Source organism: Silvania confinis, assembly GCF_025564085.1.
Lineage (GTDB): Bacteria > Pseudomonadota > Gammaproteobacteria > Enterobacterales > Enterobacteriaceae > Enterobacter > Enterobacter confinis.
On record NZ_JAMGZJ010000078.1, the window covers coordinates 401,705 to 459,375 of the forward strand.

The 57,671-nt window shown below is 54.5% G+C and carries 51 protein-coding genes, 2 tRNA genes and 3 pseudogenes (2 of these 56 running past the window's edge); 33 read left to right on the top strand and 23 right to left on the bottom strand.

Translation table 11 applies throughout. The features are described from left to right. From M8013_RS19620 to rmf, 5 genes are all read left to right on the top strand, one after another. A protein-coding gene (locus tag M8013_RS19620) for an ABC transporter ATP-binding protein (protein ID WP_271269451.1) crosses the window boundary here: on the top strand, positions 1-660 show its 3' end. It extends 1,248 nt beyond the left edge of the window; the window shows 660 of its 1,908 coding nt (coding positions 1,249-1,908); the start codon falls outside the window, past its left edge; it ends in the stop codon at positions 658-660. 18 nt (positions 661-678) lie between these two features. After that, on the top strand, positions 679-1,947 hold the full coding sequence (gene pqiA / locus M8013_RS19625; RefSeq protein WP_271269452.1) for a membrane integrity-associated transporter subunit PqiA: 1,269 nt from the start codon (positions 679-681) through the stop codon (positions 1,945-1,947). Further along, positions 1,937-3,574 (top strand): intermembrane transport protein PqiB, encoded by a 1,638-nt coding sequence (pqiB, locus tag M8013_RS19630; protein WP_271269453.1) that lies wholly within the window; start codon positions 1,937-1,939, stop codon positions 3,572-3,574. The genes pqiA and pqiB overlap by 11 nt, the downstream gene beginning before the upstream one ends. Then, on the top strand, positions 3,574-4,140 hold the full coding sequence (gene pqiC / locus M8013_RS19635; protein WP_271269454.1) for a membrane integrity-associated transporter subunit PqiC: 567 nt from the start codon (positions 3,574-3,576) through the stop codon (positions 4,138-4,140). The genes pqiB and pqiC overlap by 1 nt, the downstream gene beginning before the upstream one ends. Before the next feature lie 255 nt (positions 4,141-4,395). Beyond that, positions 4,396-4,563: a ribosome modulation factor gene (gene rmf / locus M8013_RS19640; protein WP_271269455.1), complete on the top strand. Its 168-nt coding sequence runs from the start codon at positions 4,396-4,398 to the stop codon at positions 4,561-4,563. 73 nt (positions 4,564-4,636) lie between these two features. Here rmf and fabA read toward each other — a convergent pair whose 3' ends face one another. Both fabA and M8013_RS19650 read right to left on the bottom strand, forming a co-directional pair. Continuing rightward, positions 4,637-5,155, bottom strand: a complete 519-nt coding sequence (fabA, locus tag M8013_RS19645) for a 3-hydroxyacyl-[acyl-carrier-protein] dehydratase FabA (protein ID WP_271269456.1) — start codon at positions 5,153-5,155, stop codon at positions 4,637-4,639. A 68-nt stretch (positions 5,156-5,223) separates the two neighbouring features. Beyond that, a complete protein-coding gene (locus M8013_RS19650; RefSeq protein WP_271269457.1) occupies positions 5,224-6,984 on the bottom strand; it encodes a Lon protease family protein in 1,761 nt (586 codons plus the stop codon). A gap of 186 nt (positions 6,985-7,170) precedes the next feature. On the opposite strand from M8013_RS19650, the gene matP reads away from it, so the two are divergent. Continuing rightward, positions 7,171-7,623 carry a macrodomain Ter protein MatP gene (matP, locus tag M8013_RS19655; RefSeq protein ID WP_271269458.1) on the top strand — a complete coding sequence of 151 codons (453 nt, stop codon included), beginning with the start codon at positions 7,171-7,173 and terminating at the stop codon, positions 7,621-7,623. A gap of 66 nt (positions 7,624-7,689) precedes the next feature. Here matP and ompA read toward each other — a convergent pair whose 3' ends face one another. Next, positions 7,690-8,745 carry a porin OmpA gene (gene ompA, locus M8013_RS19660; protein ID WP_271269459.1) on the bottom strand — a complete coding sequence of 352 codons (1,056 nt, stop codon included), beginning with the start codon at positions 8,743-8,745 and terminating at the stop codon, positions 7,690-7,692. A gap of 353 nt (positions 8,746-9,098) precedes the next feature. Beyond that, positions 9,099-9,608 carry an SOS-induced cell division inhibitor SulA gene (sulA, locus tag M8013_RS19665; protein WP_271269460.1) on the bottom strand — a complete coding sequence of 170 codons (510 nt, stop codon included), beginning with the start codon at positions 9,606-9,608 and terminating at the stop codon, positions 9,099-9,101. A gap of 216 nt (positions 9,609-9,824) precedes the next feature. Between sulA and M8013_RS19670 the strand changes: the two genes are divergently transcribed. Next, on the top strand, positions 9,825-10,451 hold the full coding sequence (locus M8013_RS19670; protein WP_271269461.1) for a TfoX/Sxy family DNA transformation protein: 627 nt from the start codon (positions 9,825-9,827) through the stop codon (positions 10,449-10,451). Here M8013_RS19670 and yccS read toward each other — a convergent pair. Beyond that, the gene (yccS, locus tag M8013_RS19675) at positions 10,436-12,571 is read right to left on the bottom strand and encodes a YccS family putative transporter (RefSeq protein WP_271269462.1); all 2,136 of its coding nucleotides are present in this window, start codon (positions 12,569-12,571) and stop codon (positions 10,436-10,438) included. The two genes, M8013_RS19670 and yccS, sit on opposite strands and share 16 nt — an antisense overlap. Before the next feature lie 18 nt (positions 12,572-12,589). Beyond that, the gene (locus M8013_RS19680; RefSeq protein ID WP_271269463.1) at positions 12,590-13,036 is read right to left on the bottom strand and encodes a YccF domain-containing protein; all 447 of its coding nucleotides are present in this window, start codon (positions 13,034-13,036) and stop codon (positions 12,590-12,592) included. 123 nt (positions 13,037-13,159) lie between these two features. Here M8013_RS19680 and helD point away from each other — a divergent pair, with 123 nt between their 5' ends. Next, positions 13,160-15,214 (top strand): DNA helicase IV, encoded by a 2,055-nt coding sequence (gene helD / locus M8013_RS19685; RefSeq protein WP_271269464.1) that lies wholly within the window; start codon positions 13,160-13,162, stop codon positions 15,212-15,214. 59 nt (positions 15,215-15,273) lie between these two features. Here the strand turns inward: helD and mgsA are convergent, their stop codons facing one another. Together mgsA and csgI are read right to left on the bottom strand one after the other, a co-directional pair. Further along, positions 15,274-15,732 (bottom strand): methylglyoxal synthase, encoded by a 459-nt coding sequence (gene mgsA / locus M8013_RS19690; protein WP_271269465.1) that lies wholly within the window; start codon positions 15,730-15,732, stop codon positions 15,274-15,276. A 79-nt stretch (positions 15,733-15,811) separates the two neighbouring features. Then, positions 15,812-16,474: a curli synthesis inhibitor gene (gene csgI, locus M8013_RS19695; protein WP_271269466.1), complete on the bottom strand. Its 663-nt coding sequence runs from the start codon at positions 16,472-16,474 to the stop codon at positions 15,812-15,814. A gap of 171 nt (positions 16,475-16,645) precedes the next feature. On the opposite strand from csgI, the gene M8013_RS19700 reads away from it, so the two are divergent. Further along, the gene (locus M8013_RS19700; RefSeq protein WP_271269467.1) at positions 16,646-17,059 is read left to right on the top strand and encodes a CoA-binding protein; all 414 of its coding nucleotides are present in this window, start codon (positions 16,646-16,648) and stop codon (positions 17,057-17,059) included. Positions 17,060-17,108: 49 nt separating this feature from the next. Here the strand turns inward: M8013_RS19700 and hspQ are convergent, their stop codons facing one another. Both hspQ and rlmI read right to left on the bottom strand, forming a co-directional pair. After that, on the bottom strand, positions 17,109-17,426 hold the full coding sequence (gene hspQ / locus M8013_RS19705; RefSeq protein WP_271269468.1) for a heat shock protein HspQ: 318 nt from the start codon (positions 17,424-17,426) through the stop codon (positions 17,109-17,111). A 60-nt stretch (positions 17,427-17,486) separates the two neighbouring features. Next, positions 17,487-18,677, bottom strand: a complete 1,191-nt coding sequence (gene rlmI, locus M8013_RS19710; protein WP_271269469.1) for a 23S rRNA (cytosine(1962)-C(5))-methyltransferase RlmI — start codon at positions 18,675-18,677, stop codon at positions 17,487-17,489. A gap of 94 nt (positions 18,678-18,771) precedes the next feature. Here rlmI and yccX point away from each other — a divergent pair, with 94 nt between their 5' ends. Then, on the top strand, positions 18,772-19,053 hold the full coding sequence (gene yccX / locus M8013_RS19715) for an acylphosphatase (RefSeq protein WP_271270162.1): 282 nt from the start codon (positions 18,772-18,774) through the stop codon (positions 19,051-19,053). On the opposite strand, the gene tusE is transcribed toward yccX, so the two are convergent. Both tusE and yccA read right to left on the bottom strand, forming a co-directional pair. Then, on the bottom strand, positions 19,050-19,379 hold the full coding sequence (gene tusE / locus M8013_RS19720; protein WP_271269470.1) for a sulfurtransferase TusE: 330 nt from the start codon (positions 19,377-19,379) through the stop codon (positions 19,050-19,052). The two genes, yccX and tusE, sit on opposite strands and share 4 nt — an antisense overlap. Positions 19,380-19,465: 86 nt before the next feature. Beyond that, positions 19,466-20,125, bottom strand: coding sequence for an FtsH protease modulator YccA (gene yccA, locus M8013_RS19725; protein ID WP_271269471.1), 660 nt, complete (start codon positions 20,123-20,125; stop codon positions 19,466-19,468). Between the two features lie 268 nt (positions 20,126-20,393). Here yccA and M8013_RS19730 point away from each other — a divergent pair, with 268 nt between their 5' ends. Then, positions 20,394-22,022, top strand: a complete 1,629-nt coding sequence (locus M8013_RS19730) for an ABC transporter substrate-binding protein (protein ID WP_271269472.1) — start codon at positions 20,394-20,396, stop codon at positions 22,020-22,022. Positions 22,023-22,165: 143 nt separating this feature from the next. Further along, positions 22,166-22,253 (top strand) — tRNA-Ser (locus M8013_RS19735). 141 nt (positions 22,254-22,394) lie between these two features. On the opposite strand, the pseudogene M8013_RS19740 reads toward M8013_RS19735, so the two are convergent. The 3 pseudogenes from M8013_RS19740 to M8013_RS19750 all read right to left on the bottom strand — a co-directional run. Beyond that, positions 22,395-22,658: pseudogene (locus M8013_RS19740) on the bottom strand (integrase core domain-containing protein); the annotation flags it as partial. Positions 22,659-22,699: 41 nt separating this feature from the next. Continuing rightward, positions 22,700-22,802: pseudogene (locus tag M8013_RS19745) on the bottom strand (transposase); the annotation flags it as partial. Then, positions 22,798-22,986: pseudogene (locus M8013_RS19750) on the bottom strand (aldo/keto reductase); the annotation flags it as partial. The pseudogenes M8013_RS19750 and M8013_RS19745, both read right to left, overlap by 5 nt. A 499-nt stretch (positions 22,987-23,485) precedes the next feature. Here M8013_RS19750 and M8013_RS19755 point away from each other — a divergent pair. Beyond that, positions 23,486-23,573, top strand: a tRNA-Ser gene (locus tag M8013_RS19755). A gap of 376 nt (positions 23,574-23,949) precedes the next feature. On the opposite strand, the gene M8013_RS19760 is transcribed toward M8013_RS19755, so the two are convergent. Continuing rightward, positions 23,950-24,537: a TetR/AcrR family transcriptional regulator gene (locus tag M8013_RS19760; protein ID WP_271269474.1), complete on the bottom strand. Its 588-nt coding sequence runs from the start codon at positions 24,535-24,537 to the stop codon at positions 23,950-23,952. Between the two features lie 115 nt (positions 24,538-24,652). Here M8013_RS19760 and M8013_RS19765 point away from each other — a divergent pair, with 115 nt between their 5' ends. From M8013_RS19765 to M8013_RS19780, 4 genes are all read left to right on the top strand, one after another. Further along, complete coding sequence (locus M8013_RS19765; RefSeq protein WP_271269475.1) at positions 24,653-25,882, top strand: MFS transporter; 1,230 nt, start codon at positions 24,653-24,655, stop codon at positions 25,880-25,882. A 347-nt stretch (positions 25,883-26,229) separates the two neighbouring features. Continuing rightward, positions 26,230-27,075, top strand: coding sequence for a BglG family transcription antiterminator LicT (gene licT / locus M8013_RS19770; RefSeq protein ID WP_271269476.1), 846 nt, complete (start codon positions 26,230-26,232; stop codon positions 27,073-27,075). A 105-nt stretch (positions 27,076-27,180) separates the two neighbouring features. Then, positions 27,181-29,058 (top strand): beta-glucoside-specific PTS transporter subunit IIABC, encoded by a 1,878-nt coding sequence (locus tag M8013_RS19775; RefSeq protein ID WP_271269477.1) that lies wholly within the window; start codon positions 27,181-27,183, stop codon positions 29,056-29,058. Between the two features lie 10 nt (positions 29,059-29,068). Beyond that, entirely contained in the window at positions 29,069-30,538 is a 1,470-nt protein-coding gene (locus M8013_RS19780; RefSeq protein ID WP_271269478.1) for a glycoside hydrolase family 1 protein, read from the top strand. Positions 30,539-30,587: 49 nt separating this feature from the next. Here the strand turns inward: M8013_RS19780 and dsbG are convergent, their stop codons facing one another. Then, a complete protein-coding gene (gene dsbG, locus M8013_RS19785) occupies positions 30,588-31,340 on the bottom strand; it encodes a thiol:disulfide interchange protein DsbG (protein ID WP_271269479.1) in 753 nt (250 codons plus the stop codon). A 90-nt stretch (positions 31,341-31,430) separates the two neighbouring features. Beyond that, the gene (locus M8013_RS19790) at positions 31,431-31,670 is read right to left on the bottom strand and encodes a hypothetical protein (RefSeq protein ID WP_418939552.1); all 240 of its coding nucleotides are present in this window, start codon (positions 31,668-31,670) and stop codon (positions 31,431-31,433) included. Between the two features lie 1,361 nt (positions 31,671-33,031). Between M8013_RS19790 and M8013_RS19795 the strand changes: the two genes are divergently transcribed. From M8013_RS19795 to ampC, 7 genes are all read left to right on the top strand, one after another. Then, positions 33,032-33,595: a fimbrial protein gene (locus tag M8013_RS19795; protein ID WP_271269481.1), complete on the top strand. Its 564-nt coding sequence runs from the start codon at positions 33,032-33,034 to the stop codon at positions 33,593-33,595. Between the two features lie 61 nt (positions 33,596-33,656). Further along, the gene (locus M8013_RS19800) at positions 33,657-34,322 is read left to right on the top strand and encodes a fimbrial biogenesis chaperone (RefSeq protein ID WP_271269482.1); all 666 of its coding nucleotides are present in this window, start codon (positions 33,657-33,659) and stop codon (positions 34,320-34,322) included. Positions 34,323-34,414: 92 nt separating this feature from the next. Next, positions 34,415-36,856: a fimbria/pilus outer membrane usher protein gene (locus M8013_RS19805; RefSeq protein WP_271270163.1), complete on the top strand. Its 2,442-nt coding sequence runs from the start codon at positions 34,415-34,417 to the stop codon at positions 36,854-36,856. 2 nt (positions 36,857-36,858) lie between these two features. Then, on the top strand, positions 36,859-37,926 hold the full coding sequence (locus tag M8013_RS19810) for a fimbrial protein (RefSeq protein WP_271269483.1): 1,068 nt from the start codon (positions 36,859-36,861) through the stop codon (positions 37,924-37,926). Positions 37,927-37,984: 58 nt separating this feature from the next. Then, on the top strand, positions 37,985-38,725 hold the full coding sequence (locus M8013_RS19815) for a GNAT family N-acetyltransferase (protein ID WP_271269484.1): 741 nt from the start codon (positions 37,985-37,987) through the stop codon (positions 38,723-38,725). 97 nt (positions 38,726-38,822) lie between these two features. After that, the gene (locus M8013_RS19820) at positions 38,823-40,019 is read left to right on the top strand and encodes a hypothetical protein (RefSeq protein ID WP_271269485.1); all 1,197 of its coding nucleotides are present in this window, start codon (positions 38,823-38,825) and stop codon (positions 40,017-40,019) included. A gap of 48 nt (positions 40,020-40,067) precedes the next feature. Continuing rightward, a complete protein-coding gene (ampC, locus tag M8013_RS19825) occupies positions 40,068-41,210 on the top strand; it encodes a CMY2/MIR/ACT/EC family class C beta-lactamase (RefSeq protein ID WP_271269486.1) in 1,143 nt (380 codons plus the stop codon). A 39-nt stretch (positions 41,211-41,249) separates the two neighbouring features. Here the strand turns inward: ampC and M8013_RS19830 are convergent, their stop codons facing one another. Next, entirely contained in the window at positions 41,250-42,095 is an 846-nt protein-coding gene (locus tag M8013_RS19830; protein ID WP_271269487.1) for a sugar phosphate isomerase/epimerase family protein, read from the bottom strand. 240 nt (positions 42,096-42,335) lie between these two features. Between M8013_RS19830 and M8013_RS19835 the strand changes: the two genes are divergently transcribed. The 6 genes from M8013_RS19835 to M8013_RS19860 all read left to right on the top strand — a co-directional run bounded on the left by M8013_RS19835 (position 42,336) and on the right by M8013_RS19860 (position 48,769). Then, positions 42,336-43,205 carry a ChaN family lipoprotein gene (locus M8013_RS19835; protein ID WP_271269488.1) on the top strand — a complete coding sequence of 290 codons (870 nt, stop codon included), beginning with the start codon at positions 42,336-42,338 and terminating at the stop codon, positions 43,203-43,205. Between the two features lie 49 nt (positions 43,206-43,254). After that, a complete protein-coding gene (locus M8013_RS19840; protein WP_271269489.1) occupies positions 43,255-43,986 on the top strand; it encodes an energy transducer TonB in 732 nt (243 codons plus the stop codon). Between the two features lie 144 nt (positions 43,987-44,130). Further along, entirely contained in the window at positions 44,131-46,350 is a 2,220-nt protein-coding gene (locus M8013_RS19845) for a TonB-dependent receptor domain-containing protein (RefSeq protein WP_271269490.1), read from the top strand. A 38-nt stretch (positions 46,351-46,388) separates the two neighbouring features. Next, entirely contained in the window at positions 46,389-47,564 is a 1,176-nt protein-coding gene (locus M8013_RS19850; RefSeq protein WP_271269491.1) for a YncE family protein, read from the top strand. Positions 47,565-47,986: 422 nt separating this feature from the next. After that, positions 47,987-48,499, top strand: coding sequence for a hypothetical protein (locus M8013_RS19855; protein WP_271269492.1), 513 nt, complete (start codon positions 47,987-47,989; stop codon positions 48,497-48,499). 9 nt (positions 48,500-48,508) lie between these two features. Further along, positions 48,509-48,769, top strand: a complete 261-nt coding sequence (locus M8013_RS19860) for a hypothetical protein (protein ID WP_271269493.1) — start codon at positions 48,509-48,511, stop codon at positions 48,767-48,769. A gap of 32 nt (positions 48,770-48,801) precedes the next feature. Here the strand turns inward: M8013_RS19860 and M8013_RS19865 are convergent, their stop codons facing one another. Next, on the bottom strand, positions 48,802-50,058 hold the full coding sequence (locus M8013_RS19865) for an oligosaccharide MFS transporter (protein ID WP_336264398.1): 1,257 nt from the start codon (positions 50,056-50,058) through the stop codon (positions 48,802-48,804). 54 nt (positions 50,059-50,112) lie between these two features. Next, positions 50,113-51,543 carry a glycoside hydrolase family 32 protein gene (locus M8013_RS19870; RefSeq protein WP_271269495.1) on the bottom strand — a complete coding sequence of 477 codons (1,431 nt, stop codon included), beginning with the start codon at positions 51,541-51,543 and terminating at the stop codon, positions 50,113-50,115. 242 nt (positions 51,544-51,785) lie between these two features. On the opposite strand from M8013_RS19870, the gene M8013_RS19875 reads away from it, so the two are divergent. Then, entirely contained in the window at positions 51,786-52,781 is a 996-nt protein-coding gene (locus M8013_RS19875) for a LacI family DNA-binding transcriptional regulator (RefSeq protein ID WP_271269496.1), read from the top strand. 13 nt (positions 52,782-52,794) lie between these two features. On the opposite strand, the gene M8013_RS19880 is transcribed toward M8013_RS19875, so the two are convergent. Together M8013_RS19880 and M8013_RS19885 are read right to left on the bottom strand one after the other, a co-directional pair. Continuing rightward, positions 52,795-53,784 carry a LacI family DNA-binding transcriptional regulator gene (locus M8013_RS19880; RefSeq protein WP_271269497.1) on the bottom strand — a complete coding sequence of 330 codons (990 nt, stop codon included), beginning with the start codon at positions 53,782-53,784 and terminating at the stop codon, positions 52,795-52,797. Between the two features lie 26 nt (positions 53,785-53,810). Then, positions 53,811-54,743, bottom strand: coding sequence for an ROK family protein (locus tag M8013_RS19885; RefSeq protein WP_271269498.1), 933 nt, complete (start codon positions 54,741-54,743; stop codon positions 53,811-53,813). A 249-nt stretch (positions 54,744-54,992) separates the two neighbouring features. On the opposite strand from M8013_RS19885, the gene M8013_RS19890 reads away from it, so the two are divergent. Together M8013_RS19890 and M8013_RS19895 are read left to right on the top strand one after the other, a co-directional pair. Beyond that, the gene (locus M8013_RS19890; protein ID WP_271269499.1) at positions 54,993-56,396 is read left to right on the top strand and encodes an MFS transporter; all 1,404 of its coding nucleotides are present in this window, start codon (positions 54,993-54,995) and stop codon (positions 56,394-56,396) included. 10 nt (positions 56,397-56,406) lie between these two features. Continuing rightward, on the top strand, positions 56,407-57,671 hold the 5' portion of the coding sequence (locus tag M8013_RS19895) for a glycoside hydrolase family 127 protein (RefSeq protein ID WP_271269500.1). Its footprint extends 703 nt past the window's final position; the window shows 1,265 of its 1,968 coding nt (coding positions 1-1,265); its start codon is at positions 56,407-56,409; its stop codon lies off the right edge, out of view.

Consider the following 57,671-nt stretch of genomic DNA (forward strand, 5'->3'; position numbering starts at 1 on the left):
CCACGCCATGTGCTGGGCTACCTGCAGGACTTCCTGTTCCATCCAAAACGGGCAATGACCCCTGTTCGCGCCCTGTCAGGTGGAGAGCGTAACCGTCTGTTATTGGCGCGTTTGTTCCTGAAACCCAGCAACCTGTTGATTCTCGATGAACCGACGAACGATCTTGATGTAGAAACGCTGGAACTTCTTGAAGAACTGATTGATAGTTACCAGGGCACCGTAATGCTGGTCAGCCACGATCGTCAGTTCGTGGATAACACCGTTACCGAGTGCTGGATCTTCGAAGGTGCGGGCAGAATTGATCGCTATGTGGGCGGTTACCACGATGCCCGTGGCCAACAGGCTCAATCACTGGCGACGAAACAGTCAAAATCGAAAGCCGATGCGGAAGTCGCTGTTACAAAAGCAGAAACTGTCAAACGTGCCAGTAGCAAACTAAGCTATAACCTGCAGCGCGAACTGGAAGGCCTGCCGCAGCGTCTGGAAGAGCTCGAAGCTAACCTCGAAAGTTTGCAGGCTCAGGTAGCCGATGCTTCATTCTTTACCCAGTCGCATGACTATACTCAAAAAGTCCTGGCGGATATGGCGCAGGCTGAAAAGGCGCTGGAAGAAGCATTTGAACGCTGGGAGTATCTTGAGGCTCTGAAAAACGGCGCATAAGTGAAACATGGAGCCAGTATGTGTGAACATCACCATGCCGATCGGCATATTTTATGCTCACAGTGCGACATGCTCGTGGCGCTACCCGCGCTCGAGCATGGACACAAAGCGGCATGCCCGCGATGCGGGGCAACGCTGACAACTGAGTGGGATGCGCCGCGGCAGCGTCCCACTGCTTATGCTATTGCCGCGCTGTTCATGCTATTGCTCTCCAATCTTTTCCCCTTTATTAACATGAAGGTGGGCGGGATCACCAGCGAAGTGAATTTGCTCGAGATACCTGGCGTAATGTTCTCGGAAGATTACGCCAGCCTCGGTACCTTCTTCCTGCTGTTCGTCCAGATTGTCCCGGCGTTTTGCCTGGTCGTGATCTTACTGCTGGTGAACCGTGTACCGCTGCCCGTGACGCTGAAAATTAAACTGGCTCGTATCTTGTTCCAGCTGAAAAGCTGGGGGATGGCGGAGATTTTCCTTGCCGGTATTCTGGTGAGCTTCGTGAAGCTGATGGCCTACGGTGACGTGGGCGTCGGCAGCAGCTTTATCCCCTGGTGTCTTTACTGCGTCCTGCAATTACGTGCGTTTCAGTGCGTGGATCGTCGCTGGGCATGGGACGATATCGCTCCTGCACCTGTGCTGGCGCAACCTCTTCAAGCGGGCGTGCCGGGTATTAACCAGAATCTGCGCTTATGCCCCTGCTGTACGGCTATCCTTCCGGCCGACCAGGAGGTTTGCCCGCGCTGCGAGACCAAAGGGCACGTGCGGCGTAAAAACAGCGTTCAGTGGACCATGGCGCTGCTTATCACCTCCATCATTCTCTATCTTCCCGCCAATATCCTGCCGATTATGATCACCGATTTACTGGGCGACAAAATGCCTTCGACCATCATGGCCGGGGTCGTCCTGCTCTGGGGGGAAGGGTCTTATCCCGTGGCGCTGGTCATTTTTATCGCCAGTATCATGGTGCCCACGCTCAAAATGATAGCGATCGCCTGGCTATGCTGGGATGCCAATGGGCACGGCAGGCGCGACAGCGAGCGCATGCATCTGATTTATGAGGTAGTTGAATTTGTCGGACGTTGGTCAATGATTGACGTATTTGTGATTGCCGTCCTCTCTGCGCTGGTGCGTATGGGTGGATTAATGAGTATCTATCCCGCCATCGGTGCGGTGATGTTTGCATTGGTCGTTGTGATGACAATGTTTGCGGCCATGACCTTTGACCCACGTTTATCGTGGGATCGTGAGCCCGAGTCGAGCCATGAGGAAGAGTATAAGCATGGAAAATAAGAGTGGAGAGGCGAAAGTGCAGAAGGTCAAAAACTGGTCGCCGGTGTGGATCTTCCCCATCGTGACTGCGCTGATCGGTGCATGGATCCTGTTTTATCACTACAGCCATCAGGGGCCGGAAGTTACGCTGATCACCACCAATGCCGAGGGGATTGAAGGGGGCAAAACGACCATCAAGAGCCGCAGTGTGGATGTCGGTGTGGTGGAGAGTGCGACCCTGACTGACGATCTGACGCATGTTGAGATCAAGGCCCGTCTGAATGCCGGTATGGAAAAGCTCCTGCACGGTGATTCCGTCTTCTGGGTGGTAAAGCCGCAGGTGGGGCGTGAAGGGATCAGCGGGCTGGGTACGCTGCTTTCCGGGGCCTACATTGAGCTGCAGCCTGGCGCAAAAGGGAGCCAGCCGGTGCAATATCAACTGCTGGATTCACCACCGCTGGCGCCGCCGGATGCGAAGGGAATACGGGTGATCCTCGACAGTAAAAAAGCCGGTCAGCTGAGTCCGGGCGACCCGGTGCTGTTCCGCGGCTATCGCGTCGGCTCGGTGGAAACCAGCACTTTTGATACCCAAAAACGCGCTATCAGCTACCAGTTGTTTATTAACGCGCCAAACGATCGCCTCGTCACCGGTAACGTGCGTTTCTGGAAAGACAGCGGTATCGCTGTCGATTTAACGTCTGCGGGGATGCGCGTTGAGATGGGGTCACTCTCGACGCTGTTCGGCGGGGGCGTCAGCTTTGACGTTCCGGAAGGGATGGACCTGGGTCAACCGGTGGCGCAGAAGACGGCGTTCCGGCTGTATGACGACCAGAAGAGTATTCAGGATTCGCTGTATACCGACCATATCGATTACCTGATGTTCTTTAAAGATTCTGTCCGCGGTCTGCAGCCGGGGGCACCGGTTGAATTCCGTGGCATTCGCCTTGGGACCGTTGGCAAAGTACCGTTCTTCGCGCCAGGCATGCGTCAGGTGCTGGATGACGATTACCGCATCCCGGTACTGATTCGTATTGAGCCGGAACGTCTGATTAATCAGGTAGGCGATACGCCGGACATTGCCCAGCATCTGGACAGTCTGATGAAACGCGGCCTGCGCGGCTCCCTCAAAACCGGTAACCTGGTGACCGGGGCGCTGTACGTAGATATGGACTTCTTCCCGAAAGAACCGCCAGTTGCCCAGTTGCGCGAGTTTGGCGGCTATAAAATCATCCCAACGGTGAGCAGCGGTCTGGCGCAAATCCAGCAACGACTGATGGAAACGCTGGATAAAATCAACGGTCTGCCGCTGAACCCGATGATTGAACAGGCGACCCACACGCTCAATGAAAGCCAGGCGACGATGCGCCGTCTGCAGACGACGCTGGATAATCTGAACAAGATCACCGCCAACCAGTCGATGCAGAAACTGCCAGAAGACATGCAAAAGACGCTGCGTGAGCTGAATCGCAGTATGCAGGGCTTCCAGCCAGGTTCTGCCGCTTACAACAAGATGGTGGCGGATATGCAGCGCCTGGATCAGGTTCTGCGTGAACTGCAGCCGGTGCTGAAGACGCTGAACACCAAGAGCAATGCGCTGGTATTCGAAGCGAAAGACAAAAAGGACCCTGAGCCGAAGGGGGCTAAATAATGAAAAAATGGTTAACGATCGCTGCTGCAGTGCTTCTGACCGCCTGCAGTTCCGGCGCAGATAACAAAAGTTATTATCAGCTGCCGGTGGCAACCCAGTCGGGCGGTAAAAGTATGGCCAGTCAGGGAAACCGTCTGCTGTGGGTTGAGCAGGTGGCGGTACCTGATTACCTTGCGGGCAATGGCGTGGTGTATCAAACCAGCGATGTGCAATATGTCATCGCCAACAACAACCTGTGGGCCAGCCCGCTAGATCAGCAGCTGCGCAATACGCTGGTTGCCAATCTCAGCAGTCAGCTGCCGGGATGGGTCGTTGCATCACAGCCTCTGGGCAGCGATCAGGATACCCTGAGCGTCAATGTGACGGCTTTCCATGGGCGCTATGACGGTAGCGTAGTGGTCAGCGGCGAGTGGCTGCTGAATCACCAGGGGCAGCTGATGAAACGGCCTTTCCATCTGGAAATGAAGCAGAAAAACGATGGCTACGATGAGATGGTGAAGGTATTGGCGCAGGGGTGGGCTCAAGAGTCCGCCAGCATTGCTAAAGAGATTTCCCGGCTGCCATAAGTAAAATTCATCACGCCAGGCCGCAATTTGCTTGATGCTAATTGCGGCCTTTTTTTTGGTTTGAGCTCAGACCGTTACTTGTGCCGTATCACAAATTTTGTACAAATGAACTTATGAGTAGCTCACAAATATGACGCTGGTATGAATTTTGTACATTGACGAGGAGCGGGATTCAGGGTATTCGTTATCTGTGATTGCATGATTTGTAATCATTGTTTTCTTTTCCACCAGATCAAATAATGAGGGAAACGAGGCATGAAGAGACAGAAACGAGATCGCCTGGAAAGGGCTCATCAACGTGGTTATCAAGCTGGCATCGCCGGACGTTCTAAAGAAATGTGTCCCTATCAGACTTTGAATCAAAGGTCGTACTGGTTGGGGGGCTGGCGAGAAGCCATTGGAGACAGGGCAGTAATTGCTTGATAGCGTCTCTTTAAAAAAAGAAACCTCCGCAGTGCGGAGGTTTCGCTGTTTTATGCTTCGGAAAAAGCAAAAATCAGAATGCAGAAGTATCCTGGAACAGACCCACTTTCAGATCGGTTGCGGCGTAAATCAGACGACCGTCGACCAGCACTTCGCCATCCGCCAGGCCCATGATCAGGCGACGGTTAACAATGCGTTTGAAGTGAATACGGTAGGTAACTTTTTTCGCAGTTGGCAGAACCTGACCAGTGAATTTAACTTCACCCACGCCCAGCGCACGGCCTTTGCCTTCGCCGCCCAGCCAGCCGAGGTAAAAACCAACCAGCTGCCACATCGCGTCCAGACCCAGGCAACCTGGCATTACCGGATCGCCAATGAAATGGCAACCAAAGAACCACAGGTCCGGGTTGATATCGAGCTCTGCTTCTACGTAACCCTTATCGAAGTTGCCGCCGGTTTCCGTCATCTTCACGACACGGTCCATCATCAGCATGTTCGGGGCCGGTAACTGTGGGCCTTTAGCGCCAAACAGTTCACCGCGACCAGAGGCAAGAAGATCTTCTTTAGTATAGGATTCGCGTTTATCTACCATGTTCTCAGTAAGCCTTATTTTAGTGAAGGACGCAGGATAGCTAACACGTGTACGCTGAACAAGTCCGATCAGTTAGGACTGAACCAGTTCAACCAGCGTAACGGCCAGGGATAACGATGGCGTGCATCCTGCTGCGTTGCCTGCGCAATACGTTCCTGAATAACGTGCATCAGCGTTGTCTGCCCCTCGACATCCCACTCCAGGTTTGTCAGTAAGGGTAGTGCATCTGCAATTTCTTCGATGGCCCACAGGCTGAATTGTTCCTCTTCTACCGCCGTCAGTAACGCCTGGCTAAGACTGAGGTGGCGCACGTTGGCGACGGGAATAATTACGCCCTGTTTACCGCTCAGACCACGCTGTTGGCAAACGTTAAAGAAGCCTTCGATCTTCTCATTCAGACCGCCTACGGGCTGCGCTCGACCAAACTGATCGACAGAACCGGTAATGGCAATACTCTGATTAATCGGGACATCGGCCAGCGCACTAATCACCGCACACAGCTCTGCCATCGAGGCGCTGTCGCCATCGACTTCGCTGTAGGACTGTTCAAAGGTCAGCGAAGCACTGAAAGGGATCTGCTGCTCAAGCTGCAGTTCCGCCATCAGGTAAGCCTGCATGATCATCATGCCTTTGGCATGAATGTTACCGCCCAGTTCGGCTTTACGCTCGACATCAATAAACTCGCCATCACCGATGTGCACCACGCAGCTAATGCGTGATGGCTCGCCGAAGGCACGCGGGTGCCCCGGAAACTCAATCACTGACAGGGCATTGATTTGGCCAATGCGTTCGCCTTCGGTTTCAACCAGAATCTGCTCAAGCAGAATTTCGTCCTGCATACGGTCGGCGAGGTAGCCTTCGCGCCATTCACGCTGCAGCAGCATCTGGGCTAATTGTTCACCGTTAAAGGTGCTGTCTTCGGTCAGCGCGGCGACTTCACGCAGCTGTTTGCCAAGCCAAAGCGGACACAGTGGCAAGGTATCCTGATCGCCGGTATAGCGAACGGCTTCGCGGATCAGTACAGGCCACGCATCACCAGCAGGTGAGGGCAACTGAGCACGTTCGCTGACGGCGTTGACCCACTGCATCCACTGCAGCATATCCTCGGCATCTGCAATCTGAACGCTGTCTTCAAACTCGCTGTAAACCCCCTGAGCGGCAAGCTCAGGCTCCATATCCTGGAAATCTGCCAGCGCATCACGGTCGCCGACCAGCACCACTTTCAATGACAGCGGCATAGACGGCACTGAAACCGGAAGCGGACGCGACTCATCGAATGCGACCCAGTCAAAGCGCTGCTGGTTTATGGTATTTTTCAGACGCATCCACAGTAAAGGCTGTGCAAGCAGGGTGCGCAGAGAAACAATCAGCACGCCGCCGTTCGCCTGATGGATTAGACCGGGATGCAGCGTTAATTCACCGTTAAACTGACGCAGGCAGCCGAACAGCTGTTCTGCTTCTGCCCAGCCAGCAGACACGATGCTACCCGTTACCGCAAAACGGCCGTCGGCAAGTGTGGCGGGTTCAAAGGTGACAGTGCGTCCGTTGATGGCATACTCACCACCAAAGACCGTATGAGTCTCTGGCTGCAGCTGCCGCATGGCATCAGCCAGAAGATTCAGATACTCCGCTTCGTCTGGCGCTTTCAGCAACATAAATGGCGAGGTTGCCCATGGACTTAATACTTGCTCCATCGCGTAATGCAAACGCGGCTGTGTATCGCTGAGTAAGTATTCGTGTTCTTTCGCGAGATCTGGCTGTGTAAACAGTTCCTGATAGCTTTCTGTATCCGGAACCAGGTCACGCCATGTAAGTTTCGTAATGGTCAAAGTTGATGTTTTTTAGTCAGATGTAAAACGATGGAGTATACCGTAAGGCGCAGGCTCTGCCCATGAGTGAATCGGAGATTACCGTGACGAATGCGTCACCGGCAGCCGCAAGATATGATTTCTTTTCAGCAGATTGCCAAAAAACTGATATTCTGAACACAGTTACACGGTCACATTGGGATCGCAATGAAATACCAACAACTGGAAAACCTCGAAAGCGGCTGGAAATGGAAGTATCTGGTCAAAAAACACCGTGAAGGGGAATTGATCACGTGCTACCTCGAAGCCAGTGCTGCAAATGACGCTGTAGATTTATTGCTGACCCTCGAAAATGATCCGGTTCAGGTGAACAGCTGGATAGAACAACACATTAATCCAGCGCTGCTGAACCGCATGAAGCAGACTATCCGCGCGAGGCGAAAACGGCATTTTAATGCTGAACATCAGCATACCCGCAAAAAGTCGATCGATCTGGAATATATGGTGTGGCAACGGCTGGCAGGGCTTGCCCAACGCCGGGGCAAAACCTTGTCAGAAACAATCGTGCAATTGATTGAAGATGCCGAGCATAAAGAGAAGTACGCCAGCCAGATGTCATCGCTTAAGACCGATCTTGAGGCCATGCTGGGTAAAAAGTAGGGTGTTCACTTTCTTACAGGCAATAAAAAACCCCGCATAAGGCGGGGTTTTTTTAAAGACGATAACTTATGCCGCTGGCTGAGTTACAACGTCTTTAACGCCTTTAACTTCGATCTCTACGCGACGATCTGGGCCCAGGCATTCGATCAGCGCTGGACGCGCCTTCACGTTGTCACAGGTGTTGCCAGTAACTGGGTTAGATTCGCCCATACCACGTGCGGAGATCTTGTTGCTTGGGATACCTTTAGAGATCAGGTAATCAACAACAGACTGTGCACGTTTCTCGGACAGACCCTGGTTGTAAGCGTCAGAACCGATACGGTCGGTGAAGCCCAGAACCACAACAGAACCGTCTTTCGGATCCAGGTTGCTCAGCTGAGAGTACATCTGATCCAGTGCCTGCTGGCCTTCTGGTTTCAGAGTCGCTTTGTTGAAGTTGAACAGAACGTCAGACTTCAGAGTGAAGTGCTTGGTCTGTACTTCTGGCGCTGGAGCTGGAGCTGGAGCAACAACTGGTGCCATATCTTCCTGCTGGCCGAAACGGTAGGAAACACCTACGCTCAGCAGGCCGTTGTCTGGACGGGTACCCACGGTGTTTGCATCACCGATGTTGTTGGTCCACTGGTATTCCAGACGGGTAGCGATGTCACGAGTTACCGCATATTCTAAGCCGCCAGCAAATACTGGGGATACGCCGGTGTCGTGATCTTTGAAGGATGCGCCGCCAGGAGTGTTAGCTTTAGCATCAGCACGCCAAACCATACCACCCAGACGCGTGTAGATGTCCAGTTGGTCGTTGATTGGGTAACCCAGTTTAGCGGTCAGCTGAACGCCCTGAGCTTTGAATGCGCCATTGATGTTGTCGCCTTTGTACGGCATACGGCCTAACCAGTCGTAGCCCATTTCGAAGCCAACGTACGGGTTAACCTGGTAGCCACCAAACGCACCAGCACCAAGCTGATTTTCGTGGGTTGGACCGTTGTTGTTGATAAAACCAGTATCGTGGAACTGAGACCAGCCCAGTTTAGCACCAGTATACCAGGTGTTATCTTTCGGAGCGGCCTGCGCTACGGTAGCGAAACCTGCCAGTGCCACTGCAATCGCGATAGCTGTCTTTTTCATTTTTGCGCCTCGTTATCATCCAAAAATCGCCATGAGAATCTCAATGAGAGTCACGGTTAAATCCTTCACCGGGGGGCGGGGACAAAGAGTAAACCTACCGATATCTTCGGCTTAGGCCGAGCACCCCTGGCGAAGTAAAGTCTACAACGTACCTGAAAACTTACAAGTGTGAACTCCGTCAGGCATATGAAAAAAAAAGTTTTATATACACAATATTTAACATTTATCGTGTCGAACCGCGCATGCTAAACTGAAAGAAGCCGCACCAGACAAGCCTTGTCGATACTTTTACGCATGGAACCAAAGGTGTACAAACCCTGCAAAATAAATTCCAGGAAAACTCTTATTTTTACTCAATGATACAAATTAGAGTGAATTTTTAGCCCAGACAGGTGTCCGTAGCCCTGCGAATCGACCCGAACCGGTCGCATAATGAACCCCAGAGCGTTCCCTTCTTCTGCCGCTTCGGCCAGACAATGTTGTTCAGTCTCGGTTAACTCCTCAGTACACCAGCCGATCACAACGCTGTAATTCCCTGTACGTAATGCTCGCACCATCGATTCTACGGTATGGCATGGCGCCATCTGGCTTATCTGCATCACTTTTGTCAGCGGCAAGCCCGCGGACAGCACCCACTGGCGGCTGAGTTTCTGCTGCGGTGTGAGCCACAGTTGCCAGCGAGACTGCTGGCCAAGTTGCTGTAACAGAGGCAGCAATAATAGCTGCGTCATCATGGGCTGGTCTTCACGGTAAAGCACTTCACTGATAAGCCCGGTTGAAACGGGCGCAGTGGAATTCAGCGTGCTATTGCCTGTGGAAGACGCGAAAGATGTTGAACGATTTGCGTAGCCTGAAGTGAACATAATCGACCCAGCCCTGTAGTTACTGTATGGATATACAGTAACCCCTGTACGGCCAAAGATCAACCTCATTTTCGGAAAGCGCCTCGCAAATTTGGACCAATTTTCATTCACATTGAAAAATCATCTTGCTGTTCGATCATAAGTTGCCTATTTTCCTGATAACGGATCCGTTAACAAAGATGACAACATTACTCCATGATTTAAAAAGGAAATATCATGAAAAAGATCTCATATGAACGGATCTATCAGTCTACCAAATACCTTTCACCGCTCGGCGATGTGCAGCATCGTGCATTGTTTGGCGGTTATACCCTGGCAGTAGACGATACCGTTTTCGCTATGGTGTCTGACGGCGAGCTCTACCTGCGTGCCTGTGAAGAGAGTGCTCAGTACTGCGTCAAGAACGCCACTTCCTTCTTAACACTGGTCAAACGGGGTCGTCCGGTATTGTTGAATTATTATCGAGTTGATGAGGGGCTCTGGCGGGATCATGAACAGTTTTTGCAACTCTCTTCATTTGCGCTTGAGGCGGCGCGGCGGGAGCGACGCCAGCGCTACACAATGCATCGGCTGAAAGATTTACCGAATCTCACCTTCCAACTGGAGATCCTGCTTTATGACGCTGGCATTACTAATGAAGAGACGTTGCGCGCGCTGGGAGCGGAGCAATGCTGGTTAAAAATAAGGGCGCTTAACAAGCGCCTCAGCTATAAGGTGCTGTTTGCGTTAGAAGGGGCAATAGTCGGCCTGCACGAAGCGGCGCTCCCGGATACCAGACGCCGGGAGCTACTCGCGTGGTTTAACACCCAGCCATTAACCAACGAGATTCATTCCGGCAGTTGATTAATATGCTGCTGTAAACGACATATCTCTGGCAGCAACGCAATAAGCAGGCCGATTTGCTGTAGAACCAGCGGTGCTTTGTTCTCAGCTTCCGGCTCCAGATGCGAAATGCGTTGCGCCAGTTCCGCTAAGGCCTGTTGAACGCGCGGTTCATCTGCGGGTCGCTGGTGGAGGGCATCATCTACATAGCAGACCGCATCATCCAGTAAGGTTAAGATTGTCGGGCTGGTCAGCTGCTCACGGTGCGCGCCTAATGCCGAAATATAGCTGGTAAAGGTATGATTCAGACACAGCAGACGGAAAGCAATCTCACGGGTTTGCTCCGTCGCCCCCGGTTCCCTCGACATATTCGACACCACTGACGCCAGCTCAGCATCGCGATTATGCGCATCGCGGCGGGCAATACGGTAAGCCAGGCGATTATCTCGGCCCTGGTGATACTGCTCCAGTATCGCATCAAGATAGCGGCAGTTGGCGTTAATCGCGTTATCCAGCACGCGCGGCAAATTACGAAATCGCCAGTCGGGCCAGATGAAACTCACCGCTGCCCAGGCGATGGCGCAGCCAATCAGCGTATCAATAATGCGCGGTAGCGCGACCTCAAAACCTTCGCCGAGCAGGTTGAAGCACAGTAAAACCAGCAAGGTAATAAACATGGTGGCGTGCGCGTACTGTACGTTACGAAACGCAAAGAACAACACCCCGGTGATTACAATCAGGATCAGCTGGCCTTCCAGCGACGGGACAAAATAGAGGATCGGCAGCCCAAGGGCGACCCCCGCCAGGGTACCGAGAACACGCAAAGCCAGGCGATGGCGGGTGGCATTGTAGTTGGGCTGGCAGACGAACAGGCTGGTCAGCAAAATCCAGTAGCCATGATTCAGACCGGTTACCTGTATAAAGGCATAGCCGACGCAGAGCACCACCGACATTCTTACCGCATGGCGAAAAAGGGCAGATTCCGGAGTAAAGTTGCGGCTTAAACGCAGCCACATATCGCTGAAACCGTGCAGGCTATCGTCTGCAAGCTGGTTTTCTGCCTCATTACCCGGCATGGCCAGCGCCTGTTCTGATTCGATGGTAGCGAGTTGGGCATCGATGGCGCGCAGATTACTTAACAGATACCCCAGTGCCTTCATCTGTTCGGCAGAGGTTCCGCTGGCGTGGACGCGATCGAGTGCTGCATCGAGATGAATGAACGCCCGTTCGAATCGGAGATCGTGCTGGTAGGGGGTTCGCAGCAGGATCGAGTGCGACAACTGCTGGCAAGCCTGAGCTTGCATCGACAGCAGCCGTTGAAAGCGAAACATCACATCGCTGTAGCGAAACTTTTCGCGCAGGCTGGCGTACTGAATATGCGATGAGCTGGCACGCTCGTGAATATCCTGCGCCACAAAATAGTAGTGCAAGGTTCTTCGGGTTCCGCGCTGACCGCGGTCGCCGCGTAAACGAGTAAGCAGGGAGGCTTTGGTCTGGTTTAACGTGGCGACCAGTTGGCCATTCGCCAACGCCAGTTCGTACAGCGGCGCCTGACCGTCGTCCTCAATATCCGGATCAAACAGCCGTGATTTTAACTCCAGATAGCGCGCCAGTTGCTCATAGCTGCGCGCCAGATTGTCCTGCAGTGGCCGAATGGGGAAAATGAGGTGCCCGGCCAGGGTGAGCAGGTTATACCAGACGGCGCCCATCAACAGCAGCAGCGGCTGTTGATACCACTGGTCGTAAAGCGAAACGCCCAGCATGGTATAAATAGCTATCAGCAGTGCGCCAAACGCGATGGTTGCGTAGCGCTGGCCCAGCCCACCCAGCAAAATAAAGACGCTGGTGGAGATCATCAGACCGAGGGCGAATAGCCATGGCCAGGGAAAGAGTAATTCTACCGAGGCCGAAGCAATAAAGAAGCAGATCAGGGTGATGACCAGATTGCGCAGCCGACCGGCAAGACGATCGTCCAGATCGGCCAGCGCCCCGGCAACCACGCCCAGCGTCAGCGGAATGGTCAACTTAACCTCACCTAACCACCAGGGCAGAGCGACGCTGCCGCAAAGCGCGATAAATATCCTGACGTTATACAGCCAGGTGCTGTTCCATGTGTAGCGGCGAAGCAGTGGGCTTAGCATGAGCGCACTCGGTCCTTGTTACGGAAAACGACGGCGGGCGTTGGCTTCCCGTGCGGCGCGGGCGACTTCCACCGAAACCACTCTGCGCCCGACAGGCCACAGGGCAATGGCGGCAATCTTGAAATTGGCGATCCCAACGGGAATGCCGATAATTGACAGGCACTGCGCAATACCTGCCGCAATATGCATCAGACACAGCCACCAGCCGAAAAGGATCAGCCACACGATATTAAGCAGCGTTCCGCCAGTGTTCAGCAGCGCGTTTTTGCTGTCGGGCTCCAGTTCATCGACGTGAATCGCATCATTACCGTATGGCATTAGCGAGAGTTTGGTGATTTCCCAGCAGGAGCGCGTCAGTGGCAGGGTGAAGATCAACACAATACTGACCAGTGTCGCAAACAGCCAGGCCAGGGTGGTGGCAAAACCACCAAGAACAAAGTTCAAAATATTCAGAACGGTACGCATAACACCTCGATTCTTTCCGTTTAGTTTAAGGCTCGATGATTGTAACGGTTTTTTGCGCTGGAGCACCTGAAAACTGGCAGTTAAACTGTCAGACAACTTCTCACGTCGTGGATCGGGCTGGACATGGAACTGAAAGCAACTTCGTTAGGCAAACGCCTGGCACAACATCCGTACGACAAAGTCGTTCTGCTTAACGCCGGGGTCAAAGTTTCGGGCGAACGGCATGAATATCTGATTCCCTTTAATCAACTGCTGGCCATTCACTGTAAGCGCGGTCTGGTATGGGGCGAACTGGAGTTTGTTCTACCTCAGGATAAAGTCGTGCGGCTTCACGGCACCGAATGGGCCGAAACCCAGCGCTTCCACCACCATCTAAACACCCTCTGGCAGCAATGGAGTGCCGAAATGAGCGAGGTTGCGGCGCAGGTTCTGCAGAACGTGCTGGATGATATAGCCGCAAGCCACCAGCAAAACAGCTGGCTTACGCGCGATAAAACTCTCGGACTACAGCAAAAAATCATTAACGCCCTGCAGGCATTACCGTTGTCTACTTCGCGTCTGCCGGAGTTTGATAACTGCCGCGAGGCCTGGAGTGAGTGTCAGGCATGGCTAACCGACGTTGACCAAAGCCGGCAGGCGCACAATCAGGCATGGACCGACACCATGCTCAGCCAGTATGCCGACTTCTTTGCCGGTATTGAGTCATCGCCGCTTAACCCGGCTCAGGCCCGGGCGGTAGTTAACGGTGAACATTCGTTGCTGGTGCTGGCTGGCGCCGGGAGCGGCAAAACCTCAGTGCTGGTGGCACGGGCCGGCTGGTTATTGGCTCGCAATGAAGCTTCCCCCGAACAAATCCTGCTGCTGGCGTTTGGGCGCAAGGCTGCCCTGGAGATGGATGAACGGATCGCCGCCCGGCTACATACCCGCGACATCACCGCCAGAACTTTCCATGCTTTGGCCCTGTACATTATTCAGCAAGGGAGCAAAAAAGTGCCGGTGGTCAGCCAGCTTGAAAATGACACCAAGGCGCGGCAGCAAATCTTTATCGACGCCTGGCAACAGCAGTGCAGCGAGAAAAAAGCGCAGGCCAAAGGCTGGCGTCAGTGGCTGGAAGAAGAACTTAACTGGACGGTGCCGGAAGGCAGCTTCTGGCAAAACGAGAAGCTGGCAAGACGGCTGGCACCGCGTCTGGATCGTTGGGTGAGTCTGATGCGCATGCACGGTGGCGCGCAGGCGGAGATGATTGCCGGTGCGCCGGAAGCGATCCGCGCCCTGTTTTCAAAGCGGGTAAAGCTAATGGCACCGCTGCTAAAAGCGTGGAAAACTGCCCTTAAAGAGGAAAATGCGGTCGATTTTTCCGGCTTGATCCATCAGGCGACCATTATCCTGGAGAAAGGCCGTTTTGTCAGCCCGTGGAAACATATCCTGGTGGATGAGTTTCAGGATATCTCTCCCCAGCGCGCGGCGCTGCTGGCGGCACTGCGAGCACAAAATAAGTACACCACCCTGTTTGCCGTGGGTGATGACTGGCAGGCAATCTATCGTTTTAGCGGGGCGCAGCTGTCATTAACGACCGCGTTCCATCATTACTTTGGCGAAGGCGATCGCTGCGACCTCGATACCACCTACCGTTTCAATAACCGGATCGGTGAAGTCGCCAACCGCTTTATTCAGCAGAACCCGAATCAACTGGCAAAACCGCTGAACAGCCTGTCCGTTGGCGACAAAAAAGCGGTGACGCTGCTGGCCGACGATCAGCTCGACGCGCTGCTGGATAAGCTGAGCGGTTACGCCAAACCCGATGAACGTATTCTGGTACTGGCGCGCTATCACCATCTTAAACCGGCCAGTCTGGCGAAAGCGGCCACCCGCTGGCCGAAGCTGCAGTTGGATTTTATGACCATTCACGCCAGCAAAGGACAGCAGGCGGATTATGTGATTGTAGTGGGCCTGCAGGAGGGTAGCGACGCGTTTCCCGCCCCCGCTCGCGAATCTGTCATGGAGCAGGCTTTGTTGCCGACGGTGGAAGATTTTCCGGATGCGGAGGAGCGGCGGTTGCTGTACGTGGCGATGACTCGCGCACGTCACCGCGTCTGGCTGTTGTTCAATAAAGAGCAGCCGTCGGGTTTTGTCGAGGTATTGAAAAATATCGATGTGCCGGTGGCGCGCAAACCCTAAATAGCCCGGGGCGTAGGCAGGCCGGGTCAGGCGAAGCCGCCACCCGGCATTGACCGTATTTACTTCAGGCGATCCGCCAGATAGCGGGGATAGTCCGGGATCAGAATGTCGTTCTGAGAGTGGAACTGCGGCGACTCAATAATAAAGTCTGCCGTGGACAGGTTAGTGGCCACCGGGATATTCCACACCGTCGCCAGACGCAGCAGCGCTTTGACATCCGGATCGTGCGGCACCGCATTGAGCGGATCCCAGAAGAAAATCAGTACATCAATTTTCCCTTCAGAAATCTGCGCACCGACCTGCTGATCGCCGCCCAACGGGCCGCTCAGCATGGCATGAACTTCCAGCCCGGTTTCGCGTTGAATCAAATTACCGGTTGTACCCGTTGCCGACAGCTGATGTTGTTCCAGCAGGGACTTATGACGCTGAACCCAGTTGAGCAGCATCTGTTTGCAGTGATCGTGTGCAACCAGCGCGATACGTTTGCGTGCTGGCAGGGTGCGAGTTGTGAGTTCCATAATCTCTATCCATTAATTAATTGATTACAGATTACTGGAAGCGTCTGTCTCTGCAAGAGAAAGGGAGAAAAATTGCGGGTCAGGACGAAGGTTGCTGCTTCGCCCACTGCAGGAAACGCGCCCGGGTTTCGGGATCGGCTATAGCAAACCAGTATTTAAGTCGTTGTTCTGTCACTGTCTGCGATTGCGGCGGCGGCATGTCCAGCTCAGAAACACCCGATAATAGCGCGCTATCATCAGCCATCATGGTGGCAAATTGCGGTAAAGACGCGGTTTGCCCGGCCTTGTTATAGCGCTCCGTATCATTCTCGTAATTGATACCTTTCGGCGTCTCGGTGATCGCCAGAATATCGAGCTTTACCGGAATCGGTGTGGCATCGCCATCCAGCAGTTCGATGTGGGGCGCATTATCAAAAACTTGCGACTCTTTTTCTGTTTCCAGTCGGGGGAGACTAAAATTAACCTGGCTGATGCGCTGGGTATTAAAGCTGGCGACCAGCGGGGGGGAGATATAGACGCGCTGTTCGTGGTTGCCAAAACGGATGGTTTTTTCAACCCGGAACACAATCTGATGCGGACCATTATCCAGCTCAATGCTGTCCGCACCCCGGAGCAATGAACTGGACACTTTTTTTCCATCAAGCACCAGTAAATCGATGTCCGTGGAAAGCCGTAGCGTTGTAGCAAAAACGCAAACCGGCATGAGCAGTGCAACCAAACCCCAGGCAATGCCGGTTTTCATAGAGAGCTCCTCTCAAAGATGCGCGATGTGAATAATGTATCTAAATTTTTCACAGATCATATTTACTAACATATAGACATATTCAGGCATTTTGCTCTCATGCAGATGTATGGGATGGCGAGTTGCCTCATCCACTTTGATGTACAATTTTAAAAAGCCAGGAGGAAAACGATGAAAGAAAACGATATTGCTGAGATTCTGACCACCACCCAAACGATCGCACTGGTGGGGGCAAGTGATAAGCCCGATCGCCCGAGCTACCGGGTGATGAAGTACCTGCTCGATCACGGTTATCACGTGATCCCGGTGTCGCCAAAAGTGGCGGGTAAGACGTTGCTGGGTCAGCAGGGCTATGCGACGCTCGCCGACGTTCCAGAAAAAATTGATATGGTGGATGTGTTTCGCAATTCCGAAGCCGCCTGGGGCGTGGCGCAGGAGGCTATCGCTGTCGGCGCGAAAACTCTGTGGCTGCAGCTGGGCGTGATTAATGAACAGGCCGCCGTACTGGCGCGTGACGCGGGGTTAAAGGTGGTGATGGATCGCTGTCCGGCGATTGAGATCCCGCGCTTGGGGTTAACCCGCTAAGCATAAAAGAAAAGCCCGGGAAGCATCACGCCACCGGGCTTTTTCATGATTAATTGCGCAGGCGCGGGGCCTGTAGCTGTCGACGAATGGTTTGCGCCAGTTCATCCATGGACGGCTGTTCGGGGTGCTCGTCCTGCGGCTCGCTACTCAACTGGGCTTCGGCTAGATAGGTATGCATCGCCTGGCCATCGTCATCTTCCATCACCACGTGATACCAGGGTGTGGCGCGGAGTTCTGCGTTATCCGCCAGCTCATCGGCTGACGGTTCGTCGAGGGAATATTCCGGGTCGATATCCACGACCACGCCCAGATAACCTAACAGGGAGTGGCGGACCTGCTGGCCGATACCGTATTTGCTGGCAATCATAGTCACCTCCCGGGAAACGTTACTTACACTCAAGGTGAGGGCAACATTCCACTTTTCAAGTTACATGATGCGACAGGCAAACCCTTTCAGATATAGCCCTTCCGGATAGGTAGCAATCACCGGGTGATCGGCAGCCTGACGGAACTGTTCTATAAATTGTACATCACGCCCCGCATCTACAGCGGCATCGGCGACAATTTTCTGGAATAAGTCAGTGGTCATCAGGCCGGAGCAGGAGAAGGTCAGCAGCACGCCACCGGGGTTAAGCAGCTGAATTGCCAGCATGTTGATGTCTTTATAGCCGCGACACGCGCCCATCAGCTGGTTTTTGTTTTCGACAAATTTTGGCGGGTCCATCACGATAACGTCGAAGGTTTCACCCTGGTCGCGATATTTGCGCAGCAGTTTAAACACATCGTCGCGAACAAATTCCGCTTTGCTCAGATCCAGCTTGTTCAGCGCAACGTTCTGCTTCGCCACGTCCAGTGCTTCCTGGGAGGTATCGACGCTGACGACCTGGCTGCAGCCGCCCATCAGCGCAGAGACCGCAAAGCCGCCGGTGTAGGAGAAGCAGTTCAGAACGCGTTTGTCTTTAACGTACTGGCGGGTTGCCAGACGGCTGTCGCGCTGATCGAGGTAGTAACCGGTTTTGTGTCCACCCTGAATATCCACCAGCAGTTTCATGCCGTGTTCTTCAATCGGCAGCAGGGCAGGCGGCAGCTCGCCGGTCACGGTGCCTTGCGTGAGTTCCATGCCCTCTTTTTTACGCACCGCAACGTCGCTGCGATCGTAAATGGCACACTCCGGGTACAGCGTCTGCAGGGCGCTAATTAACGCGGCACGCTGATATTCTGCACCGGCGCTTAACAACTGCAGCACCAGGAAATTGCCAAAACGGTCGATGGTGACGCCCGGCAGACCATCGGATTCACCGGCGATCAGGCGATAGCTGTCCAGCCCGTCGCGTTTTGCCAGCCAGTCGCGCCACTGCTGCGCCTGCTGTAAACGGCGGGTAAAAAAGGCGATATCAATCGTCTCTTCTTTATCGAACGTCCAGACGCGCGCGCGGATCTGAGAAGCAGGGGAGTACGCGCCGCGGGCTAACCATTTGCCGTGATGGTCGACGATATCGATGGTTTCTCCGAGATTGGCTTTGCCTTCCACCCGGGCAACCGCACCGGAAAAGACCCACGGATGACGGCGCAGTAATGACTTCTCGCGCCCTTTGGCTAACACTAAACGTACACTCATAATTTGCTATTCTGTCGATTCAAAAAGATGGCCGCCATTTTCCCGAGTTCAGCGAGGAAATGCAACGCGCCAGGCATGGATAAGGAGAACGATGATGTCAAAAGTCTGCATAATCGCGTGGATCCACGGCACGGTTCAGGGCGTCGGGTTCCGATACAGCACCCAGCGAGAAGCAATGCAGCTCGGGCTGACCGGGTACGCACGTAACATGGATGACGGCAGTGTCGAAGTCGTGGCCTGCGGCGAAGCGGAAAAGGTAGAACAGCTGATCGGCTGGCTGAAAGCCGGTGGGCCACGCAGTGCGCGGGTTGAGAAGGTCTTATCTGAACCGCATCAACCCGGCAGAGAATACGTTAATTTCGGTATTCGGTATTAAATACACTTCACCGGCTTAGGCAGACCGGCGATTTTGGTCGCCTGTTTGGCCGGGCCTTTCGGGAACAGGCGGTACAGATAGCGGCTGTTACCTTTTTCCTCGCCATACTTATTAGCCATCGCTTTGACCAGCATGCGAATGGCGGGGGAGGTATTAAATTCAAGGTAGAAGTTGCGCACAAAGTGCACCACTTCCCAGTGCTCTGGCGTCAGGGCGATTGACTCTTTTTCGGCAATCGCGGCCGCCAGCCCTTCGCTCCACTGGCTGGTCTCTTTCAGATAGCCTTCGCTATCGGTTTCAATCTCGTTACCTTCAAAGTTCAACATAATCATCACGGGTTTATCGAAAACCGCAGCAGTTTAGCAAAAAAAAAAGCCCCGCATAAGCGGGGCCCGGTATACAGCACGCTGGGTTAATTGCGGTTTGCAAAGCCCAGGATGCTCAGCAGGCTGACAAAGATATTGTACAGCGACACATACAGGCTCACGGTGGCGCGGATGTAGTTGGTCTCGCCGCCGCGAATGATGTTGCTGGTTTCCATCAGGATTGCGCCGGAGGAGATCAGAATAAATACCGCGCTGATCGCCAGGTGCAGAGCCGGCAACTGCAGGAAGATGTTCGCCACCATCCCAACCAGCACCACCACGATACCCGCCATCAGCATACCGCCGAGGAAAGACATGTCCTTGCGGGTGGTCAGCACATAGGCGGAGCAGCTGAAGAACACTAACGCCGTACCACCCAACGCCAGGCCGATCAGATCGCCCATCCCGGCAGACAGGAAGGAGTTAAGCATCGGCCCCAGGATGTAACCCAGGAAACCGGTAAAGGCAAACGCCGCAATGATACCGGTTGGTTTGTTGGCCAGCTTGTAGGTCAGGAACATCAGACCATACATGCCCACCAGGGTCAGGATAATACCCGGCGATGGCAGCATCAGTACGGTGCTGGCGGTTGCCGTCAGCGCAGAAAACGCCAGCGTCAGGCTCAACAGGAAATAGGTGTTACGCAGCACTTTGTGGGTGCTGAGCAGCGATGTGCGGTCTTGTGAAGAACTAACAATACGTTCCATGAGTCACTCTCTTATGACAGATGTTATTAGCGGCAAGAATAGGAAACGATGCGCCGGGAACATAGCTATTTTACCCATCTTTACTCATAGCCTTAGACGTCGTTCCAGCACTATCTGTTCCATAACTGCAATTTTGCCAAACGAAACGCGGTCTGGCAGTTTTAATCAGATCAAGCTCTTATAGGTTACTGAAAGATATTGCCTTATTACAGTCGCGGCGCTAAGAGTTATTGCGCATCGTCGGACAAAAAACAATAAGGCGAAGGAAATGAAACCATCATCACGCACTATCTTTACACTCTCTCTGCTGACGGCAGGCATCCTGAGTGCAAGCACAACGGCTTTTGCCGCCAACGTACCGGCGGGAACCGTGCTGGCAGAGAAGCAGGAACTGGTCAGGAATAATGGCAATGAACCGGCGTCGCTCGATCCGCATAAAGTCGAAAGCGATGTCGAATTTAATATTATCAGTGATTTATTCGAAGGACTGGTCAGTGTCGCCCCGGACGGCACTATCCAACCGCGGCTGGCAGAGAAATGGGAGAATAAAGACAACACCGTCTGGACCTTCCATTTACGCCCGGGCATCACCTGGAGCGACGGCACCGCCATTACCGCGCCGGAAGTGGTCTGGAGCTGGCAGCGGCTGGTGGATCCGAAAACGGCCTCACCCTATGCCAGCTATCCCGGCAACATGCATATCGTGAACGCCACGGATATCGCGCAGGGCAAAAAAGCGCCCAACACCATGGGCGTTAAAGCGTTAGACGACACCACCCTCGAAGTAACGCTTACCCAGCCTAATGCTGCGTTTCTGGCGATGCTGGCGCACCCGTCGCTGGTCCCGGTCGACAAGGTGATGATTGGCCGTTACGGGGATAAATGGACCCGCTCGGAGCATTTCGTCAGTAGCGGCGCCTATACGCTGAACAAATGGGTGGTTAACGAGCGGATCATTGCCGAGCGTAACCCGCGCTACTGGGACAACGCCCATACCGTGATCAGCAAGGTGACATACCTGCCGATCACCTCTGAAGCCGCCGATGTTAACCGCTACAAGGCGGGTGAAATTGATATTGCCTACACCCTGCCTATCAACCAGTTTGCCCAGTTGAAAAAAACCATGGGGAGTGAGCTGAATGTCTCGCCGCAGCTGGCGACCTACTACTACGAGTTCAACACCACCCGTCCACCGTTTAACGATCCGCGCGTGCGCAAGGCCCTGAACCTGGCGCTGGATAAAGACATCATCGCCGACAAAGTACTGGGGCAGGGGCAGCGCCCGGCGTGGGTGGTCAGCCAGCCAGAGATCGGCGGCGTGACGCTGAAAAGCCCGGACTACGCCAGCTGGCCGATGGATAAACGCATTGCCGAGGCTAAAAAGCTGCTGACCGAAGCGGGCTTTAACGACAGCCATCCGCTGAGCTTTAATCTGCTGTACAACACCTCGGAATCGCACCAGCGCATTGCCATCGCCGCCAGTTCGATGTGGAAGAAAAATCTCGGCGTGGAGGCGAAGCTGCAAAATCAGGAGTGGAAAACCATGCTGGACACCATGCACACCCACAATTTTGATGCGGTGCGCTACGCCTGGATTGCCGATTACGACGATGCGGCCACCTTCCTGAATAACTTCCGTACCGGCAACAGCGAAAACACCAGCCAGTACAGCAACCCGGCGTACGATGAAGCGCTGGTTGAGGCGGCAAAAGCGAAAACCACTGCCGAGCGCGGCAAGTTCTATCAGCAGGCGGAAGATCTGTTAGGCCAGGATGTGCCCGCTATTCCGGTTTATCACTATGTCCGCACTCATCTGGTGAAGCCGTGGGTAGGCGGATTTACGCCGGATAAGCTGGGCTACTACTACACCAAAGATATGTACATCAGAAAACACTGACGTGAAAAGGGTGAGGGGTGCGGATAAAATAGCCAATATGGTGTTGATACAACCGATTAAACGCATTTTGGCTATTTTTAAGGCGAACGAATGTGTTCGCTCTTTACAGGGCACCAGCAGCTGTTTATAGTGCGCCTCACTTAGGAAGCGTGGCCGAGCGGTTGAAGGCACCGGTCTTGAAAACCGGCGACTCGAAAGGGTTCTAGAGTTCGAATCTCTACGCTTCCGCCAAATTCGGAAACCCTGCGATAGCAATATCGCAGGGTTTTTTGTTTGTGGTGTTTGTACTATAAGTATGCGTCATCTAAGCATTAGTAGTCACGATTGAAGCAATAGCTTTCATTGACCTGCCCCCAGGATTAGATACAACGCTCACTGAGTCATGTCGGATCCTTCACTATCAGAATTACCCTTTCTCCAGGCCGCCGCAAATTCTGACGGCGTCTGATAATTCAGCGCGGAGTGCGGGCGGCAATCATTATAATCCTGACGCCATTCACTGATGGTTTTCCTGGCATGACCGACGTCACTGAACCCGTGTTTATTCAGGCATTCATCGCGAAAGCGTCCGCGAAAACGCTCAATAAATCCGTTCTGTGTGGGCTTGCCGGGCTGAATAAGTCGCAGCTCCACGCCAGCTCAGTGATGCGCCCTGATAAATGCGCATCTGCAGCCGGGCGCTTAACCTCAGACACCTCCATACCGCCATACTTCTTTACGCCAGGTGTAAAACGTGGCGTCGGAAATGGCATGCTTGCGGCAGAGTTCACGGGCGGATAGCCTCACGGACTGCATCACCAACCGCATCTTCATTGCCATATACCGCTGCCGTATCGATAAGACGATAACCTGCACGAATAGCATTCAACACAGATTGTTTGCACTCTTCTTTATCGGTTACCTGGAATACGCCAAAACCTGCCATCGGCATCTTAAGGTTGTTGCTTAAAACGGTATGTTCCACTGTAAAGTTCCTCCACTACGTTAGAGCAGAAATTTTAAGGTAAAAGATGAGTGATGATTAGTCTGTAACATCAGAATTAACTTATGAGATAAACTCATGAGTCCTGCCTGATTCTTTCTGATAAACACCGGCCTGAACCAACCAAAGTAGACATTTCCGTTCTTCATGAAAAGCCAACGCCTGGCTATTTGAGATCTTTCCCTGGTGAAATAATCAACGGGGAGCAGGTCACCAATAAAGGAATAGACGAGTTTTTTGTCATTTAGCGCACGCTTATGGTATTGAATATTGGCAATTTTATGGTTAGCCGTGTTCTGGTAACTCACTGATTCCTGGAACTCGGGAGCGTCACTTTAGGGTTGAAACATCAGTTTTGTCTCTACACCTGCTTGATTTGTCGGTTTTTTCAGCAACGTTCACAAACCACCGGAAGACATTCAAATTCTTCAATTTTGTGCTTTACACAACGCACAGGGATGTTTATAGTGCGCCTCACTTAGGAAGCGTGGCCGAGCGGTTGAAGGCACCGGTCTTGAAAACCGGCGACTCGAAAGGGTTCTAGAGTTCGAATCTCTACGCTTCCGCCAAATTCGAAAACCCTGCGATAGCAATATCGCAGGGTTTTTTGTTATTTAATCCTGAGCTGATACCGACCCCGCCTCGTCGTAAGGCAGCAACAGGGGGGGCCGATGTATCGACGACATCTTAAGCCCCCCGACTGAAGTTCATGATGCTAATGCGGCCAGGAAAAGCCTCGTCAAACGAGTGCCTGACAAAGGGGAGCATGAAGGCGCTCAATGAGTGTTGCAAAATGACAACGCCAAAAGGGAGGCCACCGAGGTTGATGCCGCGTAATATCAACCTACGGCTATCCATCAATGTGTAAACACCCGGCCATGACAAACCCGCGACATGCCATTTAGCGACCATTCTCAACGCAGATTTATCGCTATCACGTTATTGTTAGCCCGTGCTTCGCAACCCGCGAAGGAGCAGGTTTAGTGCCTTAATTGCCTGCGCCAGTCGTGTATCGCTATCATTACCTTCGGCAATCCAGAATGCCGCTTCTGCCAGGCTACCGTAGATCAGCGATGCAAGGCCCTCCACAGAGACATTGTCGATAATTCCTGACGTAATCAGATTACGTATCAGGTGCTGCATGGATTCCATGCAGTGGCGCTGTGATTCCGGTGAGGCCCCCCCCAGGACCGCTTTCGCATCGCGTAAAACAATGCGCTGAAATTCATGTTCCAGCGCCATCTCCAGATACGCCCGACAGCGGCTGCAAAACCCCTCCCAGGGATCTTCTGCACTATCTGAAATCGCCTGCAGACGTTGATCCATCTCGTCATCGATCTGGTCGACAACCGCGGCTAATAACCCTTTCTTATCACCAAAGTGATGGTAAAGCGCGCCCCGGGTCAGGCCGGCCTGCGCGGTGAGATCGTCCATAGAGGTATCAGCGTAACCCCGTTCGCTAAACACTTTACGAGCCGTCATTAACAGCGTAGCGCGGGTCTCTTCCATCTCGGCGCGGGTACGACGAACCATCTTCTCTCCTTACATACGACACGGATGATTATTTACATACTATGCGTATGAATATAGTATTGGATTCATACGCGCTGTATGTATTGTCGCTAAGCCACACTTTTGTGGCAAGTAAATGCTGATGGAGAAAGAGAGCATGAATCTGTATCGAAGCCTGTTTTCTGTACCTGGCACGGTTCATTTTGCCGTAGCCGGTCTGCTTGCCCGGGTGCCATTGCCGATGGCGGGCATCGGGATCATCACGTTGCTGTCGCAGCTATACGAAAGTTATGCCCTTGCCGGCACCGTCTCTGCGACTTTCGTGCTGGCCTATGCTCTGCTGTCGCCGCAGATCTCAGGGTATGTGGATCGTTACGGGCAGCGCCGCGTATTGCCTTTGGCCACGGCTATCAGTATCACCGGCTTTGCCATCCTGATAGCCGGTACGTACTGGCATTTGGGGCCTGTCAGTTTGTTTACAGGCGCAATACTGGCGGGATTCATGCCCAGTATCTCCGCCATGATTCGCGCTCGCTGGACCGCGCTGTACCGGGGCCAGCCCCAGTTGCAAACGGCCTGGTCCCTGGAAACGGTACTTGATGAAGCGACATTCATTGTGGGCCCGCCGCTTTCCGTCGTCCTTTCGGTCACGCTTTTTCCCCAGGCGGGCCTGCTGGTCGCCGCGCTATTGCTGGTTGCAGGTGTACTTTCGCTGGTGATGCAGCGCAGTACAGAGCCGCCAGTAGTGAGCGGCGCTGGCAGCATAAATCGTTCGGGCTCTGTGATTCGCCTGCCAGGGGTACAACTATTAACGCTGCTGATGGTGGCTATGGGAGTCATTGTCGGCACGATTGATATTGTGAGCATTGCCTTTGCCGGACAACAGGGACAACCGGCCGCGGCAAGCCTTGTGCTATCGGCCTACGCCACGGGCTCATGTCTTGCCGGGTTAGTGTATGGCTCACTGAGATTGAAAACCCCGCTCCATCGGCTGCTCCTGTGGGGCGCACTGGCGACGGCCGCAACAACCCTTCCTCTGATGATGGTGACCAGTCTTACTGCACTGGCGTTGGCCGTGCTGGCGGCGGGCATTTTCTTCGCCCCAACCATCATTGTCGCTATGTCACTTATCGAACGTCAGGTGTCTGAAAATCGTTTAACAGAAGGCATGACCTGGCTACTGGCCGGGCTCAATGTGGGCGTTGCGCTGGGGGCCGCGATTTCAGGTCAGGTTGTTGACGGGATTGGAACGCGATCGGGTTTCTCTGTCGCGCTGTGTGCCGGAATCACGGTTCTGCTAATTGCCCTTTTCAGTAACCTAAAACAGTCGCGCCCGGGCGCGTTAAACACCACAGGAACGATGTAATGTGGACATTTTCGCGCATTGAATACGTTCACCGCTCCTGGAAGGCGGTTGTCGGTCTGGTTATGACTGTCGTTGCTTGCCTTGCCCAAAACCGCACCTAATAAATTAGCCCCCGCTGGTCTTTTGGCGAGTTTGTATTTCCTTGGGCACAATCCGACAGCGATCACACTTTTGAATGAAACTGCCCAGCCGGGCGCATCGCAGTGTTGACGATACATAAGCCAGAATTATATGTTTGTGTGATAAATACAGCTTGTTACCGTTCGGCGGGCAAAACGTAAATTCAGCCACAGGGGTTTCCCTGGCTGTACTTATGTTTTGCCCGTTTTGCATTTCTGGAGTTGGCGATGCGCATTAGACAGATTTTGAACAACAACGTCGTCAGCGTCTGTGATGGTAGCGGAGCGGAATTTATCCTGACGGGAAGAGGCCTGGGCTTTAACGCCAGCGTCGGGGATGTTGTTGATGAGCGCAACGTGGAGAAGACGTTCCAGCTCGCGGACAGCTCGGTATCGGCGCGCTTTAAGGTGTTACTTAACGAAGTCCCGGTGGAGATCATTCAGCTGACGGATGACATCGTCAGTCTGGCCCGTCAGTCGCTCTCCCGCGCACTGAGCGATGTGCTGTATGTATCGCTGGCCGACCATCTGCACTTTGCCCTGCAGCGACACCGTGAGGGGCTGGCAATTCAGAATCCGCTGGAGTGGGAAGTCCGCCATTTATACCGCAAGGAATATCTTGTGGGTCGTCAGGCGCTGGCGCTGATCGCCTCCCGCACCGGGCAGCTTCTGCCGGATGCCGAAGCGTGCAGTATTACGCTGCACATTGTGAATGCCTCGATGAATGTGCCGGACGGGCAGGTGATGGAAATGACTCGCCTGATCTTCCAGATTCAGAACATCGTCAAGTACTGGTTCGCTATCAGCATCGATGAGCAAAGCCTGAACTATCAGCGCTTTGTCACCCATATTAAGTTTTTCGCTCAGCGGGTGATGGCGGGGGAGATTCTGAACAATGATGACGCAGAATTGTTCGAGCAGATGCCCAAACGCTATGAAAAAACGTTGAGTTGTGTTCAGGCCATCAGTGAGTTTGTCAGCCGCAACTACAACCACACAATGAGCAGTTCAGAAAAGTTATACCTGACGGTCCATATCGGTAACGTTATTCATCGTCAGCACAATTCCATTTAGGCTTGTTACTGTTTAATCAGGCAAACCCCAGAGGAAACAAGGTGTCCCGCCAACGCGGGCAATTGTGAACGGGCAGACTGTGCCCTTAATCTGGAGAGTACCACGGTGGATTATCAACATACCGCACGCAGGATCGTTGCGCTTCTTGGCGGCGAATCCAATATCAACTCCGTCTTTCACTGTATAACGCGCCTGCGTTTCAGCTTAAAAGACAACAGCAAACCCGATCGTGAGGCACTGGCGCAACTGGACGGCGTCATGGGGGTTAACCTGTCCGGGGATCAGTTCCAGGTCATTATTGGCAATAAAGTGACCCAGGTGCTGAAAGCCATTCAGGACCACGTCCCGCATCTGGTGAACAGCGAAAAGGGCGACGAGCAGGCGGCAGAAAAACGTCGCAACCCCATCTCGCGGATGTTTGAAGTGATATCCGGCATCTTTTCACCCATTATTCCGGCCATCGCCGGGGCGGGGATCCTGAAAGGCGTGCTGTCGCTGTTTGTCACCTTTGGCTGGGTTACGACCAGCAACCAGACCTACCAAATCATGACCGCCATCAGCGATGGGGTGTTCTATTTCATGCCGATGGTGCTGGCCTTCAGCGCCGGTTTGAAATTTGGTGCCAATCCCTATCTGTCGGTCGCACTGGCTGCGGTTCTGTTTCACCCGACCTTAACCACCTTGTTGCGTGCGGGGGATCCCATCGCTTTTGCCGGGCTGACGGTCTCGCCGGTTTCCTACGCCAACTCGGTCATCCCGATCCTCTTTTCGATCTGGCTGTTGAGCTATGTTGAGCGCTTCTTCAATCGGCTGATTCCCGCCGCGATCCAGATGATGTTTTCACCGCTATTGAGCCTGATGATTGTGGCGCCGGTGATGCTGATTTTCATTGGCCCGGCCGGGATCTTTATCGGTAACGCGCTGTCAGGTGGGATCATCTGGCTGGTGGAAAACATGGGCCCACTGGCCGGGATCGTGGTAGGCGGCTCGCTGTCGCTGATGATCATCACCGGGATGCACTATGTGCTGGTGCCAATCATGATCAATAACATTACCCGTCTGGGATTCGACCCCATCAAACCGCTGATGTTTGTCGCCAACTTCGGCCAGGCCGGGGCCGCCTTCGGCGTGTTCCTGCGCTCCCGCAACCAGAAAACCCGAACCCTGGCGCTGTCGACCTCCTTCAGCGCGCTGATGGGGGTATCGGAACCGGCAATGTATGGCATCAACATTCGCTTCAAAAAACCGTTCGCCGCCGCCCTGATTGGCGGGGCCGCCGGGGGCTGTCTGGCGATGACCATGGGGGTCAAAGCCTATGCCTACGCCTTAAGCGGACTTTCCGGTTTACCGGCGCTGGCGGGGCAGGGATTTGGCTGGGCGCTGGCCAGTATCGGCTTAGCCTTTGTGGTGGCGGCGCTGGTGACCGTGGTGCTGGGTTTTGAAGAACAACCCGATGTTGCTGCTACGCCGGATAGCCCAGCCGTTCAGAGCCACGATCTGCCCCCCGTTAAAGCTGCCCTCGGGGAACAGCTGTTCGCCCCCGCACAAGGCACGCTGATCCCGCTCGGGGAGGTGAGTGACCCGGTGTTTGCGGATGAGGTCTTTGGCAAAGGCATTGCCATCGTGCCGGTCAACGGCGAGCTGGTGTCGCCGGTGAACGGCCGGGTCGGGTCGGTTTTTGCGACCAATCACGCCATCACCCTGGAGAGCGATTCGGGGGCAGAGGTCCTGATCCATATCGGCATTGATACCGTCAAACTGCAGGGCAAAGGCTTTACCCGGCATGTTGAAGACGGCCAGCTGGTCACCGTCGGCCAGCCGCTGATCAGCTTCGATCTCGCTGCGCTCCGCGCCGATAACATCGATCCGAGCATCATTATCATTGTGACCAACACCGACAGCTATGACGACATTAGCCTGATTTCCGACAGCGACGTGGGATCACGCGACGCTTTTTTAAAACTGACAGCAACTGCTGCGTAAGGGGGAGTACGTGACGTTTTCAAAATCATTTCCGGATAATTTTCTGTGGGGCGGTGCGACAGCGGCCAATCAGCTGGAAGGGGCGCACGACGCAGACGGCAAAGGCCTGTCCGCCTCCGATGTCTTTATTTTTGATAGCAGTGCGCCGAAAGAACGCTGGCTGGATCAGTGGGCAGGGATGACTCATGCCCAGGTCAAAGAGGCACAGGATCCTGCCAGCCAAAAATATTACCCTAAACGCAAGGGCAACGATTTCTATCACCATTACGAAGAGGATATCGCCCTGTTTGCCGAGATGGGCTTCAAATGCTTCAGGATGTCGATTGCCTGGACACGCATCTTCCCACGCGGGGATGAAACCACCCCCAATGAGGCGGGGCTGGCGTTTTACGATCGGGTGTTCGATACCCTGCGTCGCCACAATATTGAACCGGTGGTCTCGCTTTCGCATTATGAGATGCCGCTGACGCTGGTAACGGAATATGGCGGCTGGCCGAATCGTCAGGTGATCGACTTTTATCTGCAGTTCGCCACCACCGTCTTCACCCGTTATCGCCACAAAGTGAAATACTGGATGACGTTTAACGAAATCAACTGCGTAAAACATCACCCGTATGTCAGCGTGGGGGTCATCGAAGAAGATCACCCGGCGCTCGAGCAGGCCAAGTACCAGGGCGCACACCATCAGTTTGTGGCCAGCGCGCTGGCGACCAAGGCCTGCCACGAAATTATTCCGGGGTCACAAGTGGGCTGCATGATCAGCTATCAGATCCTCTACCCGCACAGCTGCCACCCGGACGATCTGCAGGCCTGTGAAGAGGCCCAGCGTGTTTCCCTGTTCTTTAGCGACGTACAGGCCCGTGGGGCGTATCCCGCCTGGACCGACAGAATGTTTGCCGCAAAAGGGGTGACGCTTAACAAAGCCCGCGGAGACGATGAGATTTTACGCCAGTATCCGGTCGATTTCGTCTCGTTCAGCTATTACATGTCCAGTACCGTCAGCGCTCACCCTGAACGCCTGGAAGGGGTAAAAGGCAATCTGATCACCGGCGGGATCCGTAATCCGCATCTGCCGGAAAGCGACTGGGGATGGCAAATTGATCCTAAAGGGCTGCGGCTGGCGCTTAATCAACTGTATGACCGCTACCAGAAGCCGCTGTTTGTCGCTGAAAACGGCCTCGGCGCGGTCGACGTGCCGGACAGCAACGGGGTGATTCAGGATGATTATCGTATCGACTACCTGCGGGTGCACATTGAGCAAATGCAGGAAGCGATTGCCGACGGGGTCGATCTGTTCGGCTACACCTGGTGGGGGCCTATCGATATGGTCAGCGCCAGCACCTCGCAGATGTCCAAGCGCTACGGGTTTATCCATGTTGATCAGGATGATATGGGCAACGGCACGCTCAAACGCTCCCGTAAAAAGAGCTTTGGCTGGTATAAAAAGGTGATCGCCTCAAACGGGGCAGACCTCAGCTAAAACGTTATCTCAGGGATCGTGCAAGGCGGTCCCTGAGCCGTCGATTCGCTTATTGCGGACCCATCATCGCCTTCAGCTGTTGCGCATCAGGCATCCCGACCACCTGCTGGAGTTCCTGCTTTTCATTCATGTAGTAGATAGCCGGTGTCGCTGCTGCCCCCATTTCATCCATCAGCTTCTGGTTGTATTGCAACAGGCTGAAGGTCTCTTTCGAGGTGCCTTTTGGGGAGGCTGGGAGGGTCTTACCGTTGGACAGTTCATAGTCGCGCCAGGCTTTGGCCGGATCGGCCGCGTTTAAAATCGCTGCGGCGTTGGGCCCGCTTTGCGGGTTGAGCACGGCCACCAACAGCGTATTAATCTCCACCTTACCCGACTCTACCCACGGCTGCGCCGCGGCCCAAAACTGTTTGCAGTACGGGCAGAATGGATCGGCAAAGACGACGATCTTACGCTTTGCCGCCGGGTTCCCCTCTTTAATGCTCTTTGCGGCACTGAGTTTCTCCCACAGCTGACGGCCCTGCGGAATATATAACTCCTGAGTAAATACCGCCTCGCTGAGGTTATTGCCTTTTTCATCATACAGATAACCCGAAACGGCATGCTTACCGTCCGGCGTCAGCCAGACGGTAACGCCCATATCCTGATACTGGCCGAGCCAGCCCCGCAGGCCGCCCTCGGCGGGGATCTCTTTGACGATTTTGACGCCCTGTTTTTCTATCTGTTGGATGGCGGGCGGCAGGGGATCGCTGGCAAAGGCCAGCAGCGGTAACGCAGCGGCCAGCGCGGCGAATCTCTTCAGCATGATGCACTCCTTGTATATGCAGGCGCGATTGCAAACGCATACGATTCTCAGATTGATAAGACTGATGAATGATAGGAGCTCAGGTTCAGGTTACAAGTGTTTCTTTTTTACCCGGGGCATTACGCGGCCAGTCACGCCGAAAAGATAAGCGGTGCGGTGTGCAGCACGTCCATTACCACCACCAGCAGATAATGACTGAGAGCCTGCAGATGAGTGACCAGCGAACTCTGCGAGAAGGTCTGTAAAAGCCACATCGTCATCAGCGCTGCCGTGGTGACGATTGCCGTTAACACCAGGGTGGTGACGGTGATCCAGGCCAGCAAACGCCAGGCGAGTAAGTGCGCCATTCTGTAAACCTTCTGAGGATGCATTAAATAAAAAAGCCCCCGTCTTGCAGGAGGAATAAAGCCGTTAATAGCGCACTGAATTAATAATAAAGGGGTGGGTTGCGGGGCGGGAATTACCCCTTTCTATTTAGTTGCTCTGTTTGCCTGGTAGTACTCGCGGTGCAACCGTAACGCCTCGGACACTATTTCCTGCTTACTCTGCCGGGTTTCGAAGGCGGTGGTTCTCACGTATTCATTTAATTCATTATCAATACGCGCGCTGAGCATCGTTAAATCGTCCGATCGCCTTTCGCCGCGCGGCTTGCGCCTTTTAGGATAGCTCCTGCTGGTGTCTTGCATAGTGTCCCTCTGACCTGACTTACAAGTAATGTGCGAGGTGAAATATGACTCCCCGGTAAAATCATGTCAACTTTTGAAATATAACGACGACTATGTGATTCAAACGTTAAAAATTAAATTTATGGGCTGTTGTTTTTCATTCGAAAGCGCATTAACAGGGTGAGAAGGATAATAGACAGTTATTCATTCGATGACGGTTTGCGCACGGCGATCCGGGTATTGTTGTGGATAATTATGCGGATCCTACCCTGTAAAATAATAACACTCTGCATTTTAGCTTAACGGTGGGTGATATTTCGACATTAACAATCTCTTAAAAAATCGTCACAATTATGCCGCAGGTGGCGATTAAAAATGTGATTTAAGTTTGATTTAAGTCAACTATTGCTCACGGGGTGTAAAGATGGAAAGGGGGGTAAAAGGCTTGCGATTGAGAACGTATTTCATTCAGGTTTATTACGGCGGTTTTTATTAGGTGGTAATAACAACTGTGTATTATGGGGTTTTTATTTTCCCCATTTTGGCAGCGAGGATTTTATTTAATGTAAACATTATGCTTGCGTAGCGTTGCGAACTCGCTTTCTAGGAATAATCCTAATGTTACCGGTAACTATCTCCAGTCGAAATCATCAAAAAAGCTGCTTAAGCACGCTATTGTTATTTTTGTGTAGCCATGTCTCCCTGTTGTGGTGCAAACGAGTGTCAAAATAAAACATTTACCGCCATAAATTAATATTGGCATGTCAACATTGACGGATTTATTATTTTATGAGGTCAGAGGTCTGTTGCGTTTTAATATTTCTGGGAATATTATTTTTTGGCGTGCAGGGGGGTGAATAAATCCACTTCCCGTATAAATAACCCTGATTTCGAACGTTTCTTTCCTGTTTAATTAATGGGGGAGGGTGGGTTTTTTATTGGAGAGATGCACGTAAAGGATGAATTTAAAGACCAGATGGCTCTGGTTAATGTCATCAATAATACATATTAAAGTTGGGCTAAATAATGAAAAATCAATTTCGCGCAGTCGCAGCTCTGGTCGGTGTGATGGCCTCTGGCGCGGCGTTTTCTAACGACATGACCGTCAATCCCGGTACCGGTGCCGGTACGCAAGGTGCCGGTGGGGTAGTGGAATTCAGTGGTGAAATCGTGGATGCTTCCTGCAATGTCACGCCCGCCAGTAAAGACGTGAAGGTTGATTTAGGCAAGTGGGCGAAGAGCTACTTCACGGCCCCTGGCGATGAAACGACGAAAACCCCGTTCACCATCAGCGTCGATAACTGCCCTGACTCCGTTAAGACGGTTGCTGTACTGTTTGATGGCCAAAAAGATGCCACCGACTCCACGCTGCTGGCATTAACCGCGGGCGGTGCGACAGGGGTCGGCATTAAATTGTACAACGGCGACGCCACCACCGCGCAGGTCGATCTGGGGACCGTATCCGCCAGCGTCCCGGTGACCGCGGGTAAAGCCGATCTGCCTTTCTTTGCTGATTACAGCGCCACCATTGCCGAGGTTACCGTCGGCCCGGCTAACGGCGTGGCGAATTTCCTGATGGTGTATAACTGATCCCCTCATGAGCAGGTCTTTGCCTGCTCATTTCTTTATTTACGTTCGAGGGTACAGCACGATGAAACAGCTTATTACCGCTGTGATGACCTCTTTTTTATTATTCAGTGCAACAGCAAGTGCCGGAATAGTGATGGGCGGCACCCGTATTATTTATCAGCAAGGTAAACGCGAGGCCGCTATTTCGGTGACCAATATGGATACTCATATTCCGTATCTGGTGCAGTCGTGGGTTGAAAATATTTCTGCTGATGATAAACGTCCGGTGCCTTTTGTGGTCACGCCACCGCTTTTTCGCCTCGATCCTGAGCAGGAAAATGTTCTGCGTATTAGTTATACCGGCGCTGCGCTGCCCGCCGATCGTGAATCGGTGTTTTGGTTAAGCGTTAAAAATATTTCGCCGACGCAAAAAGACGACACCAATAAATTACAGATTAACGTCAAATCCAAATTCAAGGTCTTCTGGCGGCCAAAAGGACTGACGGGAGAGGCCAAAGATGCCTGGCGACAAATAACCTTCACCCGGCACGGTAACCAGCTGGTGGCACAAAACCCCACCCCGTATCACGTCTCCTTTTACACCTTGTCGATGGGCGGAACCGCGATCCCGGAACCCGGCATGATTGCGCCACTGGCCACGAAAACATGGGGCATTACTGGATCGGGCCCGGTGACCTGGCGCGCGATTAATGATTCCGGCGGTATCACAGACACCGCTCAGCAGTAAATCAGGGTCTTATTGTGAAAAAGAGAGATACCCAACCTGCCTGCGGGAAGCGGGCGCACGCGGGCGAAAGGCTTCGGTTCGTCCCCACCGCACTGTTTATACTGTGCGCACCGGGGGTCTGGGCAGAAGATTACTTCGACCCGGCAGCGCTGGAGCTGAGTTCTCCCCAGCAAAAAACAGCCGATCTCCGCTACTTTGCGACGGCGGGCGGGCAACTGCCCGGAACTTATCCGGTCAGTATCTGGGTCAACGGCCAGCAAGCCAGCACAGGCAACATCACCTTCGTTGATGCGGGCGGCAAACTCAAGCCGGTGTTAACCACCGCGCAGCTGGCGGAATATGGCGTCAACGTCAGCGCCTTCTCGGCGTTTAATCGCCTGCGCGAGGGGGAGACCTTTACCCGGATCGAGCAGTACATTCCCGATGCCAGCAGCCAGTTCGACTTTTCTACCCAGCGTCTGAATCTGAGTATTCCGCAGGCGGCGATGAACGTTCAAAGCCGGGGCTATGTCGATCCGGCCCGTTGGGATGAAGGGATCCCGGCCGCGTTTGTCGATTACACGCTCTCCGGCTCACAAACCCAGCAGTCCACTAACAACGGCCACTCTACTTTTCTGAACCTGCGCAGCGGCGTCAATCTCGGCCCGTGGCGGCTGCGCAATATGTCGTCGATGCAGTACGACACCACCCGACGCTGGAATACGCTGAGCACGTATCTGCAGCGCGATATCACAGTGCTGAAAAGCCAGCTGAGGATGGGGGATACCTACACCAGCGGCGAGATCTTCGACAGCGTACAGTTTCGTGGCGTTCAACTGATGTCCAATGACGACATGCTGCCTGACAGCCAGCGCGGCTTTGCGCCGGTGATCCGCGGCGTAGCCCACAGCAATGCCAAAGTGACCCTCTCCCAGCATGGCTACGTGATCTATGAAACCTATGTCGCACCGGGGGCCTTTGCGATTAAAGATCTCTACCCGACGGCGCAGAGCGGCGATCTGCAGATCACGGTCAAAGAGAGTGACGGATCGGAACGCACCTTTACCCAGCCGTTCTCGTCGGTACCCTTTATGCTGCGCGAAGGCCGTCTCAAATACAGCCTCAGCGCCGGGCGCTACCATTCCGGGCAGGATCAGAGCCGCTCCCCGGCGTTTGTTCAGAGCACCTTGTTTTACGGGCTACCTGCAGAATTTACCCTGTACGGCGGCACGCAGCTGGCCGAGGACTATCACGCGGCGGCCCTTGGCGTGGGGCACAGTTTAGGCGAGCTGGGCTCGCTCGGCGCAGACCTGACGCTGGCAGGCACCACTTCGCCATCCGGGAAGCGCTACAGCGGGCATTCGTTGCGGGCGCAATACCAGAAAAGCTTTGCCCAGTTGGGTACCTCGTTCAGCCTTGCCAGCTATCGCTACTCGTCCAGCGGCTTTTACGATTTAAGTGAAGCGACGATGCTGGAGAGCCGCTATGGACTGGCGGACACCAAACGCTCCCGCGAAGAGATCTCGCTCAGACAGGCGCTCGGCGCTGTCGGCAACCTGTCATTGTCGGCCTACTCACAGGACTACTGGCACAGTCAGCGCAGCGATAAAACCCTGCACGCTGGATTTTACAGCGCCTGGAAAGGCATCTCCTGGGGACTGGGTTACTACTACACCCAGTCCAGCGGACACAGCGATCATGACCGTTCATGGTCATTCAATATCAACATTCCCCTGAGCGGGGCGCTGGCGGATACCTCCGTCAGCTACACCACGGCGTCGGATAACCGCGGATACGCCTCCCATCAGGTGGCGATGTACGGATCCGTGCCGAAGAACCCGAATCTCTACTATTCGGTGCAGCAAGGCTATGCCAGCCAGGGGCAGGGAAGTAACAGCGCGGCATCGCTCGATTACCGCGGGGGATATGGCGAAGCGCAGGTCGGCTATCGTCACGATCGCGACAGCAACCAGCTCACCTGGGGGGCATCGGGCTCCATTGTCGCCCATCCGCACGGCATCACGCTGGGACAAAGCCTGGGTGACAACTTTGCCATCGTGCGGGCCCCGGGAGCCGCGAATGTGGCGATCCAGAATGGCAGCAACCTGCATACCGACTGGCGGGGTTACGCCGTGGTGCCGACGCTGACGCCGTATCGCAAAAATGTCATCACCCTGGATACCGAATCGATGACCAGCGACACCGATGTGGACCAGTTTGGTGCCACGGTGATCCCCGGCGGCGGCGCGGTGGTTGAGGCCAACTACCAGACCCATATCGGCAACCGTGTTCTGTTCACGCTGCATGACGGCCAGGGCCTGGTGCCGTTTGGTGCCAGCGCCCAGCTGGCGGATGACCACACCGCATCAACCGGGATGGTCGCCGACGGGGGCAAGGTCTATCTGAGCGGCATCCCGGCGGAAGGCAACCTTGAGGTGCGCTGGGATGACGACAGCGTCGCGCACCGTTGCACCCTGCATTTCCGCATTGCTGATAGCCAAAACACTGCCGTGAAAAACGTCGACGGCTCCTGTCTGTCACAACGAGGATTGTAAGCATGCGCCTGAGTCTGTATTTACTTCTGCTGATCGGCGGGTTGTTCAGCCCCGGCGTGTGGGCGGCGGCCTGCAACGGAGATACCGGGCAGATGACCATCAACTTCCCGAACTTCAAATATTTGCCTTCACTGCCGAACAATACCCAGTTGACCAGCATCATGGCCGACAGCGGCAGCGGGTTTCGCTTTACCTGCGATCGCGAGGCGCAGCAGGCGGGGGCGCTGGAGGTCCGGTATGAGCAGACGCTCACCGGGAAAGAGACCAACATCAATGGCCGGATGGTGTTTGAATCTGCCATTCCCGGGATCGGCTATGCGCTGGGTTTCCAGTGTGCCGGCGGGCCGATTCACTACCTGGACGGCACGGGCGTGCATCAGGCGACGGTCTGTAGCAGCAGCGAAAATCCCTCGCTGCTCAAGCAGCAGAACATGGTGGTGAAAGCTTATATCACCTTCTATAAAACCGGCGACGTCAACCTGAGCGGTGGCAATCACACCAATGCGCCACCGCAGGGGGGCGTGGGCAAGCTGTATGTGGTTATTCCGGGCGCGGCGTCGGCAGGCTCACCGGTCAGCGTCGACCTGACGGCTCTGAACGTTGATTTTGGTGCCGTGGGCAGCTGCAACGTCACCATCCCGCGTATTTTTGTCGATTTGGGCAAAGTCAGCCGGACCGAGTTTCGCGGCCCGGGGAGTACGGCGGGGACGGCGCAAACCTTTACCATTCCGGTCTATTGCGCCCAGGCGGTGAACCTCAAGATTGGCTTTTTCGGCACTCCCGTTACTACTGGCGTGAGTGATACGCTGGCCATCAGCCGGGCGTCGTCGGCGGCCAGCGGCGTGGGGGTCAAACTGAGCTACGGCAATAATGGATCCGGCGCACCGGCGCTGGGCACGGCTGTGCATCTCAACGAAGCCGGTAACTTACCGAGCCTCGGCCGCGTGACCGCCAACAGTGCGTCCACTGCCCAACCGTTCCACTTCATCGCGCAAATGGTGCAGACCGATTCGGCGGTGACAGCGGGAGGGGTTATCGCCACCGCTACCTTTGCGCTGGAATATAATTAGCCGTGGGTTCATGATCTGATCCCGACCACTTTCTCCGCACACTGGAATGGATATCACAATGACGACAAGATTGAATGACTTTGACCAGCCTGTGGGTGCCGCACTGCCCGACTGGTCCGGCGCGCGCCTGCCTGATGCCCCGTCGCTGCAGGGGCGCTACTGTCGGCTCGAACGCCTCAGCGCGGAGCGCCACGCGGCCGGACTGTACGCCGCGTATCGCGACGCGCAGGATGCCCGCGACTGGACCTATCTGCCGTCAGGGCCGTACGACACCCCGGAGGCGTATCACGCCTGGCTGCTGAATGCCGAAAAGCAGCCTGACCCGCGACATTATGCGGTCATCGATCTCACGACCGGCCAGCCGGTGGGCACTGTTGCGCTGATGCGGATCGATGTCGCCAACGGGGTGATTGAGGTGGGTTACGTGACCTATTCGCCGCGCATGCAGCGCACCCGGCTCGCCACCGAAGTGATGGCGCTGTTCCTGCGCTACGTTTTTGACGAGCTGGGCTACCGCCGCTTTGAGTGGAAGTGTGACGCCCTGAATGCCCCGTCCTGCGCGGCAGCGGCGCGCTTTGGTTTTACCTTTGAAGGCATATTCCGCCAGGCGATAGTGACCCGCGGGCGCAACCGTGATACCGCCTGGTATTCGATTATCGACAGCGAATACCCGGCCCTGCGCGCGGCCTTTGAACAATGGCTGGCGCCGTCAAACTTCGATGCCAACGGCGTGCAGCAGCACAAGCTGGCGCAGCTTATTGCGAAGAGCCGGTCCGTTTGCGTCAAAGCATCCGGCTAAAGGCTCACAACCGAAAATCGGACGACCATTTTTGATAGGTGATCTTGCCAGGGGGCAACGGGATAATGCGCGATAAATAAAACTCCTCGGCATAATAATGAAAAAATTAGCAACCCTTTTAGCAATGGCAACGGTTTCCGGCTGCGCGCAAAAAATGCCGGAATATGATGCAGGCCCGGTCATCTCCCAATTTAATGCCGTATTTAACCAAAATAATGACGCGGGCAGCGAACGCGGTTTTCCGGTGCAACCGTCGAACGTTAAAGCCGCGTGTCAGGTCACCTATACCGGAACCCAGGCACCGGATATCGAAGCGCTGCGCTGGTACGGCGACTGCCTGAACGGTGAGGCCTCCGGTTTAGGGCTGGCGGTCATCACCACCGGCGGGAAAAAAAGTATCAGCGTCGAGTATTTGACCCCTGGCGGGGCCAACGACCTGGCTTATTATCAGCATAAGACCCCCTTTGATGCCTACAATATTGGCGTCGGCGATAAAAACGGCTTTTCCGGGAAATCGTTAATGCTGAATCGCGAAGGGGGCTATGTCTCACCCATTGAAGGGTATTTCAACTTCGATAAAAATGAAAAAATAACCTGGTCCTTGCTGCAGAGTGATATTTCGGGCGCCACCACCTACATGAAGATGGACCGGACCGGTACCGGCCTGGCATTAAGTGTCATCAATGACTACACCAACAATGTCGCGCAGAATATCAGGATCGGCCAGCAGGGTAATATCCTGCTCGAAGCGGTTAAATTACAAAATGGCGCGGTGGTTACCCTACAGAACGGGCAATATTTAAATGCGCAAAGCATTCTGCCGTTCGTCAGCGCCCATCTTTCTGAAGTGGATCGTAAGCTGGTCACGGCCCCGGGAGCGTATGCCGAGGCGACCCGCAAAATAGCGGAACTGAAAAATACACTCTGCCCGGGCAACGATAACGATAACGAAGACGTGACGGCCTTTTGTGACGATCGACCGTTTGCCGCGTATCAGCACGATTTCGAGCGTTCGGCTCAGGCCTTTAAAAGCGGGCAACAACAGCGGTTAGCCAGTATCGAGAACCAGCGTGCAGAAGCCCTGCGCCAGCAGCAAATCCAGCAGCAAAACTACGACGCGCTGAACGCCTCATTTGCCCAGCTCAATCAAACCTCGCAGCAGCTGCAGCGCAACGCGATGCAGAATATGCAGACCTATACGCCGCCCAGCGTGACCCTCCCGAATACCAATCAGACCTCAATCTACACCTGTCAGGAGGTGTCGAACTGGAGTTACTGCCGTCAGCAACGTTAAACTACCGGGATTGTCCCTCTACTCTGAACCCTGATGAAGATAACCCCGATGAATAAACCGCTGTTATGCTCTGTCCTTGCTGTTATGTCTGGCCCCGCTATTTCGGCATCGCAGTCGGTTAGCCAACTGGCCGATGTCGTTAACCCGGCGATTACCGCGCTGATGCAAGAGCAGGCGATCCCGGGGATGGCCGTGGCGATTGTTTATCAGGGCAAACCTTACTACTTTACCCGCGGGCTGGCGGATGTCGCCGGGAATAAACCTGTCACCCAACAGACCCTTTTTGAGCTCGGCTCAGTGAGTAAAACCTTTACCGGGGTGCTGGGGGGCGAGGCGGTGGCGCGCGGTGAAATTGCCCTCAGCGATCCGGCGAGCAAGTACTGGCCTGCGCTGTCGGGCAAGCAGTGGCGCGGCATTACCCTGCTGCATCTGGCGACCTACACTGCCGGTGGCTTGCCGCTGCAGGTGCCTGATCACGTCACCAACGCTGCATCGTTGCAAAAATTCTACCAGTCCTGGCAGCCTCAGTGGGCGCCCGGTACCCAGCGCCTGTACGCCAACGCCAGTATTGGCCTGTTTGGCGCACTGGCGGTCAAACCGTCAAAGATGAGCTTTGAACAGGCGCTGACCACCCGGGTGTTAAAACCGTTAAAGCTGCACCACACCTGGGTCAATGTGCCGGCCAGTGACGCGCCGAACTACGCCTGGGGCTACCGGGATGGCAAGGCGGTGCATGTTTCGCCGGGGATGCTCGATGCCGAAGCCTACGGGGTAAAAACCTCAATTGTGGATATGGCAAGCTGGCTGCAGGCCAACATGCACCCTGCGGCGATCAAAGACGCGTCGCTGAGAAAGGGGATGGCGCTTGCCCAGTCGCGTTACTGGCAGGTAGGGGAGATGTATCAGGGGTTAGGCTGGGAAATGCTGAACTGGCCGGTGCAATCTCAGACTCTGGAGCAGGGGGCGGATAATCACTACGCGCTGGCCGCGCACCCGGTCACCGCAATCACCCCCGCCGCAGCGCCGGTGAGTGCCTCATGGGTCCACAAAACCGGTGCCACCGGTGGGTTTGGCAGCTACATCGCCTTTATCCCGGAAAAGAACATTGGCATCGTGATGCTGGCAAACAAGAATTACCCCAATACCGCTCGGGTAAAAGTGGCGTATCAGATCCTCGAAGCCCTGCAGTAAGCTCGCCAGGCCTGCTGCGGCAGGCCTGGTGTGTCGTGCTTAGTGCTGCGGATGCTGTTTCAGCAGCGCGTCGAGATTTTTGCGCGAGGTGGTGATAATCGCCCACGGATCTTTCGGCGAATCATGCTCGACGATAAACCACTGCACGCCGCTCTTGCGCGCCGCCGTCAGAATGGAGTTCCACTCCAGCAGCCCTTCGCCCATCGGGGCAAAATTCATCTCATCGTCTCGCACGCCGATACCGGCGTTGTCCTTGGCATGGATAGCGTAGATACGGCCCGCATAGCGGGTGATGAACTGGGCAGGATCCTGGCCGCCACGGGAGACCCAGGCGACATCCAGCTCGAGAACCAGGTTATCGCGCTGGGTGTTTTTCATGATGATGTCCAGCACGCTGTCGGCGCCGTACTTCTTCATCTCGAAATCGTGGTTATGGAACGTCAGCGTGATCCCTTCATTGCGTAATTTTGCACCCATCGCATCCAGGCGTTTGGCGTAGTCAACCCAGCCCTGCTGCGTGGTTGGGCGGTCGGCGGCTTCAATCCACGGCACCACGATATGCGTATTGCCCACCGCTTTATTAAACGCGACGGTGGTGGCGAAATCCTGCTCAAGAGCCGACAGCTGCACATGTGCCGCCACCACGTTAAGCTGATTCTTCTTCAGTATCGTCTGCAGAGCGGGGGCATCCACGCCGTGCGTACCCACCAGTTCCACATTTTTGAATCCGGCTTTTCCGGCCATCGCAAACTGGGCGTCGGCATCACCCACATTGCGCAGGGTATACATCTGCAGGGCGATTTCGTTATTGGTGTCTTTGGCCTGGGCCGAAGCCCCGAGGCTCGCCACCAGCAGGAGGCCGCAAAGTATAGCGCGTCTGATCATCGTTGTTCCTCAGTAAAAAGTAATCGATTACAAAATACAGACAGAAAGTAATCGATTACAAACTGCGTGGCGTAAAAGTGTGATGTCGCGCAATTGTTTGCCCATGACCGACAGCAGACACCCCTTGTCTACCTCCTAAAATTGATAATGAGAATGATCTTGATAATCATTATCACCAATGCATATAATCCGCCCAAAATTCGCAGCGCAAAAAATGCCTTAAAAATTAAACGGATACTTATGTCAAATCGGGGTAACTTTTTCAAACCGCTGGTGCTCAGCAGCTTTTTGCTGATTGCCGGGTGCCACAGTCCTCCCTCTGCCACGGTGAGCACACGCCCGCTGGCGGTTGACTGCGGCTGCATTCAGGACGCCGCAACCGGGAAGGTCATCACCCAGGCTGACCTGATTGTGAAGCTGGCCAGCGCGCCAGTGGTGATTGTCGGCGAAGAGCACACCAATGAGCGCCACCACCAGATTGAACAGTGGCTGCTGCAAAACCTGAATAAAACCCGTCAGCAGGGCAGCGTACTGATGGAGATGATCAGCAGCGATCAGCAGGCGGCGGTTGACCGGGTCAAAGCGCAAAGCCTGGCGGGCACCAAAATTAGCGCCACCCGCGCGGCAGAAGCGATGCGCTGGAAAAGCGGCTGGCCGTGGGATCTGTACCGCGATGTGGTGATGACCGCCCTTGAGGGCCCCGGCCCGCTGCTGGCGGCCAACATCAGCCGTGAGCAGGTCTCTGCCCTGTATAAAAACCCGGTCTTCCCGGCGGGTGCGGCCTCTTCGCAGCCGCAGGTGCGTGAAGCGTTGTCCGCCATTATCTATCTCATGCATGACGGCCAGATCGACGGGGAGCAGGTCACTGCCATGCTCGCCATCCAGCAGCAGCGCGATCGCTTTATGGCCGAGCAGCTCAAGCGCGCACCGCGTCCTGCGCTGCTGATTGCCGGGGGCTATCACGCCGCGAAAGATATTGGCGTGCCGCTGCATTTGGCCGATCTGAATGCTGAGCCGCCTGTCGTGGTCATGCTCTCCACCGTGGGGACCAAAGTGAGCGCAAAACAGGCGGATTACATCTGGTCAGTTCCGGCGGAAAAGCAGCCTTAATATGAATGTCAATAACCCCATGCCTCGCGCGCCCTGGACGTGGAGCGCCATGGCCAGTGTGCTGTTCCACGCGGCGCTGGCCCTGCCATTTATCGTGCACTTTTCCCGCCCGCAGCCGGAGGCGACCCCGGCTGCGGTCATGGTCCAGTATTCGCCGGAGTTTGAAGTGGCGGTGTTAAGAACCGATCTGCCGCCCGGTGTCAGCCAGCAGCGCAAGGTCGAGGCCATGACCGAGGAAGAACGCACCCATAATCAGGACCTGCCAAAACTGCTGGTACAGGAAGAGGCGGAACTGAAAATTGCTGCGGCCAAACCGGAGCCTAAAGCCCGCAAGAAGCCGGACATCAAGAAGAAAAGCCAGCGTGAACAGAAGGAGGAGAAGGGCAATTCCACCACCACCAGCCTGGCCGCGCCGCCGGTGCAGACGGTGCAGACCCAGCGTACCGCCGCGCCGCTAGATACCGACGCCATGCGGATCAGCCAGAGCAAAATAAGCTGGGAGTCGCTGGTCAAAGGCAAAATCAACAAAATGCGTAACTACCCGGAAGATGCCCGGCGTCGTAAACGCACCGGCACCGCGGTGATCACCTTTAGCGTCGATGCCCGGGGCGAAATCCTCACGACCAAACTGGTGAGCTCGTCAGGCACCCTGTCTCTGGACAAGGCTGCACTCACGGCGCTGATCAATGCCCGACCTCTGCCACCACCGCCAGAAGAGCTGGTGAGGCAGGGCGTACAGAAAGTGACGCTGCCGGTCGAATTTGGCTTACTGGATATTTAAAACCCAGGCTTTATTTCCCGGTAAATGCATTACTGCTGAAAATAATTATTTAAATTAATTTTCGATTGATAAGGGGAGGGCGTTATTACGCTCTCGCTCTCTCCTTTTTTTGCGCTTGTAAATAATGATATACAGGATTTTATTATGAAAAAACCTCAGATGGTCAAAGGTCTTTTGACCGGGATTCTTATTGTCCACGCGCCAGCGTATGCCGCAGAAAAGGAGGGGGAATCCGTTTTCTCGCCGCTGACAATAATGGACAATACGCTCGATGAAAAAAAGAATGTCGGCTCCTCGGAGGAGAGTTATTCTCGCCCCGGGGCGTATAGTTCGCGCACGCTGAATAAAAATTTGCAGAGTCTGGATGCGTCATTACGCAGCATGGCCGGGACCTATACGCAAATCGATCCGCTGCAGGGGGCGATAAGCGTCAATATCCGTGGCATGAACGGCCTGGGCCGCGTCAATACCATGGTCGACGGTGTGACCCAGACGTACTTTGGCATGGCACCGGCCAACTACCACGGCGGTTCCAACACCGCCGCAGGCGTACCGCTTGATCCGAACTTCCTCGCATCCGTGGACGTCACGCGCGGCAGCAGCGCCGGTTCGCAGGGGGTTAACGCCCTGGCGGGGAGCGCCAACATGCGCACCATCGGCATTGACGATATCCTGAAAGAGGGACGCCAGACCGGCCTGCTGTCGCGCTTCTCGGTCGGGGATAACGGGCTGGGACGCACCGGCATGGTCGCCGTTGCCGGTAAGACCGAAACCTTCGACAACGGCGGTGCGGTGGGGGGGATGGTGGGCATCAGCGGCACCCGCACCTACGCCACCTATAAAAACGGCGGCGGCCGCAGCAGTAAAGATTTTATTGGTGAAGACAATAAATACCTGACGCAGACCCCGCATTCCGAACTGTATAAGCTGAACCTCAATCTGGATCAGTATAATAAACTGGAACTCGCCGGAAGAAATTACACCAATACCTTTACCCGCCGCGATATTACCAGCGACGATTATTACCTGCGCTATAACTATGCCCCGCTGAATGAGCTGGTGGAATTAAATGTCCTTGCCAGCACCAGTCGCGGCAATCAGGAATATAAACCGAAGGCGATGTATAACTTTAATAACTCGTCGACCACCAATAAATCGAACGCCATCGATATCAACAACACCAGCCGCTTTAAAATGGCGGACGATCTGTATACGACCTTCCAGGTAGGTGGGAAATTAATGGATACCCGCTACAGCCGCAGCTTTGTGCAAAGCAACGAGACCGATCGCAATGCCTTCGCCCCGGCGGGTAAGCAAAAGATCTCCTCGTTATACACCGGCCTGACGCTGAACAAAGATATCTATGAGCTGGACCTGAACCTCAACTATACCCGCAGCCAGGTGGAAGGCAAAAAACCAGCCTGCGCCGCCAACGAGAAGTGCTTCCCGCAGGGGGAAGCGATGCTGAATCTGGATGACAACGCCTTTAACCCGTCGGCCACCTTCTCTGCGCAAGTGACCCCGTGGCTGCAGCCTTTCGTCAGCTGGAGCCGCTCGTCGCGCGCGCCAAACGTGCAGGAAGTGTTCTTCGCTAACGAAGGCGGGATCTCGATGAACCCGTTCCTCAAGCCAGAAAAGGCCGAGACCGTCGAAGCCGGCTTTAACATCAATAAAACGGGCTTGCTGCTGGAGCAGGATAGCTTCCACATGAAGGCGCTGGCCTATCAGTCGCGGATCAAGGACTACATTACCAGCGAGTCCTTTATGCTGTGCTACAACGGGCAGCTGTGTAATGACTATTACAATTCTTTCAGCGGCTTTAACGCTAACGTCTATCTCAACACCACCTCGCCGGTCACTAACAACGGTTACGAGATTGAAGCCGGGTACGACGCAGGTTTCGTTTACGCCAACCTTTCCTGGAGCAAGCAGCACACCGATCAGCCCACCTCGATCGCCAGCACCGTTTACAGCTTTGCCTACAGCGATCTGAGCGATCTGCCGTCCTACTACGCCACGCTGGACGTCGGCGGACGCCTGTTCAACGAGAAGCTTACCCTCGGCAGCCTGTTTAAGTTCACCGGCAAGTCCAAACGCCTGAGCACCGAAGGGATCGAAAGCGACACCAACACGGTGCCGAAAGAGAGCATGCCGAACATTCCGACGGTCATCGATCTCTACAGCACCTGGCAGATGACCGATGAAGTGCTGCTGCGCTTTAGCGTGCAGAACGTCACCAACCGCGACTATGCCGACGCCCTTAACCGCATGAACCAGAGCCTGGACTATGCGAAAGAAGGCTCAAGCATCAACACCACCGCGCGCGGTCGTACCTACATCTTTGGTGGCGAAATCCAGTTCTAATCCGCGACCCTTAATCACTTTGATGACCAGGAATAAAAATGAAGCACCGTAACTTCACTACCACGCTGGGATGCCTGCTGATTGCCGGGCTCTTTTCCAGCGCTGTACTGGCGATTGACCCGCCGCAGCGCGAACTGTCCCGTTTCGCGATGAAAACAAACTACCTGCAGGACGCCAACGAAGGCCTGTACGAGCTGGCTTTTGATAACACCAGCCAAAGACTGTACGCGGCGGTCACTGACCGGATGAACCGCGAAGCCAACAAAGGCTTTCTGTATGCCTTTAATCCGGCCTCGCTGAACATCGAAAACCGGCTGACAATGCCGTATCGCGCCTTCTCGCTGGCAATGAATCAGCAGCAGCACCAGCTGTATGTCGGGCATACTCAGTCCGCCTCGCTGCGGATCAGTATCGTCGACACCCTCACCGGCAAGCTGACCAAAACCAGCGACAAGCTCAGCTTTAACGTGGCGAACGCCGCCGACGCGCGCTTTGAGCACCTGCGTCACATGGTGTACAACCCGCAGACCAACACGCTGTTTGTCAGCTACAGCAATATGCGCAAAACCGCCGAAGGCATGACGTCGCTGCATAAGCTGTTGATGCTCGATGGCACCACCCTGGCGCTGAAAGGCGAAGTGAAAGGCGCCTACAGCGGTACCGCCTATGGCCTGACCCAGGATGAGAAAACGCAGAAAATCTACGTCGGCGGCAAAGATTACATCAATGAAATCGATGCCAAAAAGCAGACCGTGCTGCGCACCATCCGCCTGAAGGATCCGAAGCCGCAGATCACCAGCGTGCAGAATCTGGCGGTGGACTCTGCCTCGAACCGCGCCTTTGTGGTGGTGTTCGACCACGAGGATCGTCGCGGACAGCAGGATGGCTTGTACGTCTTTGATTTACGCAATGGTCAGCAGCTCGGATATGTTCACACCGGAGCCGGGACCAACGCGGTCAAATACAACGCGAAATACAATGAGATCTACGTGACCAACTTCACCAGCGGCACCATCAGCGTTGTCGATGCCACTACCTACGCCATCACCCGGGAATTTAACGCCCCGGTGTACCCGAATCAGATGGTGCTGTCCCCGGATGGCGATACCCTGTATGTCGGCGTCAAAGAGGGCTTTAACCGCGACTGGGATCCGGATGTGTACGTTGAAGGGGCCAAAGAGCGCATTCTGCGCATCGATTTGACCCGCTCGTAAGGTAAGGGTTTCTCAACCTTGTCACGGCAAAAGAGGGCGCAGCAGCCGGCCCTCTTTTTGCCGTGACGCGGCGCACCGTCTGGGGCGTCGTCGTCCGCCCGCTTTTTACCCGCCAGTACGCATTGTTTATTATTTCTTTTCAATTCTTGCTATTCCTCTTAAGAATCTTCTGCATTTGAATTTGGCCGTTTAAAACCTTTTGTGAAGCAGAAATAAAAAGCCGTACTATCGCCGCGCTCTTAATTAACGGCTTAATTCTTCAGAAACGGCTTAGGGTAATAAATTTGAGAAATTAACATCAACAGTTTGTTAATTAATTGGGATGTTTTAATAAAGCCTCTATTAAAAGAGGCTCAGGCAATAATGCGGCAAACAGCGCCGTAAAATAAAAATTCACTACAATGATGATAGCGAGCAATAGCATGAAAAAACGTGTTTTAGCCATTCTGGTCGTCGGTCTGGTGAGTGCCACCACCGCATGTGCAATCAGCCCGGCGCAGCGCGCGAAGTATGAGCGCTCAGGCTGTACCCAGGTTTCTGAGCTGCAGGGCTGCAATCTCGACAAGTCTTACGAGTGGAACCAACGCCACGGTTTTATTAATAACGACGGCCAGCAGCAGAATTATCACGGCAAACATCATAACCGTGATAATGCGCAAAATACGTATAACGACAATCACAGCGATGCTGGAATCAACGGCAAATTCGCGGGTAACTACGTGGTGAAATTCGACAACGGCGAGCGCGGGGCGGACATCCACATCGAAGACTCCGGGGTCTATCTGAACGGCAAAGAGATGCGCGATGTGAATGCGTATAACGGCACCCTGACGTTCCGCGATGGCTACGCTACTTACACCATCAGAGATAACCATCGCGGGAGCTGGAAAGACGAAGATTCCGGCAACCACGGCAGCATCTACGCCTCGCGCTAAGACCCGAATATGAAACTGAAAAAAGTGATTACCGCGATGGCGGTGATGGCCATGCTGTCGGGCTGCGCGGATCATCCGGTGCTGTCGGCAGTGGGGATTGGTCTGGGTGCGGCGGCCGTCGGCGCGGCCGTGGCAAAGCATCATGAGAAAGAGAAGCACAAAGACGATAAAAAGCAGTGGGAGCGCGATCATCAGGATGACCGCGACCGCGATGACCAGTACAGCCATCATGGTCATCACAATCACCACCGTGATAACAGCGACTGGTAATGCCGCAAGCCCACCGCCACGGTGGGCTTTTTTCACTGTTGTGCGTTGACGGGGGTTAATTCAATCTGTTCGTGACGCTTTTTACTTAAGGTAAAATACCCGAACAGGATCGTCACCAGCACCACCCCTGCCATCATAAAGAAGGTCGAGTGATAACCGACGTGATCGAATATCCGTCCGATCGGCAGCGACAGGACAATAATCCCGATCGAGCTGGCGATATTAAACCCGATAAGGTACATCGTTGAAGATAAGCGCTTGTCAAAATTAGCGACGCTAAATTTAAACACCGCAATAACAAACAGCGGCACCTCCAGCGCGTGCAGCATTTTAATAAACGAGATGATGTAAATATCTTCAAATATCGCTGAACCCAGAATACGGCAGGTCATAATTAATCCGGCCAGCATCAGCGCTGATTTTGGCCCAATGCGGTTAATCAGGAACGGAATGAATGCCATACCGATAGCTTCAAAAAAGACCTGGGCTGAGTTCAGATAACCGTATACCCGTGGTGCCATGTTCGGGTCTTCAAACAGTCCGGCATAGAATACCGGGAACATTTGCTGGTCGTAGATATTGTAAAATGACCAGGTGCCGACCACGAACGCCACGAAATACCAGAACTGACGGTCTTTAAAGATGGCGATAAAATCCTGGCGGGTCAGCGGGGTTACTGCCGTCTCTTTCGCCTCCTCGTCTGCTGTGCGATCTGTGTTAAAGAACAGATTGATGACCAGGAACAGCAGACCCATCAGCGAGACGCACCAGAAGTTGATATGCGGGTTGATACTGAAGAAAATGCCGCCCACGAACGCCCCAGCCGCATACCCCAGACATCCCCAGAAGCGGGCGGTGCCAAATTCAAAATTGAAACGTCGGCTGATCTTCTCGACGAAACTGTCGACCAGCCCACAACCCGCAAGATAGCCCAGACCAAAGAAGATGGCCCCCAGAACCATAGCCAGCGTGAAGTTGCTCACCAGCAGCGGTTCATAAACATAAATCAGGAACGGGCCGCTTAAGGTAATGACGATGCCAATCAGCCAGATTAGGTGTTTTCGGGTGCCGAGTTTGTCCTGCAACACGCCGTAGCCAATCATAAATAGCATGCTGAAAAACTGGTTGACGGAATAGAGCATTCCCAGTTCCGCACCGGACAGCCCCAGCTTGTTTTTCAACCACATGGCGTAGAATGACCACCATAATGACCATGCGGCAAAGAAAAAAAGCAAATACCCCGAGGAGTAGCGGTATTTATCATTACTGAACGGCATATTTATTTTCATTTTTTTGTCCCAATCCAGAGGGTATTACGATTAAGGCCGTCTTTTCTCAGTCTGTTAAACGTTCAGCGACCAGATATTGACGCTCGGCACCACCGCCGTTCCGTGACGACTAAACAGCGAAAGATCCCGGTCGTGCGCGTCCGGATAAATTCGGCTGCTGAGGGTAAATTCACCATTATTAACAAACACTTCTACGGAACAGCTGTCCAGCCAGATGCGCAGATTAAGGCGGTCGGCGTCAGGCAGCGGCACGCTGCGATGACCGCTGAGTCCGTGCTCGGGGTAATCACGCTCGACCACCAGGCGGCGGGACTGATCGTCAACGTAAATACGCGCCCCTTTGCCCAGTGAAAGGCCGAACTGTTCTGCCGTGCTGAGGGAGATATCCAGCTCCAGCGCAATTTCTGCCGCCTGCAGGTTCGCTTGTAGCAGGACAGTGTCATTGCTGAGGGCGTTCACCGAGCAGGACTGGCATTCGCCCCGCAGTAATTCCAGCTCCTTCACTGGCTGCATGCGTACCCGGCCATCATCGCCCAACGTCAGTTCGCGCGGTAAAGAGAACATACCCGCCCAGCCATCGGCTTTTTCTGGCATCGGAGATTCCCACATCGCCATCCAGCCAATCACCACTCGCCGCCCATCCGGGGTGACAAAAGTTTGCGGGGCATAAAAATCATGACCATGATCCAGTTCGCAAAAAGGCTGCTCGATGCGGAATATCGCATCGTCTTGCCACACGCCGACCGTGTATCCGCTCTGGAACAGGTTGCGGTGGTGATAGCCTTCGGCGGCGATCCCCTGGGGAGAAAACAGCAGAATGTGTTTATCATTGAGCGGGAAGAAATCCGGGCATTCCCACATATAGCCCATTTTTTCAGTGGCCTGCGCGAGGGGACGGAGATAAGTCCAGCTGCGCAGATCCTCTGACTGATACAGCTGCACTTCACCGATATCGTTGACCCGCGCGCCCACCACCATGTACCAGCGATCGTTTTCACGCCAGACCTTCGGGTCACGAAAATGATGCACCCCTTCCGGCGTATCAATGACCATTCCCTGGCGGTCGAAATGCAGGCCGTCGCGGCTGGTGGCCAGGCACTGCACCTGGTAAAGATTGTCTTCGCTGGGGTCGCCGTGGAATTTATGCCCGGTGTAGATCAGGGCGAGTTCGTCTCCCGCCACCACCGCAGAACCGGAGAAGCAGCCGTCTTTATCTTCCGGGCCCTCAGGGGCGAGGGCCACCGGGAGATGCTCCCAGTTCACCATATCGCGGCTGCGGGCATGCCCCCAGTGCATCGGTCCCCAGATGGGCGAGTAGGGGTGGTGTTGGTAGAACGCATGATAATAGCCATCAAACCAGGTCAGTCCGTTGGGATCGTTCATCCAGCCTGCCGGAGGGGCGAGGTGATAACGTGGATACCAGCGAGGATCAATCTGTTCCCGGGCGTTGTTGATGGCGGTATTGGCTTGTATCAGTAGTGTCATCGTGTCCTGCTTATGGGCGTAAAGAATGTTCGGTTATCGTGATAGATAAAATGATAACGTTAACATTTGAGCCGCTGCGGCATAAAAACGATGAATTACGATGTTAATCACAAAGGTTAACGTTAACATTCGTGATATGTTATGGATCTCTCATTTTCATTGAAATATTTTAAGCCTCGGGAATGGCGTGACGTGGCAGACAGGCGTCCGGCGAATCGAAGGAACAGAAGAAGGGTGAAAAAATGGCATCGTTAAAAGACGTGGCAAAACTGGCAAACGTGTCGCTGATGACGGTTTCCCGCGCGTTAAATGAACCGCAACGGCTCAAACCGGAGACCTACACCCTCGTCATGGCCGCTGTTGAGCAACTGGGCTACGTCTCAGATTTATCAGCCAAAAAAATCAGAGGCGCGAAGTCAACGGTGAGCACCATTGGCGTGCTGGCGCTCGACACCATGACCACGCCGTTTTCTGTCGACATCACGTTGTCGATTGAAGAAACCGCCCGGGCGCATGGCTGGAACAGTTTCGTGGTGAATATGTTTGCCAACGACCAGCCAGAAAAAATGGTCGACCTGCTACTGGCCCACCGGCCTGACGGCATTATCTATACCACGATGGGATTGCGCAAAGTGCCGGTGCCCGAAAAGCTGCTGACCGTTCCCTGCGTGCTGGCCAACTGTGAAAGCACGTCCGTCGCGGTACCGACCTATATTCCTGACGATGAAGAAGGGCAGTATCTGGGCGTCAAGGCACTGCTGAGTAAGGGTTACCGAAAGCTGCTTTGTATTCACTTGCCTGATGGCATAGTCGCGACGTCACGTCGTCGCGCCGGGCTGGAAAGAGCCTGCCGGGAAGCAGGGGTCGATCCCGATTCGCTGCTTCATCACTATCTTCCTGAGGGTGAGCAACACCATATTGATGCGGCGCACTTCGTCACCGCGCACATCGACGGCAACCGCCCGGCATTTGATGCGGTGGTCTGCGGCAACGATCGCGTCGCGTTTGTGGTGTACCAGGTGTTATTAGCGAGGGGACTTCGCATTGGGCAGGACGTAGGGGTATTGGGTTACGACAATATGGTCGGCACGGGCGAGTTGTTTCTGCCGCCGCTCTCCACCGTTCAGCTACCGCACTATGAGATTGGGCGACTCAGTGCGCTACATATTATTCACGGCAGCCAGCACCGGGATACCCTCAAGGTCGCCAGTCCGTATCTGCCGCGTCGTTCGTTCTAGATCCGCCCGAATATTACTCTGGCCGCACCACCGAACTGCCCCTGACTACCAGCTCGACCGGCAGCAAAACGGCGGACTCGTCGCTCTCTTGCATCACCAGTTCAAAGGTCTTGCGCGCCAGCTGTTGCTTATCCACCGCGATGGTGCTCAGCGGCGGGGTCGTCAGGACGGCGTAGTCGATATTGTCGAAGCCGACGATGGCAATATCCTCTGGCACCCGAAACCCTTTTTGCTGACAGACCCGGACAGCTACCATCGCCGCCACGTCGTTGTAGGCAAAAATGGCATCCGGCGGGTGCGGCAGGGCCAGCAATTCGTTCAGGTTAGCAATCAAGGATTGCTCAATATCCAGCAGCGGCGGGGAGGCCAGTTCGTACTCCGGCGGCAGTAAAATCTGCGCTTCGTACAGCGCTTTGCGATAGCCCTTTTCACGCTGGCGAATACTGTAATGCGCGGTGGTACTGGCCAGAAACGCAATCCGCGTGCGCCCCTGCTCAATCAGATGACGGGTCGCTAAATAGCCGCCTTCATAGTTGTCCGGGTTGACGGACGGCAGATCCGGGAACCATAAATCGACCAGGGTGATCGGAATATTCGCCTGCTGCAGGGTGCTTATTAACTCGGGTTCAAAAAAACCGGCGCAGATTAAGGCGTCCGGGTTGTGCACCTGCAGCTGCTCCTGGATGGGATCGCCCGGCTGGATCGCGAGGAAGCTCATCGCAATGCCCTGTTTCCGGCAATTGTTTTCGATCTCGAGGATCAGTGGGGAGTAAAACGGCAGCGCTTTGCTGAGGTCGTGCTGACGGTGAAGTAAAAACAGGATGCGCTTAATTTTATTGGTGCGCAGGCGAGTAAAATCATATCCCTTAGCTCTGGCGATCGCTAACACACGCTGGCGCGTGTCATCGCTCAGGCCCGGCTGGCCCTTCAGCGCCCGGGAAACCGCCCCAATAGATACGCCGCTTTCATCAGCAATATCTTTGATTCTTATGTTTTTTTTCACACATCCTTCCTGATGAAATCCGTTGCTTACTGAAGGTTAAGGTCCCGTTTCTGATGCGGGCGACCACCCAGCCAGGCTGCGCCCCTGACGCCGCTGCTGTCGCCATGCATTGCCCGACGAAACGGCGTGCAACACTGTTTGCCAAAAACGTAGTGCGCGACCCGGCTTTGCAGCTCGGGGTACAGGATGTCGACGTTAGAGACACCGCCGCCCAGCACAATGACGTCCGGATCAACCATGTTTACTATATTTGCCAGCGAACGCGCGACCTGATCGAGGTAACGGTGCCAGATGGCCGCTGCAGCGACATCGCCACTGTTTACTTTTTCTATAATATCAGTCACTTGCAGTTTTTCGCCCAAATGCGCCAGATACTGCCGTTCAAAACCCGTGCCAGAGATAAAAGATTCTACACAATTTTGCTGGCTACAGTAACAGCTAACGGCCGGGCCATCGCGCTCTGGCCGGTAGTGCGGCAGGGGAGTGTGACCCCACTCTCCCGAGCAGCCATTTGCGCCGCCAATTACCCGCCCGCCTATCGATAATCCGCCTCCGCAGCCGGTGCCCAATATCACGCCAAACACCACGTCGGCCCCTTTCCCGCTGCCATCGATGGCTTCCGACAGGGTAAAGCAATTTGCGTCGTTGCTCATGGCAACCGCCTGCTGAAACTGCTGCGCGAGATCCTGCGCAAACGTCTGGCCGTTAAGGATCTGAATATTCGCATTCTTCACCCGAGCGCTGCCGGCATCGACCGTACCCGGAATGCCAATCCCGATACTCAACGGCACGCTGAACTCGGCTTGCGCCAGCCGGATAACCTCCACCACCGCGCTAAAGAACGCGGTATAGCTGTTTTTGCGCGTTGCAAAGCGCTGTCGCCAGGCAACGTCACCGTGGTCATCAAGCACTGCGGCTTCGATTTTTGTGCCGCCAATATCAAGCCCTAACCTGAACATATTCACCCCCTGGTTTTTATTTTACTAAAAATATCACCAAGTGTTATAGGTCATTGACAGGCTTCATGTCAGTAAATATCAGTATTTATACTAAAAATATTGATCGTCTTCACACTGCTCACAAAACCTGCTTTTACGATGGCTTATTCGCCACTACCTTCGGCATGAAAGATATTTTTACTAAAAACCTACAAGCCTAATGCAGTAAAGGCGTACACCCATAACAAGCCTGAGCGTGAGGATTTATGTATGACATCTACACCGATTAACCATGAAGATGTCGCCGTGGCGGATGCCAGCGACGACATATCAACCCGTGAAAAAATTGGCTACGGTCTGGGGGATGCCGGTGGGCACTGCATCTCGGATCTGATCAGCGGATTTTTGCTCTTTTTCTACACCGATATTTTTGGCATCAGCCCGGCGATCGTCGGGGTGATGTTTATTATCCTGCGCGTGGTGGATGCTGTTTCCGACCCGGTGATGGGGATCCTCGCGGATAAAACGCGCAGCCGCTGGGGGCGATTCCGTCCGTGGCAGCTGTGGACGGCAGTGCCGCTGGCGATCATCGGTATTTTAACCTTCACCGTGCCCGACCTGAGCCCGGAAATGAAAATCGTCTGGGCGTTCGGCACCTATTTCCTGCTTTCCGTCGGCTATACCGCCAACAACGTTCCCTACTGCGCCATGATCAATGCGATGACCAACCGCCACGACCAGGTGATCTCTTGCCAGTCCTGGCGCTTTGTCCTGAGTGGGATTGCCGGGTTCCTGGTGTCGGTGGGACTGCCGCTGATGGTGACCTGGTTTGGCGGTGGCGATGCCGCCAAAGGCTACCAGTATGGCGTGACGGTGCTGTGCGGTATTGGGATGGTGATGTTCCTGCTGTGCTTCCTGTGGGTGAAAGAGCGGGTGCCGATGTCGGTGGTCGGGCAGTTCACCATTCGCGAGCATCTGTCTGGCCTGCGGAAAAACGATCAACTGATCCTGATGCTGCTGATGTCGTTCCTGCTGGTGAATATTCTGTGCATTCGCGGCGGCGGTTACATGTACTTCATCTCGTACGTGCTGCAGGGCTCGACGGTCTATATGTCGCTGTTCTTCGGCATGGTGACGCTCGCCTCCATTCTTGGCGCGGTGATCGTCAATAAGCTCTCCCGCCGTGTCGATATGGTGAAGCTCTACTCCGGCACTAACCTGCTGCTGGCGGCCTTTGGTTTTGGTATGTGGTTTTTACCGTCCGGGGCGCAGTACCAGACCCTGTGGCTGGTTGTCATCTTTATCAACAATATGGTGCTGGGCTTTACCCTGCCGCTGCACTTTTCGATCATGGCTTTTGCCGATGACTACGGCGAGTGGAAAAACTCGGTGCGTTCGTCAGGCATGAACTTCGCCTTTAACCTCTTCTGCATCAAATTATCCTGGGCTTCGTCGGGGGGCATTATCAGCCTGATACTGTTCCTCGTGGCCTATCGCCCGGGTTTAGAAAATCAAACCGAAGCCTCCCTTCAGGGGATCTCGCTGCTGCAAAGCGTGGTCCCGGCTATTTTCCATCTGCTGCTGGCGCTCTCTCTGCGCTGGTGCCAGCTCAATAATCCGATGATGACGCGTATTTCAAGCGACCTGCGTCAGCGCCATGCCAAATTATCCTGAGGTATATGTCATGTATTTATCCACGATTTCTGAAACGGACTTGCGTCAATTAACGGTCAACGATCCGTTCCTGGGGGAATACCAGCGGTTGGTCCGCAACGTGGTGATCCCTTATCAGTGGGAAGCACTCAATAACCGTATTCCCGACGCCGAGCCGAGCCACGCGATTGATAATTTCCGTATTGCCGCCGGCCAGCAGGCGGGGGAATTTTACGGCATGGTCTTTCAGGACAGCGACGTCACCAAATGGCTGGAGGCGGTGGCCTGGTCGTTATGCCAGCAGCCGGATGCGGAGCTCGAAAAAACCGCCGACGAGGTGATCGACCTGCTAGCCGCTGCCCAGTGCGAAGATGGCTATCTCAATACCTGGTACATGCTAAAAGAGCCCGGCCTGCGCTGGACCAATCTGGCGGAATGCCATGAGCTTTATTGTGCGGGCCACCTGTTCGAAGCGGCGGTGGCATTCTATAAAGCCACCGGCAAACGGACCTTGCTGGATATTGCCTGCCGTTTTGCCGACCACATTTATACCGTGTTCGGTCCGGGCGAGAACCAGCTGCACGGCTATCCGGGCCACCCGGAAATCGAGCTGGCGTTAATGCGCCTGTACGAAGTGACCGGCAACAATGATTACCTGGCGCTGGCGAATTACTTTGTCGAGGAGCGGGGCGCCCAGCCGCACTACTATGACATCGAGTATGAAAAGCGCGGCAAAACCTTCCACTGGGGGAACTGGGGCGAGGCCTGGATGATCAAGGACAAAGCCTACACCCACGCCCATAAGCCGATGGTGGAGCAGGACGAAGCGGTCGGCCACGCGGTGCGTTCGGTCTACTTAATGACCGGCATCGCCCATCTGGCGCGCATCAGCGGGGATGAGTCCAAGCGCCAGACCTGCCTGCGCATCTGGAATAACATGGTCCAGCGGCGGATGTACATCACCGGCGGAATTGGCTCCCAGGGCATCGGCGAGGCGTTTACCTCCGACTACGATTTACCCAACGACACGGCCTATTCGGAGAGCTGCGCCTCGATTGGCTTAATGATGTTTGCCCGTCGGATGGTCGAAATGGAAGGCGATGGTCAGTACGCCGATGTGATGGAGCGGGCGCTGTACAACACCGTGCTCGGCGGCATGTCGATGGACGGAAAACACTTCTTCTACGTCAACCCGCTGGAAACTTACCCGAAGGCGATCCCGTTTAACCATATCTATGAGCATGTTAAACCGGTTCGTCAGCGCTGGTTCGGCTGCGCCTGCTGCCCGCCGAATAT

Coding starts and splice junctions, on each gene's coding strand:
- tusE (WP_271269470.1), bottom strand. CDS start 19,379: ATGTTGAACTTTGAAGGTAACGAGATTGAAACCGATAGCGAAGGCTAT.
- helD (WP_271269464.1), top strand. CDS start 13,160: ATGGAACTGAAAGCAACTTCGTTAGGCAAACGCCTGGCACAACATCCG.
- M8013_RS19860 (WP_271269493.1), top strand. CDS start 48,509: ATGAAACTGAAAAAAGTGATTACCGCGATGGCGGTGATGGCCATGCTG.
- M8013_RS19680 (WP_271269463.1), bottom strand. CDS start 13,036: ATGCGTACCGTTCTGAATATTTTGAACTTTGTTCTTGGTGGTTTTGCC.
- M8013_RS19810 (WP_271269483.1), top strand. CDS start 36,859: ATGCGCCTGAGTCTGTATTTACTTCTGCTGATCGGCGGGTTGTTCAGC.
- M8013_RS19850 (WP_271269491.1), top strand. CDS start 46,389: ATGAAGCACCGTAACTTCACTACCACGCTGGGATGCCTGCTGATTGCC.
- M8013_RS19795 (WP_271269481.1), top strand. CDS start 33,032: ATGAAAAATCAATTTCGCGCAGTCGCAGCTCTGGTCGGTGTGATGGCC.
- M8013_RS19760 (WP_271269474.1), bottom strand. CDS start 24,537: ATGGTTCGTCGTACCCGCGCCGAGATGGAAGAGACCCGCGCTACGCTG.
- M8013_RS19875 (WP_271269496.1), top strand. CDS start 51,786: ATGGCATCGTTAAAAGACGTGGCAAAACTGGCAAACGTGTCGCTGATG.
- hspQ (WP_271269468.1), bottom strand. CDS start 17,426: ATGATTGCCAGCAAATACGGTATCGGCCAGCAGGTCCGCCACTCCCTG.
- M8013_RS19765 (WP_271269475.1), top strand. CDS start 24,653: ATGCTGATGGAGAAAGAGAGCATGAATCTGTATCGAAGCCTGTTTTCT.
- M8013_RS19855 (WP_271269492.1), top strand. CDS start 47,987: ATGAAAAAACGTGTTTTAGCCATTCTGGTCGTCGGTCTGGTGAGTGCC.
- pqiB (WP_271269453.1), top strand. CDS start 1,937: ATGGAAAATAAGAGTGGAGAGGCGAAAGTGCAGAAGGTCAAAAACTGG.
- ompA (WP_271269459.1), bottom strand. CDS start 8,745: ATGAAAAAGACAGCTATCGCGATTGCAGTGGCACTGGCAGGTTTCGCT.
- M8013_RS19820 (WP_271269485.1), top strand. CDS start 38,823: ATGAAAAAATTAGCAACCCTTTTAGCAATGGCAACGGTTTCCGGCTGC.
- M8013_RS19800 (WP_271269482.1), top strand. CDS start 33,657: ATGAAACAGCTTATTACCGCTGTGATGACCTCTTTTTTATTATTCAGT.
- M8013_RS19865 (WP_336264398.1), bottom strand. CDS start 50,058: ATGAAAATAAATATGCCGTTCAGTAATGATAAATACCGCTACTCCTCG.
- fabA (WP_271269456.1), bottom strand. CDS start 5,155: ATGGTAGATAAACGCGAATCCTATACTAAAGAAGATCTTCTTGCCTCT.
- M8013_RS19845 (WP_271269490.1), top strand. CDS start 44,131: ATGAAAAAACCTCAGATGGTCAAAGGTCTTTTGACCGGGATTCTTATT.
- pqiC (WP_271269454.1), top strand. CDS start 3,574: ATGAAAAAATGGTTAACGATCGCTGCTGCAGTGCTTCTGACCGCCTGC.
- M8013_RS19730 (WP_271269472.1), top strand. CDS start 20,394: ATGAAACCATCATCACGCACTATCTTTACACTCTCTCTGCTGACGGCA.
- rmf (WP_271269455.1), top strand. CDS start 4,396: ATGAAGAGACAGAAACGAGATCGCCTGGAAAGGGCTCATCAACGTGGT.
- M8013_RS19885 (WP_271269498.1), bottom strand. CDS start 54,743: ATGTTCAGGTTAGGGCTTGATATTGGCGGCACAAAAATCGAAGCCGCA.
- M8013_RS19830 (WP_271269487.1), bottom strand. CDS start 42,095: ATGATCAGACGCGCTATACTTTGCGGCCTCCTGCTGGTGGCGAGCCTC.
- sulA (WP_271269460.1), bottom strand. CDS start 9,608: ATGTTCACTTCAGGCTACGCAAATCGTTCAACATCTTTCGCGTCTTCC.
- dsbG (WP_271269479.1), bottom strand. CDS start 31,340: ATGCTGAAGAGATTCGCCGCGCTGGCCGCTGCGTTACCGCTGCTGGCC.
- mgsA (WP_271269465.1), bottom strand. CDS start 15,732: ATGGAACTCACAACTCGCACCCTGCCAGCACGCAAACGTATCGCGCTG.
- ampC (WP_271269486.1), top strand. CDS start 40,068: ATGAATAAACCGCTGTTATGCTCTGTCCTTGCTGTTATGTCTGGCCCC.
- M8013_RS19700 (WP_271269467.1), top strand. CDS start 16,646: ATGAAAGAAAACGATATTGCTGAGATTCTGACCACCACCCAAACGATC.
- yccA (WP_271269471.1), bottom strand. CDS start 20,125: ATGGAACGTATTGTTAGTTCTTCACAAGACCGCACATCGCTGCTCAGC.
- M8013_RS19835 (WP_271269488.1), top strand. CDS start 42,336: ATGTCAAATCGGGGTAACTTTTTCAAACCGCTGGTGCTCAGCAGCTTT.
- yccX (WP_271270162.1), top strand. CDS start 18,772: ATGTCAAAAGTCTGCATAATCGCGTGGATCCACGGCACGGTTCAGGGC.
- M8013_RS19815 (WP_271269484.1), top strand. CDS start 37,985: ATGACGACAAGATTGAATGACTTTGACCAGCCTGTGGGTGCCGCACTG.
- M8013_RS19670 (WP_271269461.1), top strand. CDS start 9,825: ATGAAAAAGATCTCATATGAACGGATCTATCAGTCTACCAAATACCTT.
- csgI (WP_271269466.1), bottom strand. CDS start 16,474: ATGAAAACCGGCATTGCCTGGGGTTTGGTTGCACTGCTCATGCCGGTT.
- rlmI (WP_271269469.1), bottom strand. CDS start 18,677: ATGAGTGTACGTTTAGTGTTAGCCAAAGGGCGCGAGAAGTCATTACTG.
- matP (WP_271269458.1), top strand. CDS start 7,171: ATGAAATACCAACAACTGGAAAACCTCGAAAGCGGCTGGAAATGGAAG.
- pqiA (WP_271269452.1), top strand. CDS start 679: ATGTGTGAACATCACCATGCCGATCGGCATATTTTATGCTCACAGTGC.
- licT (WP_271269476.1), top strand. CDS start 26,230: ATGCGCATTAGACAGATTTTGAACAACAACGTCGTCAGCGTCTGTGAT.
- M8013_RS19890 (WP_271269499.1), top strand. CDS start 54,993: ATGACATCTACACCGATTAACCATGAAGATGTCGCCGTGGCGGATGCC.
- M8013_RS19870 (WP_271269495.1), bottom strand. CDS start 51,543: ATGACACTACTGATACAAGCCAATACCGCCATCAACAACGCCCGGGAA.
- M8013_RS19840 (WP_271269489.1), top strand. CDS start 43,255: ATGGCCAGTGTGCTGTTCCACGCGGCGCTGGCCCTGCCATTTATCGTG.
- yccS (WP_271269462.1), bottom strand. CDS start 12,571: ATGCTAAGCCCACTGCTTCGCCGCTACACATGGAACAGCACCTGGCTG.